A 57,671-nucleotide genomic window follows, 5' to 3' on the forward strand; every position below is an offset into this window, starting at 1 on the left:
TCCATCAGTTAATACAGGAACATTATTTGGTGCAGCCTTAACTATAACTGTGAAAGTCTTTGTTGATGTTACTCCATTATTGTATACAGTAGCAGTTAAAGTAACTGTCTTATCTCCTTCAACAATATTAGGTCTAGTAACTTCTCCATATTTAGTTATAGCTGGATCAGATGAAGTCCATCTAATTAATGTATTATCAGGTCCTGTAGTAGGTAATGTTATATTCTTTGTTACACTATTCTCATTATCCCCTTGTTCATAACCTATGTTTACATTATCTTTAGCGTTATTAGCTTCTTGTTGAACATCTTTCACAGTAAATGTTCTAGAGAATTTGTCTGAATAACCATCAGCTGTCTTTACAACTAAAGTTACAGTATAATCTCCTGCTGATTTCCCTGAAAAATCTGTCATAGGAGTTGAACCTGAGTAAATCTCTTGTCCATCTTTAAATACTTTCCAAACTTTTTCAGTTATTACTCTTCCTTGAGGATCATAACTATTATCTACAATTGTTATATCTTTATTAATCGGAGTATAAAGAACTTCAGGTGCAATAATAAAGCTTGCAATTGATTTTTTAGTAGAATCTGAAACAGTTGAGATATATTTAACTGAAGGATTACTCCAAGCATCATCATAATCTTTTACTGTTAATTGTACTAAATATTGCTTATTTGCATCTAAAGAGCTTGGAATTTGCCCATCAATCCATGTAGATGAAGTTACTTCTCTCCATTGCCATTTTACATCTGCTATTCCTCTATCAGATTGACTTTGTCTATCTAAATCAAATGATTTATCTGTAAGAGCTACAGTATAAGTTCCATTGTCATTTTGTAAATCAAAATCAAATGAAGCTATTGGAAGTCTATGAGCATAAACTGTGTTAGGTGTAACTACATTATCTCTAAAAGTAATGTCATATTTACCTGGTTTATCAAAAGTTGCCTCTAAACTATCCATGTACTGACCATCAAAAGTTGCTTTTCCCATAGCATTTTCATAATATGTATCATCGTGATTAAATTTCCATCCTCCTAATGGGTAATCCTCATTAGCAGTATCTTCTTTGTATTCACTTGGAGTAACCGCAACATCAATAGGTTGTCCTATCAATACTTTAGTAGCTCCGCTACTTTCTTGATTTAACACATTATATATGTATGTAGCTATTTTATCAATAGACTCACTATAATTAGTATTATCAACATAAATACCATTAGAATTATTTTTAGCTACTAAATCTTTAGCTTCTGCTTCATTTGCACTAGTTCCCCAACCTATATAATGTAAGTTTTCACTCGTTATTCTAGATTGAATTTCACCATATGCAGTAGAATCATGGAAATCTGAGTCTGAAGTATCATTTAAGTTAACAACAAACTTCTTTGAAGCTATTTCCCATTCAGGTTCTTTAATCAGATCTTTAAACTTCTTATAACTTGTAGTTTTCATGCTTAAATTATTAAACTCAAAGTAAGATAAAATATTACATCCATGAGATGTATAGCTTGCTATAGGTCCAAAACCATTACCATATTCACTATCTAGTTGTAAGTTATCAATGGTTTTATTACCATTATCCCACATACTTATAGAGTTTTTAGTAGTTTCTATTTTTATTACATGCTTTGAGGATGAATCCTTATTATAGCTTCCAATTAATTCAACACCTGAATAATATTGTAGCCCATAGCCATATTCATCATTGTGAAAATTATTTGCATTTACATCATTTATCTTATATAGAGCTACCCCATACTCAGTAAATAATATTGCATATCCATTTAGGATTCCGTTCTCATTAATGTCTGTATTGAATAAGAATCCGCCACCCTCCATGCTATGGTAGTTTATACCAGCTTCATTTATTTCAAATTCAAAACTTTTCTTTGAATTTGATTTGTTTGGCATATACATAAAATCTTTATAACCAGGTCGTCCATATCCATAAAAAACAATGTTTTTACCATCATTTTTTACAATTATGTGTTGATTATCTGCTGGATTTGGTTTTCCATCTCCATTTGGATAATTGTCTTCTCCCCAGTTACCCTTGTGATCATAAATATTCCACGCGAAAGTATCTTCCGCACTTACCGCTTCTGATTTTAAACCAGAAATTTTTATCCTAGAATCTTGTACACCAAGCGAACTAAGTTTTGCCTTTAAGTCTGCTTCAAAACTAGTTGAATCTACAGAGCTGTCTCCAACCGTCAGTACTATGTCGGCATTAAATTGAGGTTTTAAAGAAATTTCGACATCATTATTTTCTGCTGCATTTGCTATAATCCCATTAAATAGGTTTGAAGTAAATATTGCAGAAACTAATAGTGATGAAATCTTCTTTTTTGTCAATTTACTCATCCACTTTCCCCCTTTCGTAATTTCTTTTTACATAATCTATATTACTCTATTATTCTAAACAAATTCTAAACAATATTAATTATCTATTAATATTGAATGCAAAAATAAAAAAATCCTATTAAGATATTAAAATTCATCTTAATAGGACAACAATTGATATTATTTTTTAACCAACGTATTGTAGTAATTAACTACATCTTCAGTTAGATGTACACCGTACTCTTCTTTAACTATATTCTCTAATTTGGTAAATTGCTTTTTCAAATCACGAATTTCTTTTTTAACATAGTGACACTTAAATAATAGTTTTATACCCTCGTCATAAAATGGATCTACTTTTATAAGTTTTTCCAAATATTCTATAGCTTTATTAAAGTCATTTTTCTCCATATAATAAGCTCCAATACTAGTAACTAGTTTTAAATATTTATGTTTTAAATTTTCTTGCATATCCATAGCCCATACATATGCATCTTCTTCTAAATAATCACCTACATAAAGTTCGAATATTTTTTCATATTCACTTATATTAGCATCTGATAATATATATTTTTTATTTAAATATTTATTAAATCTCCACAAATCACAATCTATATCGATATCTTTTATAATATACGAATTATTAGCATACTTTATAGTATCTTCATAACCATATTTAGAAAGAAGTTTTCTAATTCTATATATAGAACTCTGAAGATATATGAGTGCGTTCTTTAAGTCAACATCAGCCCATATCTTATCAATTAGTTTTTCTTTATGTATAGGAATCCCTACGTTCTCTATTAGGTAAGCTAACAGTTCTCCATCTTTTGAAGTTCTCCATCTTACTGATTCTTCCTCATTAAAAACCCGAAATTTTTTAAAAAACCTAACTTTTAATTCATCTTTCTTTATTTCTTTTTGAGTTTTTATAATTTTTAATACTTTCTTTATTGTTTTTTCTAACCTTTCTACTCTTATCGGTTTTAAGACATAATCTATAGCATTAGCTTCAAATGCATCATAAGCATAGTTATCATAAGCTGTTATAAATACAACTTCAATATTAGGCTTTATCTCAATCATCTTTTCAGCTAATGATATTCCACTTATACCTTGCATTTCAATATCTAAAAAAGCTAGTTGTATGTCATGTTTTTTAATCATTTCTAAAGCTTTATTAGGATTGGTAGTAGCTTCAACAACTTCTAATTCATTAAAACCCTTTATAGTATCCCGTATCTCATCTAGTGTGAACTGTTCATCATCTACAATAATACTTTTAATCATAATTCTCCCCTAAACTAAATTCTAAAATCACCTAGTGGAACTCTTATAATAATCTCTGTTCCTTGATTTAAGTTACTTACTATGTTTAATCCTGAACCATAACTTTTTATAAGCCTACTATTTATATTTTTAACTCCTACACCTGCTTTTTCATCTTTTCCATCAAGAAGATTAGCTAATCTATTGGATTCTATACCTACCCCATCATCTTTTACCCGTATAATAACCTCTTCTCCATCTTTATAAATACTTAATTCAATATTTCCTCCATCTATTTTACTAAGTATCCCATGTCTTATAGCATTTTCAACTATTGGTTGTATTACCAATGATGGTATCTTAATATCTATATTTTCATCTATATTATATTCTATGTTAAGCCTATCTCCAAAACGCTCTTTTTCAATAGCTACATAGGTTTTAACTAAATCTATCTCCTTTTTTATAGGAGTAAAACTTTCTCCAGAAGAAAAATCAAAACTATACCTTAAATAGTCACTAAAATCTAATAGTATCTTTTTAGCTTTTTTAGTATCTCTAGTAATCATAGAAGATATTACACTTAAAACATTAAAAATAAAATGTGGTTTTATTTGGGCTTTTAAAAAATCCATCTCAGAATTTATAAGCGCATTAAAAGATTCTTTAAGCTTTATAAGATTATTAACCCTCATTCTAAAAACATTCATATCATAAGGTTCTACGATTATATCATTAACCCCTAAATCTAATGCCAAAGAAACATTTTCGGAATATGACCTATCAACTATTATTAAAATAGGTAAATCCATTTTATTATATTTTTTTCTTACCTCTGTTACTAATTCATATCCAGATCTATCAGGAAGTATAGAATTTATTATTAATAAATCTTCCTTTATTCCTTTATCTAATACTTCAATAAAGTCTTTAACAGATGCCAAGTTATTTACATTATGTCCATCAATAAGTAAAGAATTAGTTATAACTTTTCTATTTACTGAGTTTGGTTCTAGAAGCAATATAGAATTATCTCCTAAAGGAATATTAGCATGTTTAATATCTTCAATTATTAGATATGAACTTTTCTCCTCATAACTTATAACTTCACTACTAAGATTATTTGCTATTGGTAAAATCACACTAAATTTAGTGCCTTCTTCTTTGCTTGATTTAAATTTAATATCTCCCCCATGAAGTTTAGTAAGTTCTTTAGCTACAAAAAGTCCTATATCAGAGTGTTTTTTCTGATGAAATATTGCATTTTCATCATTTATCCACTTAACACCATTAAATATATCATCTTTTTCATCAATAAAAAGTTCTTCATTAATAATATCAACAATAACCTCTTGATTACTTATATATAAACTAACTATAATTTTCCCTCTAAGTGTATAAAGAAGCAAAGTATCTATCAAATTATAAAAAATTTGTCTTACTCTTTTATCATCACCTAATATAATTGCACCAGAGCCTTTAACTCTATTTTCTATAACTATAGGTTTATCTTTAATGGTATATGCAGCTATGTTGATAACAAAAATTAACTGACTTTTTATATTTACTGGTTTCTCTTCCTTTATAACATATCCGTTAGTAATATTAGAGTAATCCTGAATATCATCAACTAAAACATCTAACTTTTCTCCTATATTCCATATCATTTCAACATTTTCTCTTTGATTAGAATTTAAGTTTCCAGCCACACCATCCATAAGAGATTTTGCTATATTCACTATACCTTGTAATGGCAACTTAAGTTCATGGGAGGTTTTTTCCAAAAACTCGTCCTTCCTTTTATCCAATATTTTCAATTTATTAGATAAATCCTCAATAGTTTTTACTGAATTATGATATCTATTTGAAATTACTACTCCCTGACTTATTACGAAAGTCAACATATATATAATATATAAAGAACTTAGTTGTTTTTGATTATAGGTATTATAAACCGCAATAAAAGCTAAACATATTATACTAAATAAAACTAAAAACTTTGTTTTTAAGTCTTCATGTTTTTGAATGAAACTTTTTATTAAGCAATAAAGAAAATATAATAATAGAAAACTTCCAGGAACCGCCTGTATCCTTCCAAGGTCAATGGTTCTAGATAGAGGCGTAAATAATATTATAAAAGCATAAATTATTGTCATTAACTCATAAAGTTTTAATATCTTTTTTGAAATATCTATAAAATAGTTAAATTTAACATATCTTAATAACAAATAAGAAGAAAACATCTGAAATATTAAGGCAATTTTAAAAAGATCGTCCATAGATAAATTCGGAAAAATTTTTAAAATTATCATATCATCAGCTAATGCTAAAAAAATAAAATTTAATAAACAATACATCGCTAATAAAAAACTTGAGTTGTATTCTTTTCTCTGTATAGAAATACTAGCAAAATACAAAAACATCATAAAAAGGCTTACTACACAAAATATATCTGTAAATAAGTATTTTTCCCTAAGATTAATAATCTCATCTGCTGAACCTATGTTGATAACTTTTAATATACCACTTTTTAAAACATTCTCATTCTCTATCTGTATTATTACATCAAAATTATCACTTTTTACATCAAATAATGTAAAATCAGATGTCAAAAGTCTATCTCCATCTGTATATTCAACAGCCTTAATATCGCTTTCATTATTATCATTAATAAAAACTCTAGCTTTTCCCCATATATTATTAAACTTTATTCCAAGTTTTTGGTTGGCTTTATCTAATTTAACCCTTAGTCTATAAGTTGCCTTTCCTTTAGAGGGATAGTTTTTGCCATTTTCATCAACATATTTAGTCCATGATTTAGGCACGATATTATAAATAGGTTTTATATCATTATTAAAGTCTTCTGGATAAAGGAATTTATCCCAATAAAATTCCCATTCCCCACTTACTGATAATGGATCGCTCTCCTGTAAATTAACATTACTTAAATCTAAATATCCCTGCTTAATCTTTATGTTATTTGTGCTTCTAGATTTTGCAATAAAGAAAATAGTTGTACTTATTACAAAAGTAACTGTAATAAAAATTAATATATCCGTTTTATCTTTTAAAATCTTTTTCATTCCTAATATCCAATCATAATATTTATATAATACTATTATTATATATCATAAAAAACTTATGCGCTTAAAATTTATGTCGAATTTATTAATTAAAAAGAAAAAACTGCTACATTTTGTAACAGTTTTTTCTTTAATCCCCCACACCAAAGTCCGTATTATGATAAAGCACCTCAATATACGGGTTCTCATTTAAATGTGAATATTCTTTTTTAAACCAACTCACTAATTCTTCATCTCTTTTAATCTCTGTAGTATTTTCTACAAATACATTTATAGTTCCATATTTAAAATACTCTATTAGAATGTTTATATCTCTTCTAATCATTTCTTTGCTTTGCCCTTTTATTCCAACCATTAAACATACAGATTGAAATTTTTCTGCTACTTCCTCTGGTGTTATAAATCTTGCATTTTTATTTAGTATATTATTTCTAAAATAGTAGTCGAAGCTCTCTACCCCTATTTTAAAAATTATAGGAATATTAAAGTACTCTTTCATTTCTTCAAGTCTATTTTTATAACACCAGTGGCTTTCCATAAATAACTTATTAATTTTCTTTTTTTCTATTATTTCTTTGATGTAAGACAAAGTATCCTTAGGTATCTCAAAGCAACTTCCTGAATTAATTACTTCCAAAACTCCAAATTCACCAGTTACTTTATCTAATACCTCTCTATTTAATTTATTTATTTCCTCTTCATCTTGACCATTATCATCAATATAATCACAAAAGCTACACTTTCCCCATACACAAGGAAATGCTTTAAGTAAAACTATTTCTCTTTTATTTTTATTAGTTATTTTATTATATCTCTCCATAACTTCTCTCTTTTAATCCTTTTGGAACTACATCCATTATTTTAAGCACTAAAGCTACAGCTATAGCTTTATCTAAAATATCACTTATAATCTGAGTTGAAAATACCCCTGTTACTACATTAACCCCTGCTTCTTTTAAATACATTACAATAAATGAACTTCCTGATGAAGTTATTCCACCAAAAACATAAGCTGCTATTAATGAAGCCATAACTGACCCAACTAAAGTCACGACTAAGGTTCCTAAAACAGCAAGCTTTCCTTTAAATAAACCTTTTTTATAAAGCAAGCCTGCTGTTAAACCTATTATTATTTGGACAGGTATAAAATATAAAGATACAGGGTCAAAGCTAACTCCATTAATTATAGAAGTTACAGCTCCCGTTAATATTCCAGCTATTGGTCCAAAGAAAAATGCGGACATAAAAGTTCCAATGGTGTCTAAATATATAGGTAGTTTTAACCCTACAGCTATAAATCCTCCTGCTATATTAAATACAACACCTAACGCCATTATTATTAATTTAAAAGTATTATTATTTTTCATTTTCTATCTCCTATTAATTAATTATTGTCTACTATTTTTTCTATCTCTTCTTTATAATCTTCAAAAAGAGTATTAAGGAAATACTTCATAAATTCCTTTGAATTTACATCAGTCAATACTCGTACATTCTGCTTTTTTCTATAAAAGTCTGCTACATCAACAACAGTTTGTCCTACCGCAATTCCATCCGTAACTATATCCATGTAAGAAGTAAAGCCTTTGCATAAACTTCTGTCAATAAAATAAGCCACAGCTAAAGGATCATTAATTACACAACCTAATGTTCTTTCCTGTTTCCAATGAAAATCCACATAGAATCTTGTAATATCCACGACAAACCTTCCTATATCCCCACCTATTTGGTTAATAAGCTCAATATAGTTTGGGGTAAGTACCACCTCTCTAGTTACATCTAATCCCACCATAGTAAAAGGAATCTTCAAGTTATCTAAAACCACTTTAACAGCCTCTGGATCAACCCAGTAATTAAACTCAGCCACAGGTGAACAATTTCCATGAGATTTAAAAGCACCTCCCATAGATACTATTTCCTCTAAACTATTAAAAACTTCCTTATCTTTTTCTATAGCTTTCGCAAGATTAGTTAAAGGTCCTAAAGCAATTATGCTTACATCTCCTTCTTTAGCTTTTTCTAAAATAAAATCTACTCCACCGTACTCTATTAAATCTTCATTAAAGGTGTAATTAGTTCCTCCAAGGCCATCCAAGCCATGTGTATCCTCTGCTGTAACTAACTTTCTTACTAAAGGATATTCTTCTCCAACATATATTTTTATCTCCTCTTTACCTAAAAGCTTCAAAATCCTTTTAGCATTTTTAGCCCCTTGTAAGGCAGGTACATTTCCAGAAACTATAGTTATGCCTAAGATATCTAATTCATTAGATTTTATAGCTAAAATTAAGGCCAGAGCATCATCAATTCCTGGATCACAATCAATTATTACTTTTCTTTTCATTTACACTCTCCTAATTTTTATAAAAATAAAAGGGATGGTCTCCCATCCCTAAAAATTAATCATAACTAATAAAACCTCTAGGCATATACCTAGAGGTTCTTAAATCACAAGTAATAAAAGCCAAACAAAAATAAATGCTTAAGCTAATTCCTAGTTTTTTATAGAGGGATGGTTACGAACCTCTCCTAGAATTTCTCCTAGAATCTATATTTAATTGTTTTAAGTATAAATGGTTTTATATATTTTTTCAAGATAAACTTTTTTCAATTATTAAAGGTTTAATTTCTTTAGTAATCCTAACATATGCTTCCTCAGTAAGGTGTAATCCGTCAGTTGTGTACTCATCATATATATTACCACTCTCTTTATTATATAAAACATCAAAGACATTTTTAAAGGTTATATTATCAAATCTTTTACAAATCAATTCTATCTCTTCATTTAAAGCTTTTATTATTCTATTACTTCTTAAAACTTTACCCGCCTTTGGACCATTTGATTCCTCATCGCATGGATGAACAGATAAAACTATTATTTCCACTCCTTCAAGATTATTAGAAATCATTCTTATTAATTCTTGAATATTATAAGAGATATCTCTAGGGCTTCTCATGCTTGCATTGCCCAAGTCGTTAGTACCTACCCCTAACACAACAACCTTAGGGTTGTATTTAATAACGCCTTCATCAATAATCCACAAAAGAGTTTCTGAAGTAAATCCCCCTACTCCTGAATTATATTTAGTTTTTATCTCTGGATAAAACCTATCTATATCATATAATTCAGTTATAGAATCCCCATAAAAAACTACTCCACCTGGGATTGCTTCTTTATTATTTACCATAATTTCTTTTATTAAATCTATTTGATTTTCTCTAAGTTGATATATTCCATCACTGTATTTCATATCTTCTCTCATCTATTACAATACCTCCTTTTAAACTATTGAGTTAAAGATTTTAATATTTTATTATACTCATCTCTATTATTTTCATCATTTACAAACATATGCCCATACCCAAAGGTTCCTCCACGAGTAAACCCATAAGTAGTCACATATTTAGCCCAAGTGCATTCATCACTTATTTTCTTTCCATCTTCTCTCATATCCGTAAAATGTATTTCATCTTCTCTATCTGGATCAGAATTCTTTTTAGATTGAGTAACTGTGAAAACTTCAAGCTTATCTGGATCATACCATATTTGCTTTACCACAGGTAATTCCTTCACTGAATCACTTAAATATACGCCATAACTTTTAAATCTTTCTGGTAAATATTTAGGGGTCAACAACTTTTCTCCATACTTATCTGTAATATCTTTTTCTTCTGCTTTATAATATTGAAAACTTTCAAGATCTTCTGAGATATCTTTTAGCATAATATCACTTTTTTTAATCTCATTCACCACAGCTTTAGTAGTATTTTCTTTTAAACTACATCCTCCAACAACAGAAATAAGTCCAAATAGCAATAAATAACTAACTATTCTTAATGCTGATTTCCTCATATATTTCACTCCTCATAGCTTATATTCTCTCTTCTATTTCTCCATAACTTTACTATTAATATAATAACACATTTTCCTTATATTAGTATAATACACTTAAAATACAAGTATATAATGCAACAAAGAGTTGCTTAAACAGCAACTCTTTTTATCCTACTTAACATATTCATCTAAAATTTTTTTAAAATCCGCATTAACCTCATGTCTTGAAATAAAACTTATATTTGGATAGTATTCTGAAGTAAAATACACACCTTTTTGATTATAGATTCTAATAGTTACTGAATTTCCTAAAGCATCTCCCACAGAACCTTCATAGCTTGGTGTTGAATTTTGCGTATCTTTAATTTCATTAGTATTCATAATCATATCTACTTCAATTGGTATTTGTATCTCTTTAACTTCTTCAATATTATTAAATGTAATAGTATTACTTGAACTTGTATTATCTTTATAATCCGGAGGAAGTTCTTTAGGTTCATTTTTTACTTCTGGTACAACTTGCTCTTTAGATTTTTTGTAGTTAAATAATTTATTAAAATATTTATCACTTGAATCTGGGATTATAGAATAATAATTATAAAATTCCAATATCCTAGATTTATCAGTAATTTCATTTATTATACTGTTTCCGTTTTTTATAAATTGAATTTTTGAAATATCTTCACCCTTATTTATCCCATAAAGCTCAAGATAAGCCTTTGTATCTTCATCCTTATTATTTATATAACTATCAAACCAAAAGAATTTAAAAAGTTTATATTCATTATCTACCTTTACAGCAACAATTCCATCACAACCAGCTGGAATATATCTATAAACCTCTTTTCCTATTAAAGATTCATCAACACTTGTAGAAATAGTCGTAAGTTTATCCCCAATATCTTTATTATTAATTGTGTTTGGAAATTTAAACTCAGCTTTTTCACCTTCTGATAAAATATTATAGGTCTTATTCTCGATTTTAAATTGATTTGTAACTCTTGCAATATTGTCTTCTATAATAAAATCATCATTTACGTAACCTTTTTTATTTAAATTATAAAATACTAATGTTCCACCAAACACAAGAACTAAAATCAATAGAGGAATTGCTCTTTTTGCATATATAAACATATATGGAGTTTTGTCATTAGAGTTATTCAGTACATTTACTAACATTCTTTGTTTTGCTCCATAACTAGGCTTTAAATTTTCAAAGGATTTTTTTAATTCATCTTCTTTCATCTTAAATCCCCCTCCATTTCAACTTTAAGAAGTTTTCTTCCTTTATGAAGATATCCTTTTATAGTAGATAGATTTTTATCTAAAATCTTTGAAATCTCCACAGTAGAGTAACCTTCATAATAGTACATATATAAAGCTGTTTTATATTTTGAGGGAAGTTTCATAACCTTCTTTATAGTATCATCAATATAAAATTCCTCATTATGTGCTACCTCATTAGCATAATCTATATCAACTGTTTTTCTCCAAAAATTTTTGAAAAAATCTTTACATAAGTTCGTAGAAGTTCTAATAAGCCATGCTTTTTCATGTTCGAAACTTTCAAACTTCGTATTATCCCTCATAAGTCTAATAAAAGTATTTTGTACCATATCCTCGGTATCATGCTGATTTTTCATATACAAAACACACACCCTGTAGACAGTATTTACATGTCTATCATATATTTCTGAAACTTCTTTATTTGTGCGCACAAAAGAATCCATCATTTCACTTCCCCCTTCACTAATAATACGATTGAAATAGGAAAAAGGTTTAAATATATTTTATGCATAAATATAAAAAAAGTCGAGGACTATCACTAAGTAATATCACTCAACTTTTATACTTTAAATGTGTAAAAAATTACACTTTAAATGTGCAAAAATTTATACTTTAAAGGTGTATATTTTATTTAACAAGTAATTGATAACTACAGTTATACAAGTAGTTATTAACTGTGCTATAGTACTATTTAAACTAAGCTGCTTAACCAAAACCATAAGAAGCCCTGTACTAACTGCTAAAGATAATAAATTTACTAAAGCAAACTTTATGAAATACATCTTAGACTCATTATTAACTTTAAATACCCAATTTTTACTCCAAATAAACCCGTTTATCATACCACATATATATCCTATTATATTAGCTACTAAATAATTAATTCCTAGTCTTAATAGAATATTATACACAACAAAGGTTATTAATGTGTTTGAAACTCCTACAATACCGAATTTTATGAATTCTTTTTTCCCTTTAATAAAATTCACTATATCAATCACACTTCCACCTTCTATTCCATATTTACTTCTTTCTCTATTACATATAGGGGTCTTCCTTTACTTTCATCATATATTCTGCCTATGTATTCACCTAAAACAGAGATACTTAATAATTGAACCCCGCCTAAAAATGTTACAGCAGTCATTATTGATGCCCATCCAGATACCACATTAATATCATTTGCTAGTTTTCTGATTAAAGCATATAAAAATATAATTAATGATATAGAAACGCAAAACATTCCTAAAGAACCCATAATTTTAAGAGGTTTTGCTGAAAAAGATATTATACCATCTGAAGCAAACTTTATCATTTTCTTTAATGGATATTTAGTCTCTCCTGCAAATCTCTCATCTCTTTCATATTCAATAGGTGTCTGCTTAAATCCTACCCAGCTAACCATTCCGCGAACAAATCTATTTCTCTCATTCATAGTTTTAAGCACATTAACTACATCCCTATCCATTAGCCTAAAATCCCCAGTATCTAAAGGTATGTCTATATCAGTCATCTTATCTAAAATTCTATAAAACACTCCTGCTGTTAATAGCTTAAAAAAAGATTCACCCTTTCTCCTTTTTCTCTTAGCATAAACAACTTTATAACCATCATTCCATAAATCAATCATTTTAGGAATAAGTTCTGGTGGATCTTGCAAGTCAGCATCTATTACAACCACAGCATCTCCCTTTGCTTTATCTACACCTGCAGTAACTGCAATTTGATGTCCAAAATTTCTTGAAAAACTTATTATTTTGGTATTTTTATCTTCTTCAGCAATCTTATTTAGGATCTCAAATGTCTTATCCTTACTTCCATCATTAACAAATATAAACTCATAATTTATCTCATTATCATCCATCACTTTTTTCAATCTTTTATAACATTCATCTGCAACTTTTTCTTCATAATACATTGGAACTACAATAGAGATTAATTTACTGCTCATTTCTGCCTCCAAACAAAATATATATCAAATTATTATACCATAATAATCCAAATTATTCACATTAAATAATAAGTTTTACTACAGATAAGAGCTGCTTAATATTTCAAAGCAGCTCTTTAAAAACTTATTTATTCCAAACTTCTCTTTTCTAAAACACCCCAACCCCCTTAATATACTCCTCATCCACACAATTCCATTCAAAACCCACTCCCTTAAGAAATTCTTTAGTGAAGTTTGATTTTATGTTTACACTTAAAGTATTTATATTTTCCTTTATACCATTTAAATATAGATATAAAACTCCCACCTTGTCCTCTTCTTTATTATCATTAACAATATTGTAGAAATCGCTAGTTGATATTGTGTTTAATTTCTTATTAAGCATATCAAATAACTTTATATAACTTATTTCATTATGGTTTATTAAATGAAATACTCCACAGCTTTCAGTAAATTTAGCTATTTTAATCACTGCTTCTGCACATTTATCAACAGGAGTAAGATCAATTATGGAGTTTTGGAGTTCTTTACATGTAACCCCTAGCTTATGGATTGCAAGGGTTCTATTTATAAATCCATTGTCCTTAGGATTTTTCTGAAATCTCCCATCCCCTTCTCTCCACATTAAGTTACCAACTCTTAAAATACATACATCTAAACCCTTCTCCATTGAATCAATAACAGCTTTTTCAGCTAAATACTTAGTGTGAATATATACATTATCCTTATAAGCTTGACCTATATAAAGATTGTTTTCACTAAACTCTGGCATCTTTTGACTTTGTTTTATAGTCCCTTGTCCTGAAACGCTCATAGTAGATATGTGATACATCCTAGCTCCTGACTTTAAGCAGAATTTTATAACTTCTTCTGTTCCTTTAACATTGGTTTTATAAAAATCTTCAAAAACCCCAAAATGCTTAATATTGGCAGCCGTATGAATAACTGTATCTATTTCATTTCTTTCCTTATTATATATATCTAATTTTAGTCCTAAATTATCCTCTCTTATGTCACCTATTACACAGCTTATTCTCCTTTTCATATTAACTACATCTGATTTATCAAAGTAATATTCTAGGGAACTATAAAACCTCTTTTCATCTCTTACTAAACAGGTTACCTTAACATCTTTATAACTACTTAAAAGTTTAAATAATATATGTGTTCCCAAAAATCCACTTGCCCCAGTTAATAAGACATTTCTCATCTCTTTTTTATTATTAAACTCCCTAAATCTATTAGAAATATCCAAATAATCTAAATCATTATACTCATTAACTTCACTCTTTCCCTCTTTTAATCCAGAGGCAAGTTGTCTTATTGTTGGGTATTTATAGATTTCTTCTATCTCAACCTTTATATCTTGCTTTTCAGCTAAAATCTGTAGTTGAATAGCTATTAATGAATCTCCCCCAAGATCATCAAAGAGATTGTCATCAATACCTATGTTTTTAGTATCAAACAAATCACAAAAAATCCCAGCTATTTTTTTCTCTAAATCATTTCTTGGAGCTACAAAGTCTTTAGTTCGTATATTATCAAGTTCTGGCTCTGGAAGATTATTTCTATCAACTTTACCATTAGGAGTTATAGAAAAAGCCTCTACTTTTATAAAATATGTTGGAACCATATATTCAGCTAAAGTTTCCTTAAGAAAGCTTTTAACCTTTTGTGTTTCTATATCTTCTTTAGAAACATAATAAGCACATAAATGCTTGTTACCACTCTTATCTTTATAAACATTAACTATAGCTTGACTTATACCCTCATATGCCTCAATCTTTTTCTCTATCTCTCCAGCCTCAACTCTAAATCCTCTTATTTTGATTTGGTTATCTATTCTTCCCAAATATTCTATATCCCCACTCTTTGTCCACTTTCCTAAATCCCCTGTTCTATACATTCTCTCTCCTAAAACAAAAGGATTTTCAATAAATCTTTCTTTCGTTATTTTCTCGTTATTAATATAACCTGCTCCAACCCCAGCTCCAGATACATACATCTCTCCCTTTTTACCTACTGGTACAGGCTTCATGTATTTATCCAAAATATAAATCATAACATTATCACTAGGAACCCCTATTGGAACAGATTCCTTATTATCTCTAAAATAATCATATTTATAAATCATACATCCAACCACCGTTTCTGTAGGGCCATATTCATTATAAATCTCTATATTTCCTTTAAATTCTTTATAGACTTTTTTAGCTACCTCAGTCTTTAAATCTTCCCCGCCTACAATAAGTTTATTAACTCTATGTTTTTCTTTATTGTGCACATTTTTAAGAAGGTTTAAATGAGTTGGGGTAAGTTTCATAACGCCTACCTTGTCCTCCTCAATAATTTTATCTAGAGTTCTCTTTATATTTTCATTTCTATATATTATTATGGCTGCCCCTGATATAATTGGTGTAAAAATTGAGGTAACTGTTAAATCAAAAGAATATGGAGTAAATAAAGGAAAGTTAACAGCCTTATCATCACAATAAACCTTTTTTGCCCACAAAATATAATTAACAACTCCACTATGAGTTATCATAGCTCCCTTAGGTTTACCTGTAGAACCAGATGTATAGATTAAATAAACAAGATTTTTTGAATCATAGCTTATATCTAAATTAGAAACCTCTTCTTCACATTCACTAAGCGTATCCATACATATACACTGACTATTTAAAAGCTTACCTTTAAACTTAGAAGAAGATAACACCATTTTAGTTCCACTATCCTCTATCATATATTTTATTCGCTCCTCTGGATAATCTGGATCTATTGGTAAATAAGCCCCGCCTGCTTTTAAAACTCCTAATATCCCTATAATAGTTTCAAATGACCTTTCTAATAATAATCCCACTATTACATTAGGGCCCACTCCTTTACTCCTAAGAATTAAAGCAAGGTCATTACTTCTATTATTTAATTCTTTGTAGGTTAAAAATTCCCCCTCATATTCCAGTGCAATATTATCAGGAGTTTTTTCTACCTGCTCTTCAAAAAGCTCATGTATACATTTATTCCTTGGGTAATCAGCTAAAGTATTATTAAACCCGTATAGTAAATTATACCTTTCCTTATCACTAACTAACTCCATTTCATAGAGCCTTAAACTCACATTCTCAATTCCTTGATTTATAAAAAGCATTAAAGTATTATATAAATCTCCAATCTCCTCTTCTGTAAATAACTCCACTAAATAATCAAAATTCAAAACCAAAACACCTAAGTCATCCCTATCATCTATATGTAAACAAATAGACTCTAACAAATGCCCATTAAAATACCACTTAGTCTTAAAATTATCACCTTCATCACACTTAACAATCTTAGCATTTTGATAAGACACACTAATATCATAAAGATTATTCTTAATCTTATGTTTTTTTCTTATCTCAGACAACAAAACACCATAAGGATATCTTTGATGACGAAATACCTGCCTGTGTTCTTTCCCTATAATCTTACATAACTCCAAAAAGGTATTGTTTTTATCTATTTCTATTCGCATAGGAACAGTACTTACATACATTCCACTTGTTGCTTTCTCTCTTTTATCCCTTCTATTTAAAACAGGAACTCCTAAAGTTACATCCTTAATATCAAAAAATCTCTCGATATATATTCCTATAGCAGCTTCAAATAAAACCCCAGGAGAAAGCAAATTTTCTCTACAAAAATTCTTTATCTTATCTAAACTTTCTTCATTAATAATAAAAGTTTTTCTACTTGCCAAAGTACTATAAAAAGCCTTATCCCTTGTCTTCATTGAGGAGAAAGTAGGCTTATATTGAAACTTTTCATCACAATACTCCTTGTCCTTTTCATATTTAGATGAAATTAGATAATTATTTTCACTAACTACATACTCTATATAAGAAGGCTTAACCTCAAAAGCTAACTCTTCTCCCTCCATTAAGACTTTATAATACTCCATAACTTGAGAAGCAATTAAAGCCATAGTCCATGCATCAGCTATAATATGATGAATTTTAAGATAAAACCCAATCTCCCCATCAAAAGCTCTTATAATAACAACCTCAAATAAATCTTCTTCATATAAATTAAAGGGAGTCCTCATATTCTTATTAACCCACTTTTCCTGCTCCTCTTTAGATTTACCATAAAAATCAACCATCTTAAAATTCCTAAAGCTATAACTAGAAACATACTGCACAGGATTAAAATCCATCATTTTAATATGAATCCTAATAGAATCATTAACCTCTATTAGTTTATTAATAGCTTTTTCCAAAACCTTTACATCAACCTCCTCATTAAAAAATATTGTTCCTCCTATACACCCAATAGGAGTTTCCTTAACGACCATTTCAGTTTCCCATATACCTCTCTGTGGATGTGTTAAATTAAAATATTCCACAACAACCTCTCCTTTTACATAAAAATACATATTTTATTTTTTATACCAATATTATACCAAAAAAAAGAGCTACTCAATGAGTAACTCTTAAGATTTTTTATAAATTTTTACAAATTATTTATAAACAGGAATGTCGAAGACTAATTTTGCATCAGGAATCTGATCAAACATCTTTTTAATATTTGCCACCTGATTAGTAGCCCATTTAACATCAGTAGCATATTGATGTACACCAGGTATGCCTGGATTCCATCTCATTTTATATATTGTATCCTGTTTATAGCTAGAATTTATATATGATGATGAGGTAAATTCAGCCCCACCATATATCGCCAAGTCTATACTTGTCCATCCTTTAGAATATGCATATTGAGAACCAGCACCATCTGGATTACTATCTATTGCACCTATCCCAAATAAATTATAAACTTTAGCCCCATTAACATCTATTCCTTTTGCTAAATGTGAAGTTCCATTTCCAGTTTCAAGAATAGCATGGGAAGCTAGATAAATTGGATTAATATTGTACTTTTTAGCTGCATCAATAAACACTTGTCCTTTTCCAGATAAAACACCATCAGCTCTAAACAATGAATTTAATTGCTGCGCCGTTGTACCCTCAACATAACTTAATTTTAAAAATTGATATTTATAAGTGTCAGTATTTCTACTAAGGCTTGTGTCTAAATTAAGTATTAGCTGATCTTTTATTATATTATAAACATTAGCATCCTCTACAAAAGTTGTAACATTTGCACTAGGGTAATAATAATAACCTTGTTTACCACTATTAACTTTTGCATATCTCCACTCCCATTGATTACCGCTATTTACCATTTGAAGTGCTGGCTCCCTAGATAGTTGTATATTAACCATATCATTTAATGAAATATTATAATTAGTATATACATAGCTAATATTAGAGCCTCCATTATTAGGTGCTTCATCTTTAACTATCCTAATTTTTAATGCTTCTATTCTTTTACTCTGTCCTGTAGTTCCTGCTGTTTGTCCATCTTTAACCCAGTTTTGCCAGCCTATATCTTGTACATGAGCCCTATACTCTACATGATAACCATTAGGTAGTCCATTAGCTTTAATTTCTATGGCTTCTATTCTTCTATCATTCCCTATAGCTCCAGTAGTAGTACCACCTGAAACCCATCCAAGCCATCCTTTTCCTTCTATATGAGTTCTGTATGTAATATTTGCTCCTGAAGGGGCATTTTCTAAAGAAACATTAATTTTTTCAAGTCTAAGTCCTTCACCTATCGTACCAGTCATTTCTCCATTAGACATACTATCTTGTAGTCCTATGTTTTGTATCTCAGACTGATATTTCACACCTAAACTTGAAGTATTTACTTCATTATCATTTACTATTTTAACCCTTAATGCCTCTACTCTTTTACTTTGTCCTGTAGTTCCTGCTGTTTGTCCATCCTTAACCCAGCTCTGCCAACCTATATCTTGTACATGAGCTTGATACTCAACATGATAATTACTAGGTGCTCCTTCTAATTTTATTTCAATAGCCTCAATTCTAAGAGACTTATCCTTAGTACCTGCATATTGGTTTGAGGATAACCAGTTAGTCCACCCAATATTTTGAATATGTACTCTATATTTTATGGACATTCCCGAAATAGGGTTAATCAATGCTATGTTTATTCCTTCTAATCTAAGACTTTTACCTTCTGTCCCCATAAGTTGTCCATCATAAACTCTTTGCTTATCACCTATGTTCTGAACATGAGCTGAATATCCTATACTTACATCACTTGCGGCTTTCGCTTCAATCATCTTTAAATTAAATATGGTAGTTGCAGAAGTTAAGGCAACTATAATTCCTAATTTCTTAAATCTTTTCACCTTTCTCCTCCACTATTCATAATATGTTACTTAAGTTATTGAGTTAATCCTTCAGCTATCTTATTTACCATAGCTTTATAATAACTGGTTGATCATAAGATTGTCCATAAAATTGGGCATAAAACTAATTGGTAATTTTAGTCAATATAATATACTAAAGTTTTTTATTCCCTAATTATGAACTGAAATATGATATATTTTAAGAAAAAGCATCCATAGAAACATTTGATATTGTCTCTATGGATGCTTTATTTATAATAAAGTTCCCTTAATTACACTTATTATTGCAATTGCAAAAACCATAAATATAATAATTAAATTGATATTTTTAAAAACATATTCTACCATGAAACTTATTATCATGGACAACACATTTGTTTTTAATAGTTTTCTTTCTTTATTCATTACCTTTGATAATACAATATACAAATAATATTATTTTTGAAACAAGAAACAAAACTACAAATATCTTGTAGAATAAGTCTTTAATACTAACAAAACAAATACAGATATAATGAAAAATATTTTATCTGCATTATACAACAGCAGCACTCACATTATCAAATACTCTATTGTTTTTAGTCAAATAGTTTCATATACTACTCCTGTCTCCCCCCTTCTTCCTTTATATATTTATAATAATGTTTAATAGCACTATCAACTATTTCACAAAACTTTACATTAGCGTTAGGATGTACAGCTCTTAGCTCGTTTACCATTCTAATACTATTAGAACTAAACGATAAATTTTTTTTAACCTTACTATTTGGCATTTCAGGAATTACTTCATGTACAAAATTACTCTTAACCTCACTTTTTTCACCTGTTTTTTCTATATCTTCACTTTTAGGTTCTCCATCACTTATATTATCTACTACTGATGAATCGCCTAACTTGTCTCTTACTAAATCTGCCACATTGTAATTTTTTACAAATTCTGCATCCTTATCATCTTCGAAACCAACAACAGATTCCAGTTTCTCTTCCTCTTCTTCCTTTAATAATTCTTCCTTACCTCTACTCTTCCCCAAACTTTGTCCCCTTTTCCATCGCTTTACTTTATTCTATTCTTTTTATTCTTAAATATTTCTTGCTTTCTTGCTTTCTTGCTTTCTTGCTTTCTTGCTTTCTTGCTTTCTTGCTTTCTTGCTTTCTTGCTTTCTTGCTTTCTTGCTTTCTTGCTTTCTTGCTTTCTTGCTTTCTTGCTTTCTTGCTTTCTTGCTTTCTTGCTTTCTTGCTTTCTTGCTTTCTTGCTTTCTTGCTTTCTTGCTTTCTTAGCGCAGTCTACTTTTTCTGTGACTTATTGTCAAGATTTTTATAAAAAAACCTTACCTTGTTCTTGATATATAAATAGGCGAAGTAGATTGATGCTCGGAAAGAGAAGGAATTTAATGGAGCTGAGAATCGCTCCTACAGGATAGATGTGCAAGTCTTTTTAAAAAAACCTATGTTTATTTAAAAATAAATTTTATAAATATGAGCCCTTTTCATTTTCGCGGTAATTTATATATTGTACAAAATAAAAAGTAAAGGAGGTGATTTCTCATGGTAGTAACCGAAACTCCTCTTTCTCTATCTTTAATAATAAAGCTCAAAAATGGTTTAACTGAATCTGGAGCTCAAAAATATAAGAAAAAGACTATAAACAATGTGAAAGTTACAGCTTCCAAAGAAAGTATTTTTGCTCTTGCTGAAGTACTTTCAACTCTACTAGCTCCTGAAATAGGAGGCTATTCAAAAGTACTGACTTCTGATATTTCAGGTTCTTGATAACTCAAACAAAAATAATTAAAGATTGGGGGTAATAAAATGGAATATAGCCTTGTACTAACTTTTTTAACCAAAAGTGGTGAGAAAGTTAATTTGACTATTGCCGATGTTAGAAATGATTTAACAAATGAAGAGATATCTGAAGCAGTTGTTGTAATCTTAAGAGAAAATATCCTGCTTACAAAAAAAGGCGATGATTTAGTAGCTTTTCATTCTGCTAAGCTTAATGAAAAAAGATCAACTCTTTATGACATCCAGGTAGATCTTTAAATAATAAAAAAGGCCCTGCTATAACAAGTGATTATAGCAGGGCTCTATCTAAAAAACCTAAAGGTTTAGTTTTTTCTCAATATATTTTCTTAGTTTTATTAAAGCTTGTTTTTTAACCTTTTTAACTTTACTGTAAGACACACCTTTTTTTTCAGCATATTCTTTTAATGTTTTTTTCCAAAAATACTTATACCATATTATTTCCTGCTCTTCTTTAGTTAAAATAGTTTCAAAAGCAAGGTTTAAAAGAGAAATTTTTTCCTCTATACTAACTTTTCCTTCAAAATAATCTATTTCATAAAAAAGTGTATTTTCAAATTTTTCATCTATTATTAAAGTTTTAACTCCATCCTTTAGTTCTCCATTTAAAGATTTTCTTAAAATCTTAGAAAAATGCCTATTAATGCATAATTCCATGAAAGGAAAGAAATTACCGGAACTTGGATTATAGGAATTAAGATTTTCAAAAATCACTGAATAAGCTTCATTTATCATGTCATCATTACTATAAGAGTGAATATGATACTTTTTAATTATACTTCCAACCTTATTTAAAATTTTTTCAACTAATTTTTCTCTGGCTTTTTTATATCCTTTTTTAGATAGCTCAACAAGCTCTTCGAGCTGAGAGTAATCCATAAGATCGCCTCCTTTATTGTTAAATTTACTACTATACTATGTCGAATTATATATATAGGTGTAGCAAATACTGGAAAATAAGAAAAAAGGCATACTATCAAAATGACAGTACGCCTTTAATCATGGATTGCACAGCTATTAAAAAGTTATTATTTCATGTTTAGTTGCTTTAGAAACTCTATATATTTGTGTATCTAATAAACTTCCTATTGCATTACCTAATTTCCCAATAGAATCATCAGAAGCTTCTTCTTTTATATTTGAGATACTAAACTTTCTAAATACATCTTTGCCTTCTTTATCTAGACCGGCTTTATACTCTATCTCTAAAGATAGACGTGTTAAGATACTCTCAGTCATTTATATTACCTCTTATTCATAAATTTAGTAATATAATATGTCTAAATATAAGTATTTGTGTAAGACTAATTTTTACATAAAAATACATACGCTTATAAAAAACAAACTATATTACGTGTAGTATCTGTTCTTCATTTCTGTTATATAATAAAACTACTGATTCAGGTATGGTAACTCAACACACAAAATATTCTTCAGTAACATCAAAATTTATATTAAAATATCCTAGTAATGCAAAAGATGCTTTACTAGGATTAATTTTTTTATATTTTATATTTTCTATTTTTATTACTTATTTAAATTAAAAAGAAAAATCGAATTTAAGTTCACTGTTCGCATCTTTATGGAGTCCAATTCCGTCACTTGCCATATATGAATCCCCAGTTTCAGTTTCTAAAACTAAATCAAACGAAAGATTTAATTCTCTTGAAACAATCGTTAAATCATATAAGTCTACTATCCCGTCTTCATTAAGATCATATATTAAATTCCAATTAATATCTTTTTCAGTAGTATTGTAGTTTAATGCAATTAATGCTAAGTCATTTATAGTTACAATTCCATCTAAATCTACATCAGAAGGATTTTTATTACTTGGTGATACAGCTTCTACTACTATTGGTTTAGAATAAACAAGGCTCTGTATACCTAATGCTGACCTATCGTTCCATCCCCATCCCCATAATGTTCCATCTTCTTTTATAATCATATGACTCTCTTCACCACTTTTAATATATTTAATGTCCTTTACATCTTTAGCTTTCATTGCATAAGGAGCTGTCTTTACATCTGCATTGCCTTGTAATAGTTGTCCATAATCATTATATCCCCATCCCCATAATGTTCCATCATTTTTTAATGCCATGGCATTAACATCAGAGGCTGTTATAGCTTTAACATCATACATTCCAGTTACTTGATTAGGTTTTCTAGTGTTACCAAAACTGCCATTTCCTAAATTATAATAATAATTAAATCCCCATGCCCATATAGTACCATCTCTTTTTAATGCATAGCTAGTTCTACTAGAAGCAGCTATTTGTACTACATCATCTACTCCCTCAACTTTGCTTGGAGTACCATCTCTACTATTACCTAATTGTCCCCAAACATTACCACCCCATGACCAAACTGTACCATCTCTTTTTAGCCCTAAAGTATAATCTCCTCTCTCAGCTACTATAGAAACTATATCTTCTAATCCTTCAACTTTTATAGGGGTTGTTTGCTTATTCACCGTGGAGTACTCATACCCCCACATCCACACTGTTCCATCTGCTTTTAAAGCAACACTATGTTTTTCTCCTGCTGCAATTGCAACTACATCAGTTAGATCTTGAACCTTGGTAGGCATAGTTCTTTTGGTATACGTACCATCACCTAATTGTCCATTAGTATTTAATCCCCATGACCACACCGTTCCATCTTCACCTAAAGCAAGATTAAATCCATCTCCAACTTTTACTTCTTTAATATTACTTAATTCTTCTATTTTCATCTTAGGATCTATTTTATATAAATCTTTTTTCTTTTGAAAACCCTCACCTTCATAATAAGCTGAAAATCGTCCACTATCAAACCCTAGTTGCCAAACCTCACCTTTGTCATTTACTAATAGAGAATATATACCTATTGAAATATCTTTTATATTTCCTACTCCAGTAATTTCAACTGGTTTTTTAACAGTTGATTCATACCCTAATCCTAGTTCCCCAGCAGAATTTATACCCATGCCGTATACTATACCATCATTTGATACAGCAACTGCATTTATCGAATTGGATGATATGGACTTTATATTTTTTAGTCCTTCTATAGGAGCTGGACTTGCTACTTCATAGGAATATTTCTCAAAATCATGTCCTACAAGACCATTATCGTTCTTTCCCCAAGACCATACTTCTCCATTACTTCTAATAACATAAGTTTGAAAATCTCCTACAAATATATCTACTGCATCATCTATATCAGTTACTTTTTTAAATTTTCTACTGTTTACGGTAGTTCCGTCTCCAAACTGTCCTTCACTGTTTCTTCCTGTAACCCATATTGTACCATCATCTTTTAATACAATTGTAAATGTATGGCCACATACTAGTTTTTTAATATTATTTAGCCCACTAATATATGTAGGTTTTGCTCTAGTATATGTTGTCCCATCTCCAAGTTGCCCCTGATTATTAAGTCCCCAGCCCCAAGCTGTTCCATCATTTTTAACAACAAAACTAAATGAGCCTGTTGCTTGAATATCTTTTACATCACTTAAATTATCAATTTTTATTGGCGTAGAAATTTTAGAAGGACTGTTAGAACCTGTCCCAACCTGATAATACCCATTTTCTCCCCAAGAAAATACTTCCCCAGCTTTAGTTAATGCTAGGTTATGATTGCTTCTTGTTGAAATTTTTGTTATATCTGAAAGGCCGCTTACTTGAGTTATTACCCAATCATCCCCCCCAGCCTTGCCATAACCGAGTTGACCATATTCATTATCTCCCCATGCCCAAACAGTCCCGTCTTTTTTTAATGCTAAACAATGACCTTGTCCAGCTTCAATATCAATTATTTCATCTAATCCTTCTATTTTTATAGGGATATTAGATCCTTTTTTCTTACTGGTTGATTGTGCTAGTTGCCCCTTATCATTTGTCCCACTTCCCCATACAGTTCCATCACTTTTCAAATATATTATAAAAGCTCCGCCAACTGCAGCTTTTACTACTTTAATATTAGTTTTTGCTTTTACTGCACTAATAGGAAGTACACTGAGACTTATTATAATTAATATCATAAATTTTATGATCCATATTTTTTTGTATGATTTCATATTACTATTTCCCCCTTTTCTTTCTACTATGGAAAATAGCTCCTAATGATATTAAAATTACTCCTACTATTATAATAAAAGGTACATAAGTTTTAGTTTCCTCTAATCCCTTATCTGATGAATTATCATTAACTTTTTGGGTATCATTACTTTGTAAAATTAATGACTCCTCTTCCCCATTAATAGAAGTAACTCCATCTAAATTAGTTTTATCATCACTATCTGATTTTCCTATTTCTTTATTATCATTCTTCTCGGAATTCTTACTTTCATTGTTATTGATTTCACCATTACCTTCCGAACTAGATTCATTTGAATTATTCGCATTATTATTTGAATCAGGTTTATCTCCTGAATCAGATTCACTAGAATTGTTATTGTTTGTACCATTATTTCCTGTACTATTTCCATTGTTTGTGCCATTATTAGATTCTATAGGGCTATCTGAAGAATCATCCCCTAAATATTTAAAGGAAATGTTTTGCACTTCATTTTTTTCTGTTCTTTCTACTAGTTTTACTAATGCAATTTTTCGTAAATCTAAAGTTGTAGCTTTATTTGCTTTTCCTTTTATTCTTGCAAAATTTCCACTTCCATTAAAACCAACTACTTGTCCTGTAAAGGTAAATTGATAGGATATTTTATTATCACTACTATTAGGAGTACCTCCAACTTCAAACTTTCCAAAGCCAGAATTAGTAACTATATCTCCTGCTTTTATTTCATTAAATGTTATAATATTATTATCATAATTAATTGTTATAGACCCAGCATAAAATCTTTCGATATTATTAACTTTAGCTATTATTTCAAATTCTTGACCCTTTTTAAGAGCAATTTCTCCTCCTAAATCTACTATTGTATTGTTAGACGCAAATGTTGTGAATCTAAACACCAACATAAAAAACATACAAAGCAGTACTATCTTTTTCCTCATAATAATTCCCCTCATTTCTAAACTTTCTTATATAACTTAATATAATTTGCTTATATTAAAAACAAATCAACAAAATTAAGCTGAGTTGATTTTAATTCCTCAATCTCTACTTAATCATAAGCTTAGTGAAATAGAGGTTAAATCATAAATATCCAATATCCCATCTTTATTTATATCCTCATCAAAATTCCAATCATTATCACGATAAGTTTTGTTATACCTAGCTCCAATTCTAGCTAAATCTAATATGTCTACCACAGAATCTTTATTAACATCTTCACTAATATATTTAAAATCCTCCAATTTTTTAGTTGTGCTTATACTTTCATTAAAACCATCGTCAGTGGTTACATTTATACTTATATTAAATTTAAGAAATCCCTCTTTAAGTACCTCTTTTGCTAAGTTGTATAAATAAATTTTATTACCGTCAATCCTATAATCTAAAACCATCATCTTTCCATTTGCACCTAAAATACTTTTATTGACTTTTCTTATATTTTTATTAAATGAAAACACTAATGGAGTAGCAGATTTAAGCTTATAGTCATCTACAGCAAAGTTATTCAATTCGTGTAAATTTCCTTTTTGACTATATGCATAGATATAATAATCACTGCTTAAGGACATAATATGCTTTCTATCTATATTTTCTTCATTTATAAAATTATCAATAATGTTTAAAAGAAAGGTCTTATCAAACTTATTATTTTGGAGCCTTCTTCTAATTGGACTTATATCATCTATAAAATTGTAATCCAAATAAATAGTTTCTAAATTTAAAATATGTTCTAATACTGAAATATCATCAATAAAATTATATGAGGCATTCAAGTATTCTAACTTTTGCATATTTCTTATTGAATTTAATGATTTTATTCTATTATTCTTTACACTTAATTGTTTTAAATTAAGTGATGATAAAGGTTCTAGAGATTCTATACTATTATTTTCTAAACCAAGCATTTCCAAGTTGGTTAAGTTTTTTAATGGTGTTAAATCTTCTATTTTATTATAATCTAAATATAAATAATCTATATTTATCAAATTTTTTAAAGGGGATAAATTTACAATATTATTTTTTCTTAATCTCAATGTTTCCAACTTATCTAAATATGATAATCCATCTATATTATATAAGTTACAGTTTTCAATGGTTAGATTATTCATTTTTTTACTATTTTCAATAAAATCTAAATCCGTAATATTAACATCTCTAATTGTAAGTGATTCTAATTTCTTTAGGTTAGTAATCTCGCTTATTCCTTTTATAGTAGTAGAATTATTCTTTTTACCAGTTATAGAAACTCTATCTAGATTTTCTAAAATCCCAATATAACTTAAATCTATTTCAGGCTCATCTATCATTAAACTTCTCATAGCAAGCAGATTTCTTTTAGTTAACTTATCACCTGTTATGCCAAGTCTTTCACTGACTTTTCTTCTTATCAAACAATCCGGTATAGGAACAACTTCACCTAATTCATAATTATTTACATAAACAGTGTTAAAATAATCGTTTATTAATACTTGACTATTATTATGTAATGAATTCTTAGGAATATTTAAAGTTAAATTTTCAAAATACTTATTGTTAGCATTTATAGAAATAATTAATCTCTTATGATCTATCACTTTAGTTATAGGTACGTTTTCTCCATTTTTTCTTGTTAATGTAATCTTAGAAAAATCAATTCCTTGAAAAATTAAATCGTTGAAATACACATTTATGTTGCTTCCAGACACCTCTGTATTAGTTACTTCTAATGGATACGTAACTTTTACTGTAGAATTAGTAGTCTTATTTCCATCTCTTGTACTAGCTGTTATAAGTGCTTGTCCATTTCCTCTTGAATTTACATTTCCTAAATCATCTACTACTGCTATTTTAGTATTAGAACTTTTCCATATAACCTCTTTATTAGAACTTGAATCACCATAAACTGTGGCATTTATCTTAGCTGATTGATTTTTATTTAAAGTCACTGAAGTTTTATCTAAAGATATTCCTGTTATTCCTAGTGATGATTTATTAAAGGTATAAATATTCATAGGGTTTGGAGTTCCACTAACCCTCATATAACCATTTGATAATGAATAGTTATTCGATTCATCAGCTCCTGATAGAAAATTCAAACTTGGTCTTAAGGTCCCATAATATTTTATTGCAACTAAAGCCTTTGTTCCTTTAGTAATATTTATAGGATTATCTAACTTTATTGTATTATATCCCCCATAAATCAAAGTACCACTTTTTACTTTTTTATTATTATAAAGATAACTTACATTATTATTGGGATAATTTATTGGATTATAATTTTCATCAATAAATATTTCATATGGAACAGATGAGTTTAAGGTTAGCAATCCAATAGCATATATAACTTCATCATTTTTTGCTGTAATAATATTTCCCTCTTCAAATAAAGTTTTACTACTATATGAATAATACCAGTTATTGCTTAAATCTGCAGCTGTGTATCTATTATCAAAATCATTTTTGGTTGTTACGGTGTCAAAAAACTCCATCTCACCTTTTCCTAAGTTTGCATCATAATAAGAAATGTAAAAATATCCACTATTACTATGATATGAGTCCCCCCACGAATTTTTTATTAAAAAAGCCCCATTTCCTGAAGGCATGTTTGAAAACTTTTCTTTTGGATAATCATCATCCCAACCAACAACCATTACTGCATGATTTTCTGTACCTACTGCTGGACAATAATATGAAGTTCTGTCACCAGAGTAATATCCAAAAAAATCATAATATGTAATTGATACAGCTCCTTTATCCATAACAGTTCTCTTTATCACTTCATTATCTGATGAATCTGTCCTAGATGGTAAAAAATATCCATTTTGTACATGATAAGATATTGGAGCATTTTCATTGTATATAAATGAAGAATCTTTAGGATATGGGTCATCTTTTTCAAGTGCTACGCCATCCCAATTAGCTAGATATCCCGTAGCATTTATAAGTGTTCCTCCATCTACTCCATCCTCTTTACCTATTAAATTAGCTTCTGATAAATCAAGATCTTTTCCAGTTTGATATTTTATACTGCTTTCAATAGCCCCAATAGATGAAAAAGCCCAACAGGTACCAAAAGGATTTTGATCTTTTACAGTTGTCACTCCTTCATTTTCTCTTAAGTCAAACTTCCTAGGAAGATTATCAATTAACTTTGCTTCCTTGCTTGTATCTAAATCTTTTATTTTAAGCCCAATAGATTTATATCCTTTATTGGTTAATTCCACTTCCTCGGCCTTAGCTATATTAAAGCTAGGAAATATTGTTAATGAAATTGTAAATACCAATAAGATACTCCACACCCTTTTTATAATAGCCCCTCCTATCCAGTTCAAAATTTATTTTAATTATTACTTACTAATATCTTAAGCCTACTGACAAATAAATTAATAATATGTCAATAGGCTCTAGTTTAAATTTTTTTACTTTTAAATTAAATCATATTAGTAGAAACTCTTACTAAATCATAGATGTCTATTACACCGTCTGAATTTATATCTAAAGTTTCTAAATACTTTCTATCTCCTCTTTTTACATTATAAGTAGAAGCTATCATTGCCATATCCAGTATATCAGTTACTCCATCCTTATTTAAATCAGTTGATTTAAATATATTTTGAGTATTATGAATAGTAAATGAAGCATTTTCAAAATTATATTTGTAAGTATTATAATCTAACCCTGAATCATTATATGTAGTAGAATCTCCATTAACATCATCTACCCATAACTCTTTCACTCTCCACTTTCCTGCACTACTCTGTGGATCCATATAATTTTCGTGGTTATCATAATCTGACCCTATATTAATATCTGCATAATAATATCCTTCTCTTGGATTACTTTTTAGCATCAAAAAGACTTCGTCTCCTGATTCATTTACTACAGTAACATGGCCATTTTCTACTCCTGAAGTATCTTTAGCATAAAATCTCAATTGAAGTACTTCATTCTTATAAACATCTTTTTTAGATGCAACTACACTCTTTAATTCGGTAATATCATTATTTGTTTTTTGTTTAGAATTATTAGACAAATCATTTGTATTATCTATTATTTTATTGTCTAAGGATTCTATAGTAAACTTACTTTTGTCAAAGTTGTAAGTTTTTATATTTTCTGAACTTTGATAATATTTTTCATTATAATAAGTATTATCATAATCTAAGCTTATTTTTCTTATTTCCCATGTTCCATAATTTTCTGATGGCTTTATATGGTCATAATAGTAATTTGGTGATTCCTCATCAACAGTTACTTCAGCATAATAGTATCCATTATTTCCATCAGCTGTTAATACCATTGTACCTTCCATTCCATTTGGTTTTATAAATACAGCTACAGCGTCAGAACTTGTAATTTTAGGTACTGAAACTTTTAGTGTAAAAGTATCTCCATTTCTATAGATTGGATTATCATATTTAGTTACATTGACATTACAAGAAGCAGTAATTTTACTGTCCTTAGTAGATGTAACATTAATAATCACATTTCCTTCTTTTAAAGCCGTAACAGTTCCATTACTATCTACAGTCGCTACGCTAGAATCACTACTAGTCCACTTTACTTCTTTATAAACAGTATTGGCAGGAGTTACAGTTTCCATAAGTTTATACTGAGCTCCTTTTTTCAAACTGATACTATTTACATTTAATCCTATATTAGTTATAGTTCCTATTGAAGAATCCATAGCAACTAGTGAAGATGTTACGTCCAACAGAGCACCTGTAGCTACCTTACCATTTAGTGATGGTAATTTATGTGTTCCGTTTAATAAGTAATTTCTTAAATTTGCAATAGTAATGTTTGGATTATAACTTAATAACAAAGCTGCTGCCCCAGCTACGTGAGGTGTTGCCATAGAAGTTCCAGAAGCTTCTCCATAATTATTACTTGGAAGAGTACTAAAAATAGCCTCACCTGGTGCTGCTATGTCAACTGTTTTTGCTCCATAATTTGAAAATGAAGAAAGATTTCCTTCTTTATTAATAGAAGCTACGGAAATAACATTTGTAAGTTCATAACTAGCAGGATACATGGCCTTTAAATCATTATTTACTCCGTTTCCGCTAGCATCTCCATTTCCTGACGCTGCTAAAAATAAAGCATTGGAATTCTTTATTACATCAAATTCTGCTTGAGAGAAGTTTTCACTACCATATGAACAATTAAATATTTTTACACCTTTATTTGTAGCATATTTTATTGCTTCTATAGTTTCACTGGTATATACATATCTTCCTTCTCCAGTTCTTAATGCCATTACCTTTACGTTTGGAGCTACGCCTAATACTCCTGTACCATTTTGAGCTGCAGCTATAGTTCCTGCTATATGAGTTCCATGTCCATCATAATCCATCGGATTATTGTCTCCATATATAAAATCCCATCCATAGTAATCATCTATATACCCATTACCATCATCATCTATACCATTTCCGGGAATTTCTTTACTATTTGTCCATATATTATCTTTTAAATCTTCGTGATCATAATCTATTCCACCATCAATTATCCCAACAACAATATCTTTATTTCCTAATGTTTTACTCCATACATTTAAAACATTTATATCATTTCCTGGATTAGTGTTATTCTTAAGTCCCCATAAATTTTCTGAATAGGGTTCCGTAAGTGGTGATATGCTCATTTCTCTTTTATAATTTGGTTCAGCATACTCTATTCCAGCTTGTCCATTTAATTCTGTTAATACTTTTTCTATATTATCTTTAGAATCATCAAAGCTTAGTAGAAGAACATTATCTGATAATTCTTTTTCTGTTTTAATATTATTGGACTGAACTGATTTTAGATTATCTTTACTCTTTACCTTAACTATTATTTCATCTTTTTTATAATTATTTTTATCTTTATTTTCTTTAAATTCATTTAAAATATTTTGCTTTTTTAAATCTTCAGAGTCATTAGTTGTTTTAGCTTGTACAACAATATAACTTAAAGAGTTCGCAACTATTGTTATTGCAACAGTTACATTTATGAAAATCTTTTTCATCTGCTTCCCCCATCTTTATTATTCATATTTTATTCGGAAATTTACAAAAATGTTAACTTAGATTCATTATAATTTACAAATTTGTTTACATTTTATCATAATTTTCATATTCATCCAACATCTCTTTGTAAAAAATATAGATATTTGTAATTTTTATAATAAAAATGTATTAATTATTAGAAAATAGTTTAATTAATCTAAATTATTTGTAATATTTTTTATTTTTTTCTTAAATTGCTAATATATCTAATCACTTTATTAATATAAATAAATTTTTTTATAAATTTATAACCTACTTTTTGAAATATAGCTAAGAATATATATTTATACTTTGACTATTTACTAATTAGTAAAGTATAATATAAATGTTAACTTTTATTCATAATTTACAATATTATTACAAAGGGGGAAGCGAATTGAAGAAAGCGCTTAAAAAGAGACTTTTTAGTATTTCTTTGTGTTTTATGTTTATTTTTGCTTTTGTATTTTCTAATGTACAACTAGTAAAAGCTGCAACAAACACAAACATATACTATTCTATTAATAAAGACAGTATAATAGTTGGAGATAGTTTTGATATTGATGTAAAGGTTAAAAATGTTACTGATTTATATGGTGCATCTTTAGATCTTTATTATGATAACAGTTTAATACAAGTTCAAGATATTTTAGCTGGAGATTCATTTGGTAATAATAAGGTTAATACGGATAAACCTGTTATTGATAATGCTAACGGTAAAATAAGTATCTACTCAACAATGACAGGATCAAATCCTGGGGTTACTGTTTCTGATGGAGTGTTATTTAAAATAAAAGCTAAAGCTTTAAAATCAGGACAAGCATCTTTCACAACTTTAAATGGAGGAACAGCTGAATTAGGGCTAAATAACATACGAGTTAAACTTGCTAATAGCAATAGTACAAGCATTGATTTTAGTGGAAGTAATTTAGCATTAAACCTACTAACTATTCAACCACTTACTGCAGGTAAGTATGAAGAAACTGATCCTAATATTAAACTTACTGGTAACTGGTTAAAAGATGTTAATTCTAAACATAGTGGTGGATCTGCTGTATTTTCTACCACTGTTGGTAACTCAATAGAATTTTCATTTACTGGTACTGGCTTTAATTGGGCTCAACCTGTTAATTCATCTAGAGGAATTGCCAAGGTAACTGTCGATGGAGTTTCTTATACTGTTGATTCTTATTCAGCTTCAAGTGTATTTCAGAAAGTAGTTTATTCTAAAACAGGTTTGGCTTATGGTAATCATTCAGTTAAAATAGAACTTACTTCAAGTAAAAATCCTGCTACTTCTAGTATTGCTCAAGCTTTTGATTATGTTGAAATATTAAATGAATCAACTGGATCGACTTCTCTTACTGCAGGTAAGTATGAAGAAACTGATCCTAATATTAAACTTACTGGTAACTGGTTAAAAGATGTTAATTCTAAACATAGTGGTGGATCTGCTGTATTTTCTACCACTGTTGGTAACTCAATAGAATTTTCATTTACTGGTACTGGCTTTAATTGGGCTCAACCTGTTAATTCATCTAGAGGAATTGCCAAGGTAACTGTCGATGGAGTTTCTTATACTGTTGATTCTTATTCAGCTTCAAGTGTATTTCAGAAAGTAGTTTATTCTAAAACAGGTTTGGCTTATGGTAATCATTCAGTTAAAATAGAACTTACTTCAAGTAAAAATCCTGCTACTTCTAGTATTGCTCAAGCTTTTGATTATGTTGAAATATTAAATGAATCAACTGGATCGACTTCTCTTACTGCAGGTAAGTATGAAGAAACTGATCCTAATATTAAACTTACTGGTAACTGGTTAAAAGATGTTAATTCTAAACATAGTGGTGGATCTGCTGTATTTTCTACCACTGTTGGTAACTCAATAGAATTTTCATTTACTGGTACTGGCTTTAATTGGGCTCAACCTGTTAATTCATCTAGAGGAATTGCCAAGGTAACTGTCGATGGAGTTTCTTATACTGTTGATTCTTATTCAGCTTCAAGTGTATTTCAGAAAGTAGTTTATTCTAAAACAGGTTTGGCTTATGGTAATCATTCAGTTAAAATAGAACTTACTTCAAGTAAAAATCCTGCTACTTCTAGTATTGCTCAAGCTTTTGATTATGTTGAAATATTAAATGAATCAACTGGATCGACTTCTCTTACTGCAGGTAAGTATGAAGAAACTGATCCTAATATTAAACTTACTGGTAACTGGTTAAAAGATGTTAATTCTAAACATAGTGGTGGATCTGCTGTATTTTCTACCACTGTTGGTAACTCAATAGAATTTTCATTTACTGGTACTGGCTTTAATTGGGCTCAACCTGTTAATTCATCTAGAGGAATTGCCAAGGTAACTGTCGATGGAGTTTCTTATACTGTTGATTCTTATTCAGCTTCAAGTGTATTTCAGAAAGTAGTTTATTCTAAAACAGGTTTGGCTTATGGTAATCATTCAGTTAAAATAGAACTTACTTCAAGTAAAAATCCTGCTACTTCTAGTATTGCTCAAGCTTTTGATTATGTTGAAATATTAAATGAATCAACTGGATCGACTTCTCTTACTGCAGGTAAGTATGAAGAAACTGATCCTAATATTAAACTTACTGGTAACTGGTTAAAAGATGTTAATTCTAAACATAGTGGTGGATCTGCTGTATTTTCTACCACTGTTGGTAACTCAATAGAATTTTCATTTACTGGTACTGGCTTTAATTGGGCTCAACCTGTTAATTCATCTAGAGGAATTGCCAAGGTAACTGTCGATGGAGTTTCTTATACTGTTGATTCTTATTCAGCTTCAAGTGTATTTCAGAAAGTAGTTTATTCTAAAACAGGTTTGGCTTATGGTAATCATTCAGTTAAAATAGAACTTACTTCAAGTAAAAATCCTGCTACTTCTAGTATTGCTCAAGCTTTTGATTATGTTGAAATATTAAATGAATCAACTGGATCGACTTCTCTTACTGCAGGTAAGTATGAAGAAACTGATCCTAATATTAAACTTACTGGTAACTGGTTAAAAGATGTTAATTCTAAACATAGTGGTGGATCTGCTGTATTTTCTACCACTGTTGGTAACTCAATAGAATTTTCATTTACTGGTACTGGCTTTAATTGGGCTCAACCTGTTAATTCATCTAGAGGAATTGCCAAGGTAACTGTCGATGGAGTTTCTTATACTGTTGATTCTTATTCAGCTTCAAGTGTATTTCAGAAAGTAGTTTATTCTAAAACAGGTTTGGCTTATGGTAATCATTCAGTTAAAATAGAACTTACTTCAAGTAAAAATCCTGCTACTTCTAGTATTGCTCAAGCTTTTGATTATGTTGAAATATTAAATTAAATGTATATTTCAACATAAACTCCTCATATTATATAATTTAGAAATAAGACTCCATGCTATAGCTACCGGAGTCTTATTTTTTAATTCTAATTATATTTATGATTATTATAGTAAGTGAATCTATAAAGTGCATAACATATAAAAAAATCAACGACTATTTCCATAAGATAGCCGTTGATTTTTACTTATTTCTTTCATTTTTTATAACTTTAAACTCTTAATTACGTATTTCTTAAAATTTATACTTACAAAATTATTTTAAATATTATATAGCAATAAAATAAGTTAATTTAAATGTTTTTTATATAATAACTAGCTAAATTAAAATCATCCATATTATCGATATCTATTGATGATTTCTTATCCATAATATATGGTACAGTGTAATCAGAAATAAGTCTTTTGTTATTTAAAACATACTGCCATTTACTTATGTAAATAGCTCCATTTAATCTATATAGAGTTTCAAATTCTTGCCTTCTATATTGTTTTGTATCATCATATTTAATGAAAGATTCAAGATATCCATCATCATTTATTTTTTTACACCAAAAAATCGGATGTTCAAGCTCAGTAGTAGATACTAGCGATTCAGCATCACTCGTAATAAACTTTTCAACGGCTTCATCTATGTGGACAGTAGTCCTTAGAGGAGAAGTACATTGTAATAACATGATATAATCTGCATTATACTCTAAATTCTCATTCATATAGTTCATTGCATGAAGTATAACATCTATGCTTGATGCTTTATCGCCAGAAAGTTCATCTGGCCTTATAAAAGGAACTTCTGCACCATACTCTTTTGCAATCTCTGCAATTTTTATACTATCAGTAGAAACAATAACTTTATCTACGTACTTACTTCCTTTAGCAGCTTCTATAGTCCAGGAAATTAATGGCTTATTATCCAATAATTTAATATTCTTATCTTTTAATCCTTTTGAGCCGCCTCTTGCTGGTATAATAACTAGAATTTTTTTCATAATTACTCACCTACTTAGCAGTTAAATCATAAAACTTTTTATTAATTTTATATTTATCTGAAAATATAAATTCTTTTATCCCATTTAGTATATTATCACTTGAATTTCCATGTTCATATGGATTAGTATAACTAATCAAGCTTTCTCTATATTCTTCATTAATAGATTTTTTAATCGCCTCAACAATATCATCATATTCAATTGTACAATTAATCGTAGTCATTGATTGAATTCTTCCCTTTTGTCTATCACTAATATTTATTGTTGGCACATGAAATGACGGTGCCTCAACAATTCCACTTGAAGAATTCCCTATAACACCAGAACAATATTTCATTGCACTTAAATATCTTATTTGTCCCATAGATGCGAATTGAATACATCTATTTGGATTTAATACTACGTATTCATCTATCATTTTATTAATAATCCTACCATCAGTATCTGCATTAGCTTTCGTAAAAATTACATTGTAATTTTGGAATTTATCTAAAGCCTTTAGAAGATTATGAAACTGCTCTTCTGAACTTATTTCTCCCAAAGTTACAGGATGGTATGTCACAAGAAAAAATTTATCTCCAATTTCAAAATTAATTTGCTTATCTAATTCTTTCTTATCAAGTAAATCAACCAATTTAAGATTATCTAAACCAACTGCTCCAACATAGTGAACCCTCTCTGGCTCCTCCCCCATTTGAATGATTCTGTTTTTATATTCATTGGTAGATGCAAAATGTAAGTGGCTTAATTTTGTTATTGCATGCCTTATAGAATCATCATAAGCACCTTCTGTTACTTCTCCTCCGTGAATATGTGCTATGGGAACTTTAGCAATCATAGCTGAACTCGCCATGGCAAGTGCTTCATATCTATCTCCCAAAATCACTATCACATCTGGTTTTAATCTATCAAGTGCATCTGCAAAACCAATTATACCTAGACCCATGGATTTTGTTATTCCAACTGAAGTATCTGAACTTAATAGCATTTCAACTTTTTCATCAATATGGAATCCATCATTCACTATTTGATTTACAGTCATCCCAAATTCTGGAGATAAGTGAGACCCTGAAGCAATGATTTGTAAACTCAATTCTGGATCATCTTTAATTTTACCCATTAATATTTTCAGTAAACCATATTCTGCTCTAGTTCCAGTAAATACACATATATTTTTCATTATACTTCAATCAACTCATCTTCCACATAATTTTTATTTGATACCTTTCCAAGTATTTCATACCATCTAATTGGAGAAATTCCATTTCCTGGTCTTTTTATTGTTAAATTATCTTCAGTAAATATTTCTCCTTCTTTGATTTCTCTAGCTGCAACTATGCTTTTTCTAGCAATCTTTTTATTTTTCATCTCAGACTTAGACGGAGATTTTATACCATTTCCTAATGCTATCTCAACATTTCTAATAGCGTCAACCATAGCTTTCAGTGCACTTGGCTCTAAACTTGCCTTGTGATCTGGACCTTCCATATTTTTATCTAAAGTAAAATGTTTTTCTATTATAGTCGCCCCCATAGCTACTGCTGCTATAGGTATTTCAATTCCATCTGTATGATCAGAATAACCCACTTCAACTTTGAATGCAGTTTCTATTGTTTTCATAGCTGATAAATTAACATCTTCCATCGGAGTAGGATATTCTGTATTACAATGCAATATCTTTATATCATTGCATCCATTATCCTTTAAAACATTGAGGGCGTATTCTATTTCTGCTAAAGAACTCATACCAGTAGAAATAATCACTGGTTTTCTAAGTTTTGCAATTTTTATTAAATATGGTAAATTTGTAATTTCTCCAGAAGGAATTTTAAAAATCTCCATCCCTAAATCATTTAAAAAATCTATACTATCATCATCAAAAGGGGTTGATAAAAATAAAATTCCAACTTCATTACTGTAGTTTTTCAACTCTATAAAATCACTAAAGGATAATTCTAATTTTTTTACCATCTCAAGTTGAGTTTCTCCACTACCGGTACTAGCTTTTTGATACGCTGCTTTATCGGCATACTTTGACACTACTTTTTCAGCCTTGAATGTCTGAAACTTTATAGCATCTACACCCGCTTCTTTAGCTTTATCTATTAACTTAAATGCTAATTCTTTACTCCCATTATGATTAACTCCTGCTTCGGCAATTATAAAAACTTCTTTCCTCATAATCTCACCTATTTTTGTTCATATTTTGGGCTGGACTACATACCATAATATTACCTTCATCAACATCTTTAACAATAAATGCTCCTAATCCAACTACACTTTTTTTTGATACTTTTATCCCTTGTTTTATAGATGCACCTGCACCAATTAGACATAAATCATCTATATAACAATTACCTGAAATTGATACCAATGGATTTATGACACAATAATTTTCTATTACCACATCATGTCCAATTGTACTATTAATATTAATTAAATTAAAATTACCGAATGAAATATCAGTAGTCAATGTTACTCCAGCGCATATTATGTTGCCATAACCCATTTTTACATATTCAATGTTCCCTATATTCGCTCTAGGATCTATAATATTAGGAAATACTACATTATCAAATTTATTCACAATGTTTTCTGCTATTTTCTTTTTAATTGCTGGAGTTCCAATAGGTATTATTATACCTATAACTTTGAAATCTTTAATATACTCTTCCAATTCTTCATCATTACTTGCAACTCTATCGTTCCCCAAAATACTTCCAATCTCTTCTTTTCTTTCTGAAACATACCCTAAAAAATCATATGCTTTACTAGTTTTATTAATCTCATCTATAATACATTTTACCTCTCTTGATATTCCTCCTGTTCCTAAAATTAAAACAGGTAATCCATTCCATGTATTCATAAATACCTCCTTAAACTGCTAAAATATTAACCCTCTAATCTTCTTACCATATCATTCATTTCTTCTATTTGCCCCATATCCATCCATGCATTTTGGCTAACTGGATATACTCCAACCTTGTATCCTACCTCTTTACATCTACTGAAAAGTGATGGCAAATCAAAAAATTCATCATCAGGAATTAAATCTACCGTTTTAGGATCAAGTAGATACATTCCTGTGTTAATTAAATAGGTTAATTCTGGTTTTTCTACTGTATCTTCTAGTAATCCATCTTCACCAAGCTTTAATACTCCATATGGTATCGTTATATGTTTTAATGATGCAACTATTGTAACAGCATTTCCTGAATGTTTATGAAAATCAACTATATCTCCATAGTTACTATCTACAAGAATATCACAGTTAGATACAAAGAAAGGTTCTTTTAATTCTTCTCTCATTAGAGATAAGCTTCCACCTGTCCCCAATGGTTTGACTTCTTCAACATAATTTACGGTATAATCAGGATTTATTTCTTCAAAATAAGATTTAATCATATTCTTTTTATAATTTAATGTTAGATAGAACCTATTACATCCAAATTCATTAAACTTATTAATTATCCTTTCAATAATTGGTGTATCTCCAATTGGTATTAAAGGTTTAGGTAAAATTTTAGTGTAAGGATATAATCTGGTTCCCTTTCCACCAGCCATTATAACTACAGGAATATCTATTTTATTATGGACTATCTCATCATTATTAAAGATTATCTCCCTAATCTTATTGTTGTCATCAACTACAGGTAATGCATCTATACTTAAATCCTTTATTATATCTTGCGCATTATTCATTTCGGTCTTATGAATATATTTGGTATTTTTATTCATAGCACATTCTACATTTTCTTCAACACTTCTATCTTTCAAAATCCATCTTCTAATATCTCCATCAGTTAAAGAACCTCTAAGAAATCCGTCAACAACTACAAATATTATTCGCTTTGCATTCTTATCCATAATATTCATAGCTGTCTTTATAGTAGTTCCTTCATTAATTAAAAGGTCTTCTAATATCATATTTTACCTCCCTATAACTGATTCTATAGTTTCTACTACTCCTTTAACATCATCTTTAGATAAATTTGTACTACAAGGAATATTAATTATATGTTTACAATAATATTTAGCTTTTTCAATCTTATATGCACTACTATTTTCATATGGCTTTTGTTCATTAATTAATCCCCAAATAGGTCTTGTTTGAATTTTATGTTCCTGCAACTTATTTATAAGTTCAGTTATATCTCCTTCATTAACAAAAAGTGAATAGAACCACTTATTTGATCTTATATCTTTATTAAACTCTAAAACTTTAACTTTTGTATTATCCTTTAGTAATTCCCTATAAAGTTCATAATTTTCATTCTTAGTTCTAATAAACTTTTCAAGCTGCTCAAGTTGTGCTACCCCAAGAGCTGCCTGTAGATTAGTCATTCTATAATTAAATCCTATTTCATCATGAATATAGTTGAGTTCATCATCTTTTGCTTGTGTTGAAAGATATTTAGCTTTTTTGCATCCATATTCTAAGTTACTTACTAACATTCCTCCACCACCAGTAGTAATTATCTTATTCCCATTAAATGAATAAGCTCCAAAATCACCAATAGTTCCTGCATGCTTTCCTTTATATTTTCCTGAAGTATAATATGTTCCTAGAGCTTCTGTAGCATCCTCAATAACTTTCAAATTATATGTTTCAGCTATATACATTATTTCTTGCATATTAGCTATATTACCAAATACATGAACAACTATAATAGCTTTAATTTGATTTCCAGAAGTTTTATTTATTAGTACTTCATTTTCAAATATACATTCTTTTTCACAGAATTCTTTTAACTTTAACGGATCCATAGTTAAACTATCATCACAATCAATAAATACAGGCTCTGCCCCAATATATTTTATAGGATTTACAGCAGCTATAAATGTTAAAGTGGGTGCTAGAACTTCATCTCCTAGTTTCACATTAGACAATAATAATGAAAGATGTAACGCAGCAGTTCCACTTTGACATGCAACTGCTTCTTTAACTCTTAAATATTTTGCTATATTTTTTTCAAATTCATTTATATATGATCCTCCAGTAGAAACCCACTCTGCCTCTACTGCATCAATAACATACTTTAATTCGTTCCCCTTTAAATTAGGCACAGATAGTGGAATAAATTTATTCAATTGCCCCATCTCCTTAAATTATATATTATAAATATCAGCCTTATATTTTGCTAAGTTTTCTGGTTTCTTAAACCATTCAATAGTTTCAGCAATACCTTGTTCAAATGTATACTTAGGCGACCAATTAGTTAATCTCTTTATTTTTTCATTAGATCCCAATAATCTATTAACTTCACTTTTTTCTGGTCTTATTCTTTGTTCATCACATAATATTTTAGCATTTGGGTTAATTTGTCTTATCATTTCTTCTGCAAATTCACCAATTGATATTTCTTGTTGAGTAGCAATATTTATCTCCTCACCGATTGTCTTTTCAGACTTAGAAATTTCTATAAATCCATTAGCAGTATCTTTAACAAAATTAAAATCCCTAGTTGGTGAAAGTGCGCCTAATTTTAATTCTTTTTTTCCTGATAATAACTGGGTAATAATTGTAGGAATAACAGCTCTAGCTGATTGTCTTGGTCCGTAGGTATTAAAAGGTCTTACAATCGTAAGAGGCATATTAAAACTTCTGTAAAATGATTCTGCAATTCTATCAGCTCCTATTTTAGTCGCAGAATATGGTGATTGCCCTTGGAATGGATGTTTTTCATCAATTGGTACATATTGAGCAGTTCCATATACTTCTGAGGTTGAGGTAACTAATATTCTACTTGTACCTAGATCTCTAGCTGCTTGAAGCACATTTAAAGTGCCTTTTATATTAGTATCTACATACGAATCTGGTGAATGATAGCTAAATGGAATTGCAATAAGTGCTGCTAAATGGAATACTTCATCCACACCCTTCATAGCCTCTTTTACTCCATTTGGATCTCTAATATCACCTGTGAATACTTCAATCTCTTTTAACTTATTTTTATCTAATGAATCTAACCATCCCCATGTGTTAAATGAATTATAATAAGCAAATGCTTTTACATCATATCCTTGTTCAAGTAATACCTCTGTTAGATGGCTTCCTATAAATCCATCTGCTCCTGTTACTAATACTTTTTTCATTTTAAAAACTCTCCTCCTAAATAACAAATAAATCTAAAATTTATTTTATTAATTTATGCAAATACTTAATATTAATTATTTTACTTTTAAATATTACTATAAAATATAGAATTAAATTTAATATAATTAAAACACTTAAACTTAATAGTGATAATAATTTGCTATTACCTAAATTTAATAAATAATGTTTAAAAAGTGATAAACTTAAAGATATTGTAACACTAGTCAATATACACACAATAAATTTGTACATCATTGTTTTATAATTGATCTTTATTTTTTTACTAAGATTGGTTATCAATAACAATACAATTATAATATTGGCTATTGAAGCCGATAAAGCTAACCCATTTAATCCCATAGATTTAGATAATATTATATTTAATAATATGTTTATAGTAATTCCTATGAAACTATTAATCATCGGAGTTCTTGTGTTTTTAAACGAGTAATATACCTTATTTAACAAATCCTTTAAACTAAATGCTAATATCCCTATAGAATAATATAGTACTACTTGTGCTGTACTTTTTGCCTCTTCTATGTTGAATTCTCCTCTTAAGAATACTAAATTAACAATTTCCATTCTAAAAAAGATCATAAATACGGAAAGTGGTATTATTAATATATAAGTAATATTTATGCCAAACTCTACTAATGATATAAATTTTTTTTTATTTTTTTCCATGCTAAACTCTGATAAATAAGGAAAAATTATAGTACCTATAGTCATTCCAACCACTGCATAAATTAGATTTGTAAGTTTATTACCAAAATTTAAAATTGCTAATGAACCAGCTTCAAACCCTGATGCAATTATTCTGTCTACTAAAAAGTTTAATTGTGTTAATGAAGTTCCTATAAAGACTGGTATTATTAATTTACCTATTTGCTTAATATAAGATTCACTCATATTGAAATAGGGCTTATATTTATACCCAATGGATTTATAAGCTATATAACAAACCAAAAATTGAAACACATAAGATAATACTAATGTATATACAAGTCCGTTAGCCTGATTTTTATTTCCTAAAAACACTATATATAATATTATTACTACATTTCCCAATACAGGTAAGACATTTGCAATTAAGAACTTTTTATATACCTGTAAAACCCCAATAAATAAGTATTGAATAATAATAAAAACGAGTGATATCATTGATATTTTTAACAAATAATTTATATTATCTATTTGAGTAGCATTATATTGGTTATAGAATCCTGGAGCAAAAATTTTAATAATATACTTTGATCCTATAATTCCTATAAAAGTCAAAGCTATTGATATAATAGTTATAACAGTCAGTATGTTATTTATAAATTTATTTTGTTCATCTTTATTATCGTAATTAATTTTTTCAGATAACATTGGAATAAATATAGTTGTAATTGCATTTGTTACATTTATGAACAATAAGCTAATTATCCCATTTATAAATACATAAGAATCGCTAACAAATGACGCCCCATATGTTTGCGCAATCAAAACTTCCCTTAAAAACCCTAATACTTTACTTACAACTGAAATAAACATCATAATAACTGGTAAAATAAATACTTTCTTTTTCATACAATCACCTATAGTACTTACGTTCTTCTATATTATTTAAAGTTATAATTATAAATCTACAAATAAGTACCGGTATTAAGCTATTTAAAATAGTTGGCATAATTCCACTACCAATTATTGGATCTAAACTAAATGATATAACTATAAGCATCTGTAATGAACTTATAGATTTGTTCATATTCTTACACAAATATAATGATGTTATAGATATAATAACACTTACAACTAACACAATTATTAACCCAAATTCATATCCAAAATTTATTAAAGCTTCACCGAATAATGTTGGAGTTATTCCCCCTCCAGAAAAAGATAAACCTAATATATCTTTCATATAGTACGATGATGATATTTGATGCCCAGGCAATAAAGTTAATATATCCAATACATAAGTTTTTCCATTAATAAAACCTATAACATCAACAAAGTTACTAATATTTTGAAAATTGTATATATTAACAAAGAATCTCCATATAGTTACTTTATAAATGGCTTCTAAGTTAAATGAAACAATATTACTACTCCTATAATATCCCATAATAGCAACAGAAGATAATAATATCATGATTAAAATAGATAACTTGAATATAGGTAATTTCTTATACTTATACATTAATAGAATAGAAATTAGGATCAAAATAATCTTAAAAGATATTCCTCGATATCCAGTTCCCATTAGCACAAGAAATGCAAATAAATATAATACTAATGATTTTATAAAATAAATTTTGTCTTCTCTTTTTAAGACATATAAAAAATCAAAAATTATACTATTTACCAAGAATCCATACCCTAATAATACTATAAATCCTTTGCCCTTTAATGACTCAACTCTTAAATCATCACTATTTTCACCTAAAAGCGGTATAGTTTTAATGCTTATAAAATATATAATAATTATACTAATTCCTATGAAAATATACTTTCTATACCTATTACTAGTTTCAATATTTTTAAGTACATCTTTTAATTGTAAGTACTTCATTATGTTCTTATTCGATATTAAAACGCTTATAAAAATATATATAATAAAACAATTAATTAAGTAGTACATAGAACTTGTATATACAGGTAGTATGTCTGTATAAAAAGGAGATATAATCATACCAAAATTTATAAAGAAAACAAAAAAGTACAATATAAAATTTTGAGGATTGATTAAATTAGTAATATCCACATTAAAATGATATATCAATAATAATATTAAAGTTATGCAGATTATATATATTACATTTCCTAGATCGATTGTATTTTTATAACTTTGATTCATAATAAAAATATTTATAATAAAAACTAAAAAAATCAGTGTACAACTAGTAATTTTTTTCATTTATTCACCTTATTATCTATCATTTTTTTGAAAAGTATTTTATCAAATGGCTTCATATAATCTAACAGCATATCTTTACTTTTCATACTAATATCCAAACATTTATTATTTAGATAGTTATTTATTCCATTCTTAAATTCCTCCATATTTCGAAATAATATTACGGCCTTGTATTTTCTATAAGGCAAGAGTTCTGGAATATTGGGATTATCATATAGCATCACAGTTTTTCCACACATAAACGCCTCTATTCCAGCTGTAGACTGTGTAATTAAAACTAAATTGCTATTTTTTATAAGTTCAATAAGATTTCCCTTATATATAATATTAATTTTCTCTTTTACAGAAGAGTTTCTAAAAAGATTATCCATGAACTCCTTATCTTTTTCTCCTGGATGTAGTTTTATATTTACTTTTTCAATGATATTTTCATTAAGTTTAATATATCCTTCTAATATATTGAATAACTCTTTATTAATACTTTTTCCTATGGGATTAACTGCCCATAATAAATTAACTTTGTCATTTCTACTATCAACTTTTTCACTGGGAAATTCTTTATATTTTATATTACCTGATATGATAATTTTATCTTTTTTTTCACCTAAATTTATTAAAAGATTTTTATTATACTCTCCCCAAGCTAGAAACTTATCTGCATATATGGGTGTGAATGCAATTTTTCCAATTGATCCATGTTGATGAACAATAGTTAAAACATCGTACTTTTTCGCTATCTGACAAATGAGCCTAGAAATACTATGCGAATCACTACAAAGTAATATTTTATTTATCTTTGTTTGTATTAAATAATTACGTATTAAAATATAATATATAATTATACTCTTTATAGAATTTTTTATTATTTTATTAACTGAAATCAATACTAGATCCCTAATTTTGTCTTCCTTTATTTCTTTTAGACAATATTGTAACTTTTGTTCTCCATTATCTTTAAATATATTACTCATTTGTACATATATAGCCTTATATTCTTTAATAACTTTATATGTAAAATATTTAAGAAGAACCTTTTTATTTCTACTAACTATTTGCCTAAACGAACCTAACCCTACGCATAAAAATTCAAAATCTACTCTTCCCTGCTCTTCTAACTCTACTTGATATTCATTTAATATTTGAATCATTGATTGATTATTAATTTCATGTACTATAGCTATTTTATTAGAATTTATCTTGCTATTTTGATTTAAGGTCAAAAATTCTGAAAATAACTTAACCAAATTTTCTTTATTATTATATTTAATAAATGATTTCAAGTTATATTCATCACCTAAATATTTAATATCAAAATAGTTATTATTAACTTTATTAATAAACTTGAACACTTTATATTCTTCCCAATTTTCTATTATAACTTTATCTATTTTGCCTTTAGAACTAGTTATCTTATTAAATAATAGTTGCATACTTAATATGTTCTTTATAGTATTATATAACTGTATTTGCATTATAGACATAAAGTTTACACCATCATATATCAAGAAATCACTACTACATATCTTCAAGGAAACTTCCATAGCCAAGTCACTACAAGTTTTTTTATCAACTTCCGAAATTAAATCCTCTTCTTTAAAAACATTCGAATAGTCTTTTAAATTGTTTATACTAATTAACTCTAATTTCATAGTAATTCTTCCTAACTTTTTAAATTAATGTGTTAAATTCATCCACAAGCTTTCATATTTATATATTATATAATCCCATTCATAGTTTTCAGCAATTCTTTTTTTTGCTTCTTTCGATATATTTAAAATCTCTACTTCTGATAAATGATCCACTTTATTGATTAAATTACTTAACGTATTATTGAACTTATTAAAATATAAAGCACCATTCATAGCTACTTCCTTATTAAATCCAACATCAAGTAAAATATTTAAATCAGTAGTTGCTAATGACTCAAGTAAAGATGGATTGGTCCCTCCAACTTCATGTCCATGTAGATACCCATATGCATTTTCTCTAATCTTTTTTAATAATTCTTGATTATAAACTGTTCCTACAAACTTAATTCTTTTATCTTCATTAAAATTGGTTTTTTGGGTAAGTTGGTTATAAAATTTATTTTTTTCTACATTAGTTATTAACACAAAACTTTTTTTTGTATTTGATTTCATAAATTCAATTAACATTGTTTCATAATTATTTTCTGGAACGAATCTACCGACTGCTAAATAATACTCCGACTTACTAATTTGTTTTTCTTTATACCATTGAAGTAATGACTCATCATTACCTGACAGTTTCGATTTTTGTGTATCAGCACCATACGCTATAAAAGTTGTCTTAGGCTTATATTTTTTGTAATTCTCTTTTATATAATTTTCTATATTTTTAGAATCACAAACCAATATATCAGCATGTTTAACCATTAAATTTTCTGAAAGTTTCCAATACTTTTTTATAACGCAATTCCATTTTCCTCTTTTCCATTCATGACCGTCTGGATTTACTAATAATGTTCCTCCTATTTTTTTTAATTCTTTCTTATATTTGCTTATGAACGGTCCTATTCTACAAGCTAAAATATAAACAATTGCATTTTCTATTTTCTTTGATTTAATATATTTAACACTTTCTTTTAATGCCATAATATCATAATATACAGCCTTAGCAGGACCTATACTAGGAACTTTTACATTAAAACATCTTGCTCCATTATATTCAAACTCTTTAGAATTGTCTGATAAACATGATACATGATACTTTATTTCATTACTTTTTTGTCCTTCAGTTAACTTTTCAACAAATGTCTCAAATCCTCCATAACTTGCTGGTATACCCTTACTTCCTATTATAAATATGTGTCTCATTAAATTACTCCAATTCATATACTTAATTTATTATCTAGCATTCTTATCTCCAAATAAAACAAAAAATGTTTTAAATATAAGTTTTATATCTAACTTTACAGATCTATCCTGTACATATTTTATATCTAACTTCATCCAGTCATCAAAGTCTATGTTATTTCTTCCACTTACTTGCCAGTAACAGGTAAGTCCTGGTTTAACATCTAATCTTCTCATCATCCATGGTTCAAACTCAGCTACCTCTTTAGGTAAGCTAGGTCTGGGTCCTACTAAACTCATCTCTCCCTTAAGTACATTTATAAGCTGCGGTAACTCATCTATACTTGTTTTTCTTATAAACTTTCCTATCTTAGTTATTCTAGGGTCATCCTTCATCTTAAACATAGGACCTGACATCTCATTTTGATGTACTAATTTTTTCTTCAGTTCTTCAGCATTAACTACCATGCTTCTAAACTTATACATCTTAAACTCTTTTCCGCCTTTACCTACTCTTTTTTGAGAAAATATAACTGGTCCTTTAGAATCAAGTTTTATTATGGCCCCTACTATAATAAAAACTGGACTTAAGAATATTATTCCTATAAATGAACAAAATATATCTATAAATCTTTTTACTGAATTATATATAAACTTATTTTCTTTTCTCTCTATATCTAGCTGATTTTCTTTAAGATTTATTTTCTCCCTAAAATTCTCCAATTGCATCATTCTCCCCCCATCTTATTAATTATAAATTTAAAATTAATAATATTTATAAAAATAAATTATTCCTTAGTTTCCCATCTATTATATATAAAGATGGTCATAATTACTTATGACCTCTCTAGTTATTTTCTCTTAAACAGTCCGAAGAAACCTTTCTTCTTCTCTTTTAAATCTTTTATGTCTGGTATGTGTATATCTAATCCTTCTAGTACTTTTTTTTCATTTTCTAATATAAATCCGTATAACTCTGGATTTAAGTCTTCTAATCTTTTTAAAGCTTCTTTTATATCGGTTTTCCTGAAACTGCTATTATGTCCGTCACTACCTACTAGATGAATCATGTTTCTTTTTACTAATTCTTCCCCAAAAGCTTTTTCCGCCTGTCCATGTTTTCCTAATAGTGAGTTAGCGTTAAGTTGTAGTAAGTACCCCTCTTCAATAAAGTCTTCTATCATGTCTATGTTGTTTATAAGTTTAATATTTCTCTCAGGGTGTGCTATTATAGGTTTTACTCCTAATACTGTTAATTCATATAATACATCCATGGAGTATTTAGGTACATCTCTCATAGGAAATTCTATTAACATATATGGACCTTCGTTTATTCCCCATATCTTCTTTTCTTTATAAAGCTCTGGCAAATTCGGATCCATATACACCTCTAATCCGGGTATTATATGTATGTTGCTTTTTTCTCTTAATTCCTTAAGTTTATTAAAATACACTTCTCTATTAGGTTCATATTCTCCTGATAGATAATGAGAGGTGGCACATATATATTTAGTGCCTTCTTTCTCTGCATTTTTTATCATATCTAAGGACATCTTTATGTCCTTAGCTCCATCATCAACTCCATAAATTATGTGTGAATGAAAATCTATCATGTTTCCTCCTATTCTTCTGTATCTGAAGAATAATATCCTTGATACTTCCCATATCCATATCCACCATATCCATATCCTTTAGCATCTTGAGGTATTTTATTTTCTACTACTCCTAATACTTTTCCGCCAACCTTTAAAATACTTTCTTTTGCTCTTAATATAGCATTTTTCTCTGTTACTCCATAGGTAGCAACTAATAGAATCCCATCTAAGGTTGATGCAAGTACGTGTAAGTCTGAAACTACAAGTACTGGAGGTGAATCTAAAAGTATAACATCAAAATAATTTTTAAGATCCTCTAATATCTTCCCCATCTTTTTAGAACCTAATATTTCTGATGGATTAGGTGGAACTGGACCACTAGGTATAAGTCCTAAATTAGGTATATCTACTTTATATATAGCTTCTTCTAATGTACTTTCTTTTAATAATAATGAAGTTAACCCACTAGCGTTAGATATTCCAAATTTCTTGTGAATAGTCGGTTTTCTTAAGTCACAATCTACTAATAATACCTTTTTACCACTTTGAGCTAAACTTACTGCTAGATTAGCTATTATAGTACTCTTTCCTTCTCCTGGTGCACATGAGGTTATCGCAATAATATTAGAATCTTTATCTAACATAGAAAACTGTAGATTTGTTCTTAAAGTTCTATATGCTTCTGCTGAAGAAGACTTAGGATCACTATATGCTATTAGATCTTTTATCACGCTTACCACCTCTTGCTTTCTTTTTTTCTTCTATCATAGGTATAGCCCCTAATACAGGAACTTCTAATAATTTTTCTAATTCATCTGTATCTTTTACTGTATTATCTAGATATTCTATTAAGAATATTACTCCTACAGAAACAAATATTCCAAGTAGTAGCGCTATAGCCATGTTTAGTAATGGTTTAGGTGATACAGGACCGCTAGGTAATAATGCATCGTCTACTAACTGAACATTGTCCACATTTTTAATTTCTTTAGTTACATCTTTTAATGACCTCGCTACCTGATTAGCTATATCTCTAGCTTCATAAGCATCATTAGACTTTACTGTTATAGTTAAAAAATCAGTATCACTACTAGGAGATGCTGTTATCATTCCTAAAAGTGAGTCTACACTTCTGTCAGAGTTTAATTTTTCTATTGTATCTTCAGCTACAGCTCTTGTTTTTACAAATACACTATAGGTTTTAACTAATTTTTGATACATTATAACATCATTGTAAGTCTGATTTGTATTAGCTGAAGATTCTTCTTTATTACTTCCTATAACTACTGAAATGCTTGATTGATATGTAGGCTTAATTAAGAAAAAACTTACTATCGCACTAACAAATACACAGGTCAACGTCACTGATATTATTAGCAACCATCTTTTTTTAAAAATATGTAGATATTCCTTTAATTCCATCTTAGTCCTCCGAATGTTTTTTAAATGTACTGTAAATAAATCATAACATATTACCATATTTGTGTCTATTTTATGAAGCTTTTTATACACAATTGTTTGATGGTGTCGAAACCATCTTTTGGTGTTAATTATTAAACTTTTAATAATCAGACTATAAACTATTATTTGAATCTTACGATAATATATATCTTTAAAGTTTTACCAAATAATTATATAACTTTTTAACAGTTTGTTCAACACTTAGACGAACGTTAATTCTCATTCCAAATAGACATAATTCGACCTATATAATGTATATCGTATACTTATTAAGAAGTATTTATACTTATTCATTTAGTGTTATCATCACTTTTGAATTTATATATTCTCTTTTAAGGAGTTTTTTGATATATTTTCCAATAAAAAAACTATGAATAATTTCTAATTTCTTAAAATTTATTCATAGCTCTAATTTTTGTAAACATTTAACCTATTTATTTGCAAGGATTTTCTATAATCAAATAAAGTTTTTTCTTTTTATGTGCATTGTCGATTTTTGTTTTAATTTAATTTAAATATTTTTCTCATAAATTTTATTATATAAAATTCTCCTCACAAAATTCTCACAAAAATTTATTTACAAAAAAGAAACAATAAGTATTCAAATAGGATAATTATTGTTTCTTTTACTTATTATATTATTTCTTTTAAATACTTTATAAAATCTTCTCTTAAATCTTCTCTTCTTAAAGCATATTCAACTGTTGCTTGTAAGAAACCTAATTTATCTCCTACATCATATCTTTTACCTTCAAAGTTGTATGCATACATAGCTTCTTGAGATATTAAATCCTTAAGTGCATCTGTAAGCTGAATTTCTCCACCTTTACCTGGTTTAGTTTTCTCTAGTATATCGAATATTTGTGGAGTTATTATATATCTTCCTAGTATAGCTACGTTACTAGGAGCTTCTTCTCTAGATGGTTTTTCTACTAGATTTTTTACTTTATATACTCTGTCTTCTATATGTAGCCCGTCAACTATACCATATTTACTTACATTTTCTTCAGTAACAGTTTGCACTCCAAGTATAGATGTCTTATATTCATCATAACAATCCACTAATTGTTTTAAACATGGGTTTTCCTCATTATGAACTATATCATCCCCTAGAAGTACTGCAAAAGGTTCATTGCCTACAAAAGTCTTTGCACAAAGAATTGCGTGTCCTAATCCTTTTGGTTCCTTTTGTCTTATGAAATGTATATCTACCATTCCTGATATATCTCTTACTAAATCTAATAACTCTTGTTTTCCTGATTTCTCAAGTTCCATTTCAAGTTCTATGGATTTATCAAAGTGGTCTTCTATGGACTTCTTATTTCTTCCAGTTATTATTAGTATTTCTTCTATACCTGAAGCTATAGCTTCTTCTATTATATATTGCATAGTTGGTTTATCTACTATAGGAAGCATCTCTTTAGGTAATGCTTTTGTAGCTGGTAAAAATCTTGTTCCAAGTCCCGCTGCAGGAATTATTGCTTTTTTAATTGTCATCTTCTCATCCTTCTTTCTGTTCCTTTATTAATCATTATATCCATTAGGATTATTTGAATGCCATTTCCAAGCAGTTTCTACTATTGTTTCTAAAGTGTTGAACTTAGGTGTCCATCCTAATTCTTTTACAGCTTTATCAGAAGATGCTATAAGTATAGCAGGATCTCCCGCTCTTCTTCCTGTAACTTCTGCTGGTATAGGATGATTAGTTACTTTTCTAACTACTTCTATTACCTCTTTAACTGAAAATCCTGTTCCATTTCCTAAGTTAAATATTCTACTGTCTCCACCTTTAAACAATCTATCTAATGCCAAAGCATGAGCTTCTGCTAAATCTGATACATGAATATAATCTCTAATACAACTTCCATCTGGCGTATTAAAGTCTTCTCCAAATATCATTATCTTTTCTCTTTTACCTAAAGCAACTTGTAATATAAGTGGAATTAAATGAGTTTCCGTCTTATGATCTTCTCCTATATTTCCACTTACATGAGCCCCAGCTACATTGAAATATCTTAAAACAGTATGTTTTATTCCGTAAGCTGTATCACACCACTTAAGAACCTTTTCTACCATAAGTTTAGATTCTCCATAAGCATTAGTTGGGAATGTTTTATCCTCTTCTACTATAGGAGTTTTTTCTACCTCACCATAAGTTGCTGCTGTTGATGAAAATACTATATATTTAACATTATGCTCTTTCATAACTTCTAGTAAGTTTATAGTTCCATATACATTATTATTAAAGTACTTTAATGGTTCTACCATACTTTCTCCTACTAGAGAGTATGCTGCAAAATCTATAACTGCTTCTATTTCGTTTTCATTAAAGACATTATTCAAAAATTTTTTATCTCTTAAATCCCCTTTATATAACTTAACTCCCTTTACTGATTTTTCATGGCCAGTTTCTAAACTATCTACTACTACAACATCTTTCCCTTGTTCTAAAAGATAAGCTACCATATGACTTCCTATATAGCCGGCTCCTCCACATACCAATATTGACATAGTATACCTCCAAATTCAATATATTGTAATTTGATCTCAATATCTGTATTATATCAAATAGACTAATTAAAAAGAATAAAAGTATGACAATTTTACCTTTTTGTCATACTTTTATCTTGATTTCTATTTATACACCGGAATATCAAATACTAACTTAGCATCTGGTATTTGATCAAAACATTTTTTAATATATGCAACCTGATTTGTTGCCCACCTTATATCTGTAGCATATTGATGTGTGCCTGGATTAGCTGGATTCCATCTCATTTTATATAGAGTATCTTGTTTGTAACCAGAATTTATATATGATGATGATATAAATTCAGCTCCTCCATATATTGCTTTATCTATACTTGTCCAACCTTTTGTATAAGCAGTTTGTGATCCGCCCCCATTTGGATCACTATCTACAGCTCCAATCCCAAATAAATTATATACTGTTGTACCATTTACTGAAATCCCTTTTGCTAATTGTGAAGTGCCATTTCCTGTTTCTAACATTGAATGTGCAGCCAAATAAATAGGATTTATATTATATAATCTTGCAGCATCAATAAAAACTTGTCCTTTTCCTGCTAAAACTCCATCTTTACTAAATGAAGAATTAAGTTGTTCAGCAGTTGTTCCATCTACATAGCTTAATTTAAGAAATTGATACTTATTTAAATCGTAATTTCTACTTAATCTAGTATCCAAATTTAACTGAAGCTGATCTTTTATTGTGTTATATACATTCGAATCTCCAAAAAATATTTTTGTAGGAGGATTTATATAATATCCAGCTTGTCCATCTCTTATTTGAGCATATCTCCACTCCCATGAATTCGAATTATTAATCATCTGTAGTGCGGGCTCTTTAGATATTTGTTTATTTAGTATATCTTCAAATGAAATACTATAGTTGGAATATACATAACTTATCGTAGAACTAACTATATCTTGAACAACTCTGACCTGTATACCTTCTATTTTTTTACTTTGTCCTGTTGTTCCTGCAACAGCTCCATCCCTTACCCAATCTTGCCAACCTATATCTTGAACATGAGCTCTATATTCTACATGATATCCTTCCGGTATATTTTGTAATTTTATTTGTATAGCTTCAATTCTCTTATTGTTATCAATAGCTCCTGTAGTAATCCCATTAGATACCCAGTCTAACCATCCTTTATTCTCCAAATGAACCCTATAAGAAACTCCTGAATTACTATTAACCCCTTCTAATGCTATATTTATATTCTCTAAGCGTAATCCTTGCCCAACCGTTCCAGATGTTTCACCATTATAAACTGCTGCCTGCACTCCTCTATCTTGAACAGTTGATTGGTATTTTACATTAATTTTATCTGAAACTATTCTTATTTTTAATGCTTCAATTTTTTTGCTTTGCCCAGTTGTTCCGGCAATCTCTCCATCTCTTACCCAACCTTGCCAGCCTATATCTTGTACATGAGCTTTGTATTCTACATGATATCCTTCTGGAAATCCATTAATTTTAATTTGGATACCTTCAACTCTTCTATCGTTTCCTATAGCTCCTGTAGCAATCCCAGCGGGAACCCAATCTAACCATCCTCTGTTTTCGATATGCACTCTATAAGAAATACTAGCTCCACTAGGAGAATTCCCTAAAGCAATGCTTATATTTTCCAACCTAAGGTTTTCTCCAATTGTTCCTGCAATACCTGCATCTGATACTACTTCTTGGGTTCCAATTCCTTGAACACTAGATTGATATTGTACACTTGCATTATTAGGTTTAATCTCATTATCATTAACTATTCTTAATCTTATTGCCTCAACACGTTTATTTCTTCCTGTAGTTCCAGCTATATCACCATCTCTAACCCAATTTTGCCAACCTATATCTTGAACATGAGTTTGATATTCTATATGATAATTAGCTGGTGCATTTACTAATTGGATTTGTATAGCTTCTACTTGAAGTTCTTTGCCTCTTGTTCCAGAGTATTGACCTCCAGTAACCCACTGACCCCATCCAATGTTCTCAACATGTGTCCTATATCTAATAGACATTGATCCAACTTGATCTTCTAAGTTAATGCTTATTCCTTCAATCTGTAGATTCCTACCTGTTGTTCCTATAACTTGTCCATCATATACAGCTTTTTGGTCTCCAATATTTTCTACATGAGCAGAATATTTTAAACTTACATCTCCAGCTGCTTTTACTTCATGAGACGTAGGCAGAAATAATATTGCTAGAAATCCAACTATTATAGCAATAAATAAATTTTTATTTTTATTCATCATATTACCTCTAATTTATAAATATCTCATAAATATACAGTCTTAAGAACTCATTATCCCTTTCGCAATAGCTTCAGCCACTTTATTTGCATCATATTTCTTCATATCTTCTACATTATCTAGAAAAGCGCACTCTACTAGTACCGATGGAGCTTTAGTATTTGTAATTACGTAATAATTAGCATTTTTAATTCCTCTATTTTTGAATCCTAAAGCAACCAAGTTATTTAATATATTAGTTGCCATAACTTTTGAAGTATCACTATTTACTTGAAAATAAACTTCACTTCCATTTGCATCACTACCATATTTATTAAAATGTATTGATATGAACTTATTTACTTCATTAGAATTAGCAGTGTTTGTACGTTGCTCTAATGAATCTCTTTCACTTGAAGCACTTTCAGGTAATGTATCAATTACTGTATAGTTATTACTCTTTAATATATCTATTACTTTTATCCCAACTTCTTTAGTAAGTTGACTTTCTTGATATAAACCATCAGCCCCTATATCAGGGAATACATTATGACCTATATCTATAGCTATCTTTGGTTTCACATAATTAGCTAACTCTGAATCTTTTACTAGTCTTATCATTAGACCTTCAATTCTTTTTCTTTTTCCAACTACACCCGATATTTCACCATCCTTTACCCATCCCTGCCAACCATATCCTTCGACATATGACGAGTAAATAACATGATATCCTTGAGTATTTCCTTCCAGTTTAACTCTAAATCCTTCTAATCTTAATCCATTGTACTGAGTTCCCATC

General features: G+C 28.9%; 44 protein-coding genes and 1 riboswitch (2 of these 45 only partly in view). Of the genes, 3 read left to right on the forward strand and 41 right to left on the reverse strand.

Translation table 11 applies throughout. From position 1 onward, the window contains the following. The 16 genes from P8F83_RS13630 to P8F83_RS13705 form a co-directional block, all read right to left on the reverse strand. Nucleotides 1-2,370, reverse strand: partial view of an immunoglobulin-like domain-containing protein gene (locus P8F83_RS13630; RefSeq protein ID WP_326511574.1) — the 5' portion only. The gene continues 3,447 nt to the left of window position 1, outside the view; only the first 2,370 of its 5,817 coding nucleotides appear in the window; the start codon lies at nt 2,368-2,370; its stop codon lies off the left edge, out of view. A 159-nt stretch (nt 2,371-2,529) separates the two neighbouring features. Next, nucleotides 2,530-3,639, reverse strand: coding sequence for a response regulator (locus P8F83_RS13635; RefSeq protein WP_326511575.1), 1,110 nt, complete (start codon nt 3,637-3,639; stop codon nt 2,530-2,532). A 14-nt stretch (nt 3,640-3,653) separates the two neighbouring features. Continuing rightward, nucleotides 3,654-6,701 carry a histidine kinase gene (locus P8F83_RS13640; RefSeq protein ID WP_326511576.1) on the reverse strand — a complete coding sequence of 1,016 codons (3,048 nt, stop codon included), beginning with the start codon at nt 6,699-6,701 and terminating at the stop codon, nt 3,654-3,656. A gap of 130 nt (nt 6,702-6,831) precedes the next feature. Then, nucleotides 6,832-7,521: a radical SAM protein gene (locus P8F83_RS13645; protein ID WP_326511577.1), complete on the reverse strand. Its 690-nt coding sequence runs from the start codon at nt 7,519-7,521 to the stop codon at nt 6,832-6,834. Then, nucleotides 7,508-8,068, reverse strand: coding sequence for an ECF transporter S component (locus P8F83_RS13650; RefSeq protein ID WP_326511578.1), 561 nt, complete (start codon nt 8,066-8,068; stop codon nt 7,508-7,510). Before P8F83_RS13650 ends, P8F83_RS13645 begins: the two co-directional genes overlap by 14 nt. Nucleotides 8,069-8,085: 17 nt before the next feature. After that, nucleotides 8,086-9,045, reverse strand: a complete 960-nt coding sequence (locus P8F83_RS13655) for a nucleoside hydrolase (RefSeq protein WP_326511579.1) — start codon at nt 9,043-9,045, stop codon at nt 8,086-8,088. Between the two features lie 144 nt (nt 9,046-9,189). Continuing rightward, a riboswitch (PreQ1 riboswitch) is annotated at nt 9,190-9,234 on the reverse strand. A 58-nt stretch (nt 9,235-9,292) separates the two neighbouring features. Next, entirely contained in the window at nt 9,293-9,964 is a 672-nt protein-coding gene (locus P8F83_RS13660; RefSeq protein ID WP_326511580.1) for an SGNH/GDSL hydrolase family protein, read from the reverse strand. A 23-nt stretch (nt 9,965-9,987) separates the two neighbouring features. Further along, on the reverse strand, nt 9,988-10,554 hold the full coding sequence (locus P8F83_RS13665; protein WP_326511581.1) for a hypothetical protein: 567 nt from the start codon (nt 10,552-10,554) through the stop codon (nt 9,988-9,990). 153 nt (nt 10,555-10,707) lie between these two features. Beyond that, complete coding sequence (locus P8F83_RS13670; protein ID WP_326511582.1) at nt 10,708-11,781, reverse strand: hypothetical protein; 1,074 nt, start codon at nt 11,779-11,781, stop codon at nt 10,708-10,710. Continuing rightward, nucleotides 11,778-12,269, reverse strand: a complete 492-nt coding sequence (locus tag P8F83_RS13675) for an RNA polymerase sigma factor (RefSeq protein ID WP_326511583.1) — start codon at nt 12,267-12,269, stop codon at nt 11,778-11,780. Before P8F83_RS13675 ends, P8F83_RS13670 begins: the two co-directional genes overlap by 4 nt. 159 nt (nt 12,270-12,428) lie before the next feature. Beyond that, a complete protein-coding gene (locus tag P8F83_RS13680) occupies nt 12,429-12,824 on the reverse strand; it encodes a GtrA family protein (protein WP_326511584.1) in 396 nt (131 codons plus the stop codon). A gap of 11 nt (nt 12,825-12,835) precedes the next feature. Next, a complete protein-coding gene (locus P8F83_RS13685) occupies nt 12,836-13,774 on the reverse strand; it encodes a glycosyltransferase family 2 protein (protein ID WP_326511585.1) in 939 nt (312 codons plus the stop codon). 148 nt (nt 13,775-13,922) lie between these two features. Beyond that, complete coding sequence (locus tag P8F83_RS13690; RefSeq protein WP_326511586.1) at nt 13,923-18,155, reverse strand: non-ribosomal peptide synthetase family protein; 4,233 nt, start codon at nt 18,153-18,155, stop codon at nt 13,923-13,925. A gap of 114 nt (nt 18,156-18,269) precedes the next feature. Beyond that, nucleotides 18,270-20,027, reverse strand: a complete 1,758-nt coding sequence (locus tag P8F83_RS13695; protein ID WP_326511587.1) for a glucosaminidase domain-containing protein — start codon at nt 20,025-20,027, stop codon at nt 18,270-18,272. Between the two features lie 252 nt (nt 20,028-20,279). Continuing rightward, nucleotides 20,280-20,432, reverse strand: a complete 153-nt coding sequence (locus tag P8F83_RS13700; RefSeq protein WP_326511588.1) for a hypothetical protein — start codon at nt 20,430-20,432, stop codon at nt 20,280-20,282. A 194-nt stretch (nt 20,433-20,626) separates the two neighbouring features. After that, on the reverse strand, nt 20,627-21,058 hold the full coding sequence (locus tag P8F83_RS13705; protein WP_326511589.1) for a hypothetical protein: 432 nt from the start codon (nt 21,056-21,058) through the stop codon (nt 20,627-20,629). 514 nt (nt 21,059-21,572) lie between these two features. On the opposite strand from P8F83_RS13705, the gene P8F83_RS13710 reads away from it, so the two are divergent. Beyond that, entirely contained in the window at nt 21,573-21,797 is a 225-nt protein-coding gene (locus P8F83_RS13710) for a DUF1659 domain-containing protein (protein ID WP_326511590.1), read from the forward strand. Between the two features lie 39 nt (nt 21,798-21,836). After that, nucleotides 21,837-22,067, forward strand: a complete 231-nt coding sequence (locus tag P8F83_RS13715; protein ID WP_326511591.1) for a DUF2922 domain-containing protein — start codon at nt 21,837-21,839, stop codon at nt 22,065-22,067. A 57-nt stretch (nt 22,068-22,124) separates the two neighbouring features. Here the strand turns inward: P8F83_RS13715 and P8F83_RS13720 are convergent, their stop codons facing one another. From P8F83_RS13720 to P8F83_RS13745, 6 genes are all read right to left on the reverse strand, one after another. Beyond that, the gene (locus P8F83_RS13720) at nt 22,125-22,706 is read right to left on the reverse strand and encodes a sigma-70 family RNA polymerase sigma factor (protein WP_326511592.1); all 582 of its coding nucleotides are present in this window, start codon (nt 22,704-22,706) and stop codon (nt 22,125-22,127) included. A 138-nt stretch (nt 22,707-22,844) separates the two neighbouring features. Beyond that, nucleotides 22,845-23,066: a DUF1659 domain-containing protein gene (locus P8F83_RS13725; RefSeq protein WP_238907639.1), complete on the reverse strand. Its 222-nt coding sequence runs from the start codon at nt 23,064-23,066 to the stop codon at nt 22,845-22,847. A 301-nt stretch (nt 23,067-23,367) separates the two neighbouring features. Next, on the reverse strand, nt 23,368-25,893 hold the full coding sequence (locus P8F83_RS13730) for an RCC1 domain-containing protein (RefSeq protein ID WP_326511593.1): 2,526 nt from the start codon (nt 25,891-25,893) through the stop codon (nt 23,368-23,370). Nucleotides 25,894-25,897: 4 nt separating this feature from the next. Beyond that, nucleotides 25,898-26,830, reverse strand: coding sequence for a cohesin domain-containing protein (locus P8F83_RS13735; protein ID WP_326511594.1), 933 nt, complete (start codon nt 26,828-26,830; stop codon nt 25,898-25,900). A gap of 114 nt (nt 26,831-26,944) precedes the next feature. Beyond that, a complete protein-coding gene (locus tag P8F83_RS13740) occupies nt 26,945-30,154 on the reverse strand; it encodes a C1 family peptidase (RefSeq protein ID WP_326511595.1) in 3,210 nt (1,069 codons plus the stop codon). 146 nt (nt 30,155-30,300) lie between these two features. After that, nucleotides 30,301-32,880, reverse strand: a complete 2,580-nt coding sequence (locus P8F83_RS13745; RefSeq protein ID WP_326511596.1) for a S8 family serine peptidase — start codon at nt 32,878-32,880, stop codon at nt 30,301-30,303. A 416-nt stretch (nt 32,881-33,296) separates the two neighbouring features. Between P8F83_RS13745 and P8F83_RS13750 the strand changes: the two genes are divergently transcribed. Further along, nucleotides 33,297-36,251: a cohesin domain-containing protein gene (locus P8F83_RS13750; protein WP_326511597.1), complete on the forward strand. Its 2,955-nt coding sequence runs from the start codon at nt 33,297-33,299 to the stop codon at nt 36,249-36,251. A 290-nt stretch (nt 36,252-36,541) separates the two neighbouring features. Here P8F83_RS13750 and P8F83_RS13755 read toward each other — a convergent pair whose 3' ends face one another. From P8F83_RS13755 to P8F83_RS13845, 19 genes are all read right to left on the reverse strand, one after another. Further along, a complete protein-coding gene (locus P8F83_RS13755) occupies nt 36,542-37,237 on the reverse strand; it encodes an acylneuraminate cytidylyltransferase family protein (protein ID WP_326511598.1) in 696 nt (231 codons plus the stop codon). A 10-nt stretch (nt 37,238-37,247) separates the two neighbouring features. Then, the gene (gene neuC / locus P8F83_RS13760) at nt 37,248-38,417 is read right to left on the reverse strand and encodes a UDP-N-acetylglucosamine 2-epimerase (RefSeq protein WP_337250835.1); all 1,170 of its coding nucleotides are present in this window, start codon (nt 38,415-38,417) and stop codon (nt 37,248-37,250) included. Beyond that, entirely contained in the window at nt 38,417-39,418 is a 1,002-nt protein-coding gene (gene neuB / locus P8F83_RS13765; protein WP_326511599.1) for an N-acetylneuraminate synthase, read from the reverse strand. Before neuB ends, neuC begins: the two co-directional genes overlap by 1 nt. A 4-nt stretch (nt 39,419-39,422) precedes the next feature. Further along, nucleotides 39,423-40,103, reverse strand: coding sequence for a PglD-related sugar-binding protein (locus tag P8F83_RS13770; RefSeq protein ID WP_326511600.1), 681 nt, complete (start codon nt 40,101-40,103; stop codon nt 39,423-39,425). A gap of 26 nt (nt 40,104-40,129) precedes the next feature. Then, nucleotides 40,130-41,164, reverse strand: a complete 1,035-nt coding sequence (locus tag P8F83_RS13775; RefSeq protein WP_326511601.1) for a nucleotidyltransferase family protein — start codon at nt 41,162-41,164, stop codon at nt 40,130-40,132. Nucleotides 41,165-41,167: 3 nt separating this feature from the next. After that, nucleotides 41,168-42,328: a LegC family aminotransferase gene (locus tag P8F83_RS13780; protein ID WP_326511602.1), complete on the reverse strand. Its 1,161-nt coding sequence runs from the start codon at nt 42,326-42,328 to the stop codon at nt 41,168-41,170. Between the two features lie 18 nt (nt 42,329-42,346). Next, the gene (locus P8F83_RS13785; RefSeq protein WP_326511603.1) at nt 42,347-43,333 is read right to left on the reverse strand and encodes an NAD-dependent 4,6-dehydratase LegB; all 987 of its coding nucleotides are present in this window, start codon (nt 43,331-43,333) and stop codon (nt 42,347-42,349) included. A 40-nt stretch (nt 43,334-43,373) separates the two neighbouring features. Beyond that, a complete protein-coding gene (gene murJ / locus P8F83_RS13790; RefSeq protein WP_326511604.1) occupies nt 43,374-44,909 on the reverse strand; it encodes a murein biosynthesis integral membrane protein MurJ in 1,536 nt (511 codons plus the stop codon). A 4-nt stretch (nt 44,910-44,913) separates the two neighbouring features. After that, nucleotides 44,914-46,239 (reverse strand): oligosaccharide repeat unit polymerase, encoded by a 1,326-nt coding sequence (locus P8F83_RS13795; RefSeq protein ID WP_326511605.1) that lies wholly within the window; start codon nt 46,237-46,239, stop codon nt 44,914-44,916. Next, nucleotides 46,236-47,888 (reverse strand): capsular polysaccharide export protein, LipB/KpsS family, encoded by a 1,653-nt coding sequence (locus P8F83_RS13800; protein WP_326511606.1) that lies wholly within the window; start codon nt 47,886-47,888, stop codon nt 46,236-46,238. The genes P8F83_RS13795 and P8F83_RS13800 overlap by 4 nt, the downstream gene beginning before the upstream one ends. Before the next feature lie 24 nt (nt 47,889-47,912). Beyond that, complete coding sequence (gene cps2T / locus P8F83_RS13805) at nt 47,913-49,076, reverse strand: beta 1-4 rhamnosyltransferase Cps2T (RefSeq protein WP_326511607.1); 1,164 nt, start codon at nt 49,074-49,076, stop codon at nt 47,913-47,915. Between the two features lie 30 nt (nt 49,077-49,106). After that, the gene (locus tag P8F83_RS13810) at nt 49,107-49,787 is read right to left on the reverse strand and encodes a sugar transferase (protein WP_326511608.1); all 681 of its coding nucleotides are present in this window, start codon (nt 49,785-49,787) and stop codon (nt 49,107-49,109) included. Nucleotides 49,788-49,906: 119 nt separating this feature from the next. Further along, nucleotides 49,907-50,668, reverse strand: coding sequence for a tyrosine-protein phosphatase (locus P8F83_RS13815; protein ID WP_326511609.1), 762 nt, complete (start codon nt 50,666-50,668; stop codon nt 49,907-49,909). Nucleotides 50,669-50,676: 8 nt separating this feature from the next. Beyond that, the gene (locus tag P8F83_RS13820) at nt 50,677-51,381 is read right to left on the reverse strand and encodes a CpsD/CapB family tyrosine-protein kinase (protein WP_326511610.1); all 705 of its coding nucleotides are present in this window, start codon (nt 51,379-51,381) and stop codon (nt 50,677-50,679) included. Further along, nucleotides 51,356-52,072, reverse strand: coding sequence for a YveK family protein (locus tag P8F83_RS13825; protein WP_326511611.1), 717 nt, complete (start codon nt 52,070-52,072; stop codon nt 51,356-51,358). Before P8F83_RS13825 ends, P8F83_RS13820 begins: the two co-directional genes overlap by 26 nt. 672 nt (nt 52,073-52,744) lie before the next feature. After that, nucleotides 52,745-53,608, reverse strand: coding sequence for a UTP--glucose-1-phosphate uridylyltransferase GalU (gene galU / locus P8F83_RS13830; protein ID WP_326511612.1), 864 nt, complete (start codon nt 53,606-53,608; stop codon nt 52,745-52,747). Nucleotides 53,609-53,635: 27 nt separating this feature from the next. Beyond that, nucleotides 53,636-54,622 carry a UDP-glucose 4-epimerase GalE gene (gene galE / locus P8F83_RS13835; protein WP_326511613.1) on the reverse strand — a complete coding sequence of 329 codons (987 nt, stop codon included), beginning with the start codon at nt 54,620-54,622 and terminating at the stop codon, nt 53,636-53,638. A gap of 123 nt (nt 54,623-54,745) precedes the next feature. Continuing rightward, nucleotides 54,746-56,893 carry a glucosaminidase domain-containing protein gene (locus tag P8F83_RS13840; RefSeq protein ID WP_326511614.1) on the reverse strand — a complete coding sequence of 716 codons (2,148 nt, stop codon included), beginning with the start codon at nt 56,891-56,893 and terminating at the stop codon, nt 54,746-54,748. Between the two features lie 42 nt (nt 56,894-56,935). Then, on the reverse strand, nt 56,936-57,671 hold the 3' portion of the coding sequence (locus tag P8F83_RS13845; RefSeq protein WP_326511615.1) for an N-acetylmuramoyl-L-alanine amidase. Its footprint extends 689 nt past the window's final position; the window shows 736 of its 1,425 coding nt (coding positions 690-1,425); the start codon falls outside the window, past its right edge — the gene reads right to left on this strand; its stop codon occupies nt 56,936-56,938.

This window comes from Clostridium intestinale (assembly GCF_035905475.1).
Lineage (GTDB): Bacteria > Bacillota > Clostridia > Clostridiales > Clostridiaceae > Clostridium_T > Clostridium_T intestinale.

Excerpts from the sequence above, each read along its gene's own strand:
- P8F83_RS13635 (WP_326511575.1), bottom strand. The coding sequence starts at position 3,639 with ATGATTAAAAGTATTATTGTAGATGATGAACAGTTCACACTAGATGAG.
- P8F83_RS13640 (WP_326511576.1), bottom strand. The coding sequence starts at position 6,701 with ATGAAAAAGATTTTAAAAGATAAAACGGATATATTAATTTTTATTACA.
- P8F83_RS13645 (WP_326511577.1), bottom strand. The coding sequence starts at position 7,521 with ATGGAGAGATATAATAAAATAACTAATAAAAATAAAAGAGAAATAGTT.
- P8F83_RS13650 (WP_326511578.1), bottom strand. The coding sequence starts at position 8,068 with ATGAAAAATAATAATACTTTTAAATTAATAATAATGGCGTTAGGTGTT.
- P8F83_RS13655 (WP_326511579.1), bottom strand. The coding sequence starts at position 9,045 with ATGAAAAGAAAAGTAATAATTGATTGTGATCCAGGAATTGATGATGCT.
- P8F83_RS13660 (WP_326511580.1), bottom strand. The coding sequence starts at position 9,964 with ATGAGAGAAGATATGAAATACAGTGATGGAATATATCAACTTAGAGAA.
- P8F83_RS13665 (WP_326511581.1), bottom strand. The coding sequence starts at position 10,554 with ATGAGGAAATCAGCATTAAGAATAGTTAGTTATTTATTGCTATTTGGA.
- P8F83_RS13670 (WP_326511582.1), bottom strand. The coding sequence starts at position 11,781 with ATGAAAGAAGATGAATTAAAAAAATCCTTTGAAAATTTAAAGCCTAGT.
- P8F83_RS13675 (WP_326511583.1), bottom strand. The coding sequence starts at position 12,269 with ATGATGGATTCTTTTGTGCGCACAAATAAAGAAGTTTCAGAAATATAT.
- P8F83_RS13685 (WP_326511585.1), bottom strand. The coding sequence starts at position 13,774 with ATGAGCAGTAAATTAATCTCTATTGTAGTTCCAATGTATTATGAAGAA.
- P8F83_RS13700 (WP_326511588.1), bottom strand. The coding sequence starts at position 20,432 with ATGAATAAAGAAAGAAAACTATTAAAAACAAATGTGTTGTCCATGATA.
- P8F83_RS13710 (WP_326511590.1), top strand. The coding sequence starts at position 21,573 with ATGGTAGTAACCGAAACTCCTCTTTCTCTATCTTTAATAATAAAGCTC.
- P8F83_RS13715 (WP_326511591.1), top strand. The coding sequence starts at position 21,837 with ATGGAATATAGCCTTGTACTAACTTTTTTAACCAAAAGTGGTGAGAAA.
- P8F83_RS13720 (WP_326511592.1), bottom strand. The coding sequence starts at position 22,706 with ATGGATTACTCTCAGCTCGAAGAGCTTGTTGAGCTATCTAAAAAAGGA.
- P8F83_RS13725 (WP_238907639.1), bottom strand. The coding sequence starts at position 23,066 with ATGACTGAGAGTATCTTAACACGTCTATCTTTAGAGATAGAGTATAAA.
- P8F83_RS13730 (WP_326511593.1), bottom strand. The coding sequence starts at position 25,893 with ATGAAATCATACAAAAAAATATGGATCATAAAATTTATGATATTAATT.
- P8F83_RS13735 (WP_326511594.1), bottom strand. The coding sequence starts at position 26,830 with ATGAGGAAAAAGATAGTACTGCTTTGTATGTTTTTTATGTTGGTGTTT.
- P8F83_RS13745 (WP_326511596.1), bottom strand. The coding sequence starts at position 32,880 with ATGAAAAAGATTTTCATAAATGTAACTGTTGCAATAACAATAGTTGCG.
- P8F83_RS13755 (WP_326511598.1), bottom strand. The coding sequence starts at position 37,237 with ATGAAAAAAATTCTAGTTATTATACCAGCAAGAGGCGGCTCAAAAGGA.
- neuC (WP_337250835.1), bottom strand. The coding sequence starts at position 38,417 with ATGAAAAATATATGTGTATTTACTGGAACTAGAGCAGAATATGGTTTA.
- neuB (WP_326511599.1), bottom strand. The coding sequence starts at position 39,418 with ATGAGGAAAGAAGTTTTTATAATTGCCGAAGCAGGAGTTAATCATAAT.
- P8F83_RS13770 (WP_326511600.1), bottom strand. The coding sequence starts at position 40,103 with ATGAATACATGGAATGGATTACCTGTTTTAATTTTAGGAACAGGAGGA.
- P8F83_RS13775 (WP_326511601.1), bottom strand. The coding sequence starts at position 41,164 with ATGATATTAGAAGACCTTTTAATTAATGAAGGAACTACTATAAAGACA.
- P8F83_RS13785 (WP_326511603.1), bottom strand. The coding sequence starts at position 43,333 with ATGAAAAAAGTATTAGTAACAGGAGCAGATGGATTTATAGGAAGCCAT.
- murJ (WP_326511604.1), bottom strand. The coding sequence starts at position 44,909 with ATGAAAAAGAAAGTATTTATTTTACCAGTTATTATGATGTTTATTTCA.
- P8F83_RS13795 (WP_326511605.1), bottom strand. The coding sequence starts at position 46,239 with ATGAAAAAAATTACTAGTTGTACACTGATTTTTTTAGTTTTTATTATA.
- P8F83_RS13800 (WP_326511606.1), bottom strand. The coding sequence starts at position 47,888 with ATGAAATTAGAGTTAATTAGTATAAACAATTTAAAAGACTATTCGAAT.
- cps2T (WP_326511607.1), bottom strand. The coding sequence starts at position 49,076 with ATGAGACACATATTTATAATAGGAAGTAAGGGTATACCAGCAAGTTAT.
- P8F83_RS13810 (WP_326511608.1), bottom strand. The coding sequence starts at position 49,787 with ATGATGCAATTGGAGAATTTTAGGGAGAAAATAAATCTTAAAGAAAAT.
- P8F83_RS13815 (WP_326511609.1), bottom strand. The coding sequence starts at position 50,668 with ATGATAGATTTTCATTCACACATAATTTATGGAGTTGATGATGGAGCT.
- P8F83_RS13825 (WP_326511611.1), bottom strand. The coding sequence starts at position 52,072 with ATGGAATTAAAGGAATATCTACATATTTTTAAAAAAAGATGGTTGCTA.
- galU (WP_326511612.1), bottom strand. The coding sequence starts at position 53,608 with ATGACAATTAAAAAAGCAATAATTCCTGCAGCGGGACTTGGAACAAGA.
- galE (WP_326511613.1), bottom strand. The coding sequence starts at position 54,622 with ATGTCAATATTGGTATGTGGAGGAGCCGGCTATATAGGAAGTCATATG.
- P8F83_RS13840 (WP_326511614.1), bottom strand. The coding sequence starts at position 56,893 with ATGAATAAAAATAAAAATTTATTTATTGCTATAATAGTTGGATTTCTA.